The 57,671-nt window shown below is 69.3% G+C and carries 43 protein-coding genes (2 of these 43 only partly in view); 21 read left to right on the top strand and 22 right to left on the bottom strand.

From position 1 onward, the window contains the following. Positions 1–105, top strand: partial view of a 4-epi-cubebol synthase gene (locus AP234_RS20625; protein WP_055481332.1) — the 3' end only. 864 nt of this gene lie to the left of the window's left edge; 105 of the gene's 969 nt are visible here — the last part of the coding sequence; the start codon falls outside the window, past its left edge; its stop codon occupies positions 103–105. Here AP234_RS20625 and AP234_RS20620 read toward each other — a convergent pair. After that, positions 1–2,280: the 5' portion of an ATP-binding protein gene (locus tag AP234_RS20620; RefSeq protein ID WP_235558282.1), read on the bottom strand. 3 nt of this gene lie to the left of the window's left edge; the window shows 2,280 of its 2,283 coding nt (coding positions 1–2,280); it begins with the start codon at positions 2,278–2,280; the stop codon falls past the left edge of the window. The genes AP234_RS20625 and AP234_RS20620 overlap by 108 nt on opposite strands. A gap of 140 nt (positions 2,281–2,420) precedes the next feature. On the opposite strand from AP234_RS20620, the gene AP234_RS37600 reads away from it, so the two are divergent. Beyond that, a complete protein-coding gene (locus AP234_RS37600; protein ID WP_162492446.1) occupies positions 2,421–2,588 on the top strand; it encodes a hypothetical protein in 168 nt (55 codons plus the stop codon). Between the two features lie 71 nt (positions 2,589–2,659). On the opposite strand, the gene AP234_RS20615 is transcribed toward AP234_RS37600, so the two are convergent. Next, positions 2,660–4,315, bottom strand: coding sequence for a DUF6119 family protein (locus AP234_RS20615; RefSeq protein WP_055481331.1), 1,656 nt, complete (start codon positions 4,313–4,315; stop codon positions 2,660–2,662). 159 nt (positions 4,316–4,474) lie between these two features. On the opposite strand from AP234_RS20615, the gene AP234_RS20610 reads away from it, so the two are divergent. The 4 genes from AP234_RS20610 to AP234_RS20600 all read left to right on the top strand — a co-directional run bounded on the left by AP234_RS20610 (position 4,475) and on the right by AP234_RS20600 (position 13,076). After that, complete coding sequence (locus AP234_RS20610) at positions 4,475–6,565, top strand: N-6 DNA methylase (protein WP_055481330.1); 2,091 nt, start codon at positions 4,475–4,477, stop codon at positions 6,563–6,565. 84 nt (positions 6,566–6,649) lie between these two features. Then, entirely contained in the window at positions 6,650–8,620 is a 1,971-nt protein-coding gene (locus AP234_RS20605) for a type I restriction-modification system subunit M (RefSeq protein ID WP_055481329.1), read from the top strand. A 227-nt stretch (positions 8,621–8,847) separates the two neighbouring features. Then, positions 8,848–9,900, top strand: coding sequence for a hypothetical protein (locus AP234_RS36460; RefSeq protein ID WP_152990536.1), 1,053 nt, complete (start codon positions 8,848–8,850; stop codon positions 9,898–9,900). Then, positions 9,900–13,076 carry a type I restriction endonuclease gene (locus AP234_RS20600; protein ID WP_055481328.1) on the top strand — a complete coding sequence of 1,059 codons (3,177 nt, stop codon included), beginning with the start codon at positions 9,900–9,902 and terminating at the stop codon, positions 13,074–13,076. The genes AP234_RS36460 and AP234_RS20600 overlap by 1 nt, the downstream gene beginning before the upstream one ends. Positions 13,077–13,256: 180 nt before the next feature. Here the strand turns inward: AP234_RS20600 and AP234_RS20595 are convergent, their stop codons facing one another. Continuing rightward, the gene (locus AP234_RS20595; RefSeq protein ID WP_055481327.1) at positions 13,257–13,574 is read right to left on the bottom strand and encodes a hypothetical protein; all 318 of its coding nucleotides are present in this window, start codon (positions 13,572–13,574) and stop codon (positions 13,257–13,259) included. Further along, on the bottom strand, positions 13,571–13,786 hold the full coding sequence (locus AP234_RS20590; RefSeq protein ID WP_200926625.1) for a hypothetical protein: 216 nt from the start codon (positions 13,784–13,786) through the stop codon (positions 13,571–13,573). Before AP234_RS20590 ends, AP234_RS20595 begins: the two co-directional genes overlap by 4 nt. A gap of 227 nt (positions 13,787–14,013) precedes the next feature. Between AP234_RS20590 and AP234_RS37365 the strand changes: the two genes are divergently transcribed. The 4 genes from AP234_RS37365 to AP234_RS20575 all read left to right on the top strand — a co-directional run bounded on the left by AP234_RS37365 (position 14,014) and on the right by AP234_RS20575 (position 16,582). Beyond that, complete coding sequence (locus AP234_RS37365; RefSeq protein WP_055481489.1) at positions 14,014–15,231, top strand: hypothetical protein; 1,218 nt, start codon at positions 14,014–14,016, stop codon at positions 15,229–15,231. A gap of 34 nt (positions 15,232–15,265) precedes the next feature. After that, complete coding sequence (locus AP234_RS38775; protein WP_055481325.1) at positions 15,266–15,877, top strand: pentapeptide repeat-containing protein; 612 nt, start codon at positions 15,266–15,268, stop codon at positions 15,875–15,877. Then, positions 15,865–15,999 (top strand): Scr1 family TA system antitoxin-like transcriptional regulator, encoded by a 135-nt coding sequence (locus tag AP234_RS38770; RefSeq protein ID WP_235558281.1) that lies wholly within the window; start codon positions 15,865–15,867, stop codon positions 15,997–15,999. The genes AP234_RS38775 and AP234_RS38770 overlap by 13 nt, the downstream gene beginning before the upstream one ends. A 127-nt stretch (positions 16,000–16,126) precedes the next feature. After that, positions 16,127–16,582 carry a DUF488 domain-containing protein gene (locus tag AP234_RS20575; RefSeq protein WP_063843016.1) on the top strand — a complete coding sequence of 152 codons (456 nt, stop codon included), beginning with the start codon at positions 16,127–16,129 and terminating at the stop codon, positions 16,580–16,582. Here AP234_RS20575 and AP234_RS20570 read toward each other — a convergent pair. Next, positions 16,560–17,345, bottom strand: a complete 786-nt coding sequence (locus AP234_RS20570) for a hypothetical protein (RefSeq protein ID WP_200926624.1) — start codon at positions 17,343–17,345, stop codon at positions 16,560–16,562. The two genes, AP234_RS20575 and AP234_RS20570, sit on opposite strands and share 23 nt — an antisense overlap. 286 nt (positions 17,346–17,631) lie before the next feature. On the opposite strand from AP234_RS20570, the gene AP234_RS20565 reads away from it, so the two are divergent. Beyond that, a complete protein-coding gene (locus tag AP234_RS20565; protein ID WP_055481323.1) occupies positions 17,632–19,227 on the top strand; it encodes a serine/threonine-protein kinase in 1,596 nt (531 codons plus the stop codon). Positions 19,228–19,264: 37 nt separating this feature from the next. Here the strand turns inward: AP234_RS20565 and AP234_RS20560 are convergent, their stop codons facing one another. The 4 genes from AP234_RS20560 to AP234_RS20545 form a co-directional block, all read right to left on the bottom strand. Next, positions 19,265–19,891, bottom strand: coding sequence for a hypothetical protein (locus AP234_RS20560; protein ID WP_063843027.1), 627 nt, complete (start codon positions 19,889–19,891; stop codon positions 19,265–19,267). Positions 19,892–19,935: 44 nt separating this feature from the next. After that, the gene (locus AP234_RS20555; protein WP_235558280.1) at positions 19,936–21,117 is read right to left on the bottom strand and encodes an AAA family ATPase; all 1,182 of its coding nucleotides are present in this window, start codon (positions 21,115–21,117) and stop codon (positions 19,936–19,938) included. Between the two features lie 180 nt (positions 21,118–21,297). Continuing rightward, entirely contained in the window at positions 21,298–22,176 is an 879-nt protein-coding gene (locus tag AP234_RS20550; RefSeq protein WP_055481320.1) for an ABC transporter permease subunit, read from the bottom strand. Continuing rightward, positions 22,173–24,749 (bottom strand): alpha/beta fold hydrolase, encoded by a 2,577-nt coding sequence (locus tag AP234_RS20545; RefSeq protein WP_055481319.1) that lies wholly within the window; start codon positions 24,747–24,749, stop codon positions 22,173–22,175. The genes AP234_RS20550 and AP234_RS20545 overlap by 4 nt, the downstream gene beginning before the upstream one ends. Before the next feature lie 132 nt (positions 24,750–24,881). On the opposite strand from AP234_RS20545, the gene AP234_RS20540 reads away from it, so the two are divergent. Next, positions 24,882–26,129, top strand: coding sequence for a hypothetical protein (locus tag AP234_RS20540; RefSeq protein ID WP_200926623.1), 1,248 nt, complete (start codon positions 24,882–24,884; stop codon positions 26,127–26,129). 24 nt (positions 26,130–26,153) lie between these two features. On the opposite strand, the gene AP234_RS20535 is transcribed toward AP234_RS20540, so the two are convergent. The 6 genes from AP234_RS20535 to AP234_RS20510 form a co-directional block, all read right to left on the bottom strand. After that, positions 26,154–27,539, bottom strand: a complete 1,386-nt coding sequence (locus tag AP234_RS20535) for an ATP-binding protein (protein ID WP_152990535.1) — start codon at positions 27,537–27,539, stop codon at positions 26,154–26,156. 299 nt (positions 27,540–27,838) lie between these two features. Beyond that, positions 27,839–28,921, bottom strand: a complete 1,083-nt coding sequence (locus AP234_RS20530) for a CopD family protein (protein ID WP_235558279.1) — start codon at positions 28,919–28,921, stop codon at positions 27,839–27,841. Further along, positions 28,918–29,484 (bottom strand): copper resistance CopC family protein, encoded by a 567-nt coding sequence (locus AP234_RS20525; protein WP_055481317.1) that lies wholly within the window; start codon positions 29,482–29,484, stop codon positions 28,918–28,920. Before AP234_RS20525 ends, AP234_RS20530 begins: the two co-directional genes overlap by 4 nt. A 383-nt stretch (positions 29,485–29,867) precedes the next feature. Further along, positions 29,868–32,480 (bottom strand): chitinase C-terminal domain-containing protein, encoded by a 2,613-nt coding sequence (locus tag AP234_RS20520; protein WP_235558278.1) that lies wholly within the window; start codon positions 32,478–32,480, stop codon positions 29,868–29,870. Positions 32,481–32,843: 363 nt separating this feature from the next. Next, positions 32,844–34,865: an alpha/beta fold hydrolase gene (locus AP234_RS20515; RefSeq protein ID WP_152990534.1), complete on the bottom strand. Its 2,022-nt coding sequence runs from the start codon at positions 34,863–34,865 to the stop codon at positions 32,844–32,846. Positions 34,866–34,920: 55 nt separating this feature from the next. Then, a complete protein-coding gene (locus AP234_RS20510) occupies positions 34,921–35,931 on the bottom strand; it encodes a LacI family DNA-binding transcriptional regulator (RefSeq protein WP_055481315.1) in 1,011 nt (336 codons plus the stop codon). 200 nt (positions 35,932–36,131) lie between these two features. On the opposite strand from AP234_RS20510, the gene AP234_RS20505 reads away from it, so the two are divergent. The 4 genes from AP234_RS20505 (at position 36,132) to AP234_RS20490 (ending at position 43,717) form a co-directional block, all read left to right on the top strand. Further along, entirely contained in the window at positions 36,132–37,526 is a 1,395-nt protein-coding gene (locus tag AP234_RS20505; protein WP_055481485.1) for a cellulase family glycosylhydrolase, read from the top strand. A 165-nt stretch (positions 37,527–37,691) separates the two neighbouring features. Further along, the gene (locus AP234_RS20500; protein ID WP_055481314.1) at positions 37,692–40,736 is read left to right on the top strand and encodes an endo-1,4-beta-xylanase; all 3,045 of its coding nucleotides are present in this window, start codon (positions 37,692–37,694) and stop codon (positions 40,734–40,736) included. Positions 40,737–40,761: 25 nt separating this feature from the next. Beyond that, entirely contained in the window at positions 40,762–42,315 is a 1,554-nt protein-coding gene (locus AP234_RS20495) for a glycoside hydrolase family 43 protein (RefSeq protein WP_235558277.1), read from the top strand. 199 nt (positions 42,316–42,514) lie between these two features. After that, positions 42,515–43,717 carry an FAD-dependent oxidoreductase gene (locus AP234_RS20490; protein ID WP_160330477.1) on the top strand — a complete coding sequence of 401 codons (1,203 nt, stop codon included), beginning with the start codon at positions 42,515–42,517 and terminating at the stop codon, positions 43,715–43,717. Here AP234_RS20490 and AP234_RS20485 read toward each other — a convergent pair. Genes AP234_RS20485 through AP234_RS20465 form a run of 5 tightly spaced genes read right to left on the bottom strand, consistent with a single transcriptional unit; the run spans position 43,680 to position 49,298 of the window. After that, positions 43,680–44,636, bottom strand: a complete 957-nt coding sequence (locus tag AP234_RS20485; RefSeq protein ID WP_055481312.1) for a hypothetical protein — start codon at positions 44,634–44,636, stop codon at positions 43,680–43,682. The two genes, AP234_RS20490 and AP234_RS20485, sit on opposite strands and share 38 nt — an antisense overlap. 3 nt (positions 44,637–44,639) lie before the next feature. Beyond that, a complete protein-coding gene (locus tag AP234_RS20480; protein ID WP_200926621.1) occupies positions 44,640–45,584 on the bottom strand; it encodes an SCO2521 family protein in 945 nt (314 codons plus the stop codon). Between the two features lie 22 nt (positions 45,585–45,606). Next, positions 45,607–46,551, bottom strand: a complete 945-nt coding sequence (locus AP234_RS20475; protein WP_200926620.1) for an SCO2522 family protein — start codon at positions 46,549–46,551, stop codon at positions 45,607–45,609. Continuing rightward, positions 46,548–47,462, bottom strand: a complete 915-nt coding sequence (locus tag AP234_RS20470; protein WP_055481310.1) for an SCO2523 family variant P-loop protein — start codon at positions 47,460–47,462, stop codon at positions 46,548–46,550. Before AP234_RS20470 ends, AP234_RS20475 begins: the two co-directional genes overlap by 4 nt. Beyond that, positions 47,463–49,298 carry an SCO2524 family protein gene (locus tag AP234_RS20465; RefSeq protein WP_055481309.1) on the bottom strand — a complete coding sequence of 612 codons (1,836 nt, stop codon included), beginning with the start codon at positions 49,296–49,298 and terminating at the stop codon, positions 47,463–47,465. Positions 49,299–49,559: 261 nt separating this feature from the next. Here AP234_RS20465 and AP234_RS20460 point away from each other — a divergent pair, with 261 nt between their 5' ends. Together AP234_RS20460 and AP234_RS20455 are read left to right on the top strand one after the other, a co-directional pair. Then, a complete protein-coding gene (locus tag AP234_RS20460; protein ID WP_055481308.1) occupies positions 49,560–50,573 on the top strand; it encodes a 2-hydroxyacid dehydrogenase in 1,014 nt (337 codons plus the stop codon). 73 nt (positions 50,574–50,646) lie between these two features. Next, positions 50,647–52,245, top strand: coding sequence for a 5-guanidino-2-oxopentanoate decarboxylase (locus tag AP234_RS20455; protein WP_055481307.1), 1,599 nt, complete (start codon positions 50,647–50,649; stop codon positions 52,243–52,245). Positions 52,246–52,257: 12 nt separating this feature from the next. On the opposite strand, the gene AP234_RS20450 is transcribed toward AP234_RS20455, so the two are convergent. Then, positions 52,258–53,607: a sensor histidine kinase gene (locus AP234_RS20450; RefSeq protein WP_235558276.1), complete on the bottom strand. Its 1,350-nt coding sequence runs from the start codon at positions 53,605–53,607 to the stop codon at positions 52,258–52,260. A 66-nt stretch (positions 53,608–53,673) separates the two neighbouring features. After that, positions 53,674–54,780 (bottom strand): M20/M25/M40 family metallo-hydrolase, encoded by a 1,107-nt coding sequence (locus tag AP234_RS20445; protein ID WP_200926619.1) that lies wholly within the window; start codon positions 54,778–54,780, stop codon positions 53,674–53,676. Between the two features lie 96 nt (positions 54,781–54,876). On the opposite strand from AP234_RS20445, the gene AP234_RS20440 reads away from it, so the two are divergent. The 3 genes from AP234_RS20440 to AP234_RS20430 are packed head-to-tail and all read left to right on the top strand — an operon-like array spanning position 54,877 to position 57,671. Next, entirely contained in the window at positions 54,877–55,725 is an 849-nt protein-coding gene (locus tag AP234_RS20440; protein WP_055481306.1) for a Nif3-like dinuclear metal center hexameric protein, read from the top strand. Positions 55,726–55,734: 9 nt separating this feature from the next. Then, positions 55,735–56,475, top strand: a complete 741-nt coding sequence (locus tag AP234_RS20435) for a DUF7581 domain-containing protein (RefSeq protein ID WP_055481305.1) — start codon at positions 55,735–55,737, stop codon at positions 56,473–56,475. Further along, positions 56,475–57,671, top strand: coding sequence for a bifunctional RNase H/acid phosphatase (locus AP234_RS20430; RefSeq protein WP_055481304.1), 1,197 nt, complete (start codon positions 56,475–56,477; stop codon positions 57,669–57,671). Before AP234_RS20435 ends, AP234_RS20430 begins: the two co-directional genes overlap by 1 nt.

Genomic DNA, 57,671 nt, shown 5'->3' with positions numbered 1-57,671 from the left:
CCGGCCGTCTCCGCCTACGTCCGCGGGTTGCAGTACTGGATCAGCGGCAGCGTCGACTACTCGCTGACCAGCTCGCGCTACACCGCCGCACTGACCGGCGCCTGACCGGCGCGACCCGATCCCAAGGGGCGGCGCGGCTCGGCCTGACCACGACCGGCGACGGTCACTCCTGTTCGAAGTCGCCGAAGTCGTCCAGTGCGTACTCGATGAGGTCGCCGAGGCTGAGTCGCGCCCCCAGGGCGTAGGCCTCGTCGTAGGCGGCGTCGCCGATCTGCTTCTTGCACTCCTTGACGCACTGCTCGTGCTCGGCCGCTCGGCCGTGAAGAACGGCGAGCCGAACTGCGGGAGGCCGAACGTGCGCCAGTTGGCCTGGGCGGCGCCGAGCAGCATCGCGGTGCGCTCGGCGGCGCCCATGTCGAGGTTGAGCCCGGCCAGCGCGTCCACGCACAGCACGACGCCGAGCACGTCGTGGAAGTGGCGTTTGATGCGCAGCGACTCCTTGCAGCTCACCAGCGACTCGTCGTGGCGCCCCGTGGCGCGCTGCACCATCGCCATGACGTACCAGGCATAGGAGCGCAGCCACAGCTCGCCCCGCTCCTGGCAGAGGTTCAGGCAGTCCAGCAGCAGCGTCTCGGCCTCGGCGAACTCGCCCTGGGTCAGCAGAACGGCGGACAGCTCCACGATCGCCGGGAGCAGGCCGGGGTTGAGCTCGCGGCCGCCCCGGTGGAACTCGATGGCGACGCCGAGCAGGGCGGTGGCCTTCTGCGTGTCACCCTGCAGCATGGCCGCGGTGCCCTGCATCTTGGTCGACAGCAGGACCGCCACCGAGTCGCCCGCCAGCACCGCCTCGGTGCTGCACCGCTCGGCGGCCTCGAGCGCCCCGGCCATGTCGCCCTGCGCGCTGCGGATGTAGGACAGCACCCACAGGGCCTTGCACCGCCGCCTGCTCGGCTCGGGCGCCGCGTCGAGCGCGCGCTCCAGATAGTGCACGCCCTGCCGGGCGAAGCCGCAGGCGACCCAGAGGTACCACAGGGACGACAGCAGTTCGAGGCCGACGCCCTCCTCGCCCCGGACCGACAGGCAGTATTGGAGGGCCACCCGGATGTTGTCGTGCTCCTGCCGCATGCGGGTGAACCAGTGCACCTGCCGGGGCCCCGACCAGGAGTGCTCGCCACGCTCGGCGAGCTGCAGGTAGTAGTCCCGATGGCGGCGGCGCCGCTCGGCCGTCTCGCCGAGCTTGTCCAGCCACTCCCCGCCGTACTGCCGCAGTGTGTCGATCAGCCGGTAACGCTGGCCGGCCGGGGTCGGGAAGCTCAGCAGCACCGACTTGTCGACCAGCTCCGTGATCACGTCGAGGATGCGCTCGGCCGCGAGCGACTCGTCGGAGCAGACGTAGCGGGCCGCCTCCAGCTCGAAGTCGCCGGCGAACACCGACAGCCGGGCCCACAGCAGCCGCTCGGCCGGTTCGCACAGCTCGTGGCTCCACCCGATCGCGGCGCGCAGCGTCTGATGGCGCGGCAGGGCCGTACGGCTCGCGCCGGCGAGCAGGCTGAACCGGTCGGTGAGCAGGGCGAGGATCTGGTCGACCGACAGGGAGCGCAGGCGCACGGCGGCGAGCTCGATGGCGAGCGGGATCCCGTCCAGGCGGCGGCACAGCTCGGAGACGGCGGTGATGTTGCTCTCGTCCACCACGAAGTCGGGCACCACGGCGCCGGCCCGCGCGGAGAACAGCTCGACCGCCTCGTTCGTGTACGGATTCTCCGCCGGGTCGTCACCGGGGACGGTGAGCGGCGGGACCGCGAGCGTGTACTCGCCCTGCGCGTTGAGCGAGCGTCGGCTGGTGGCGAGGATCCGCAGGTTGGGCGCGACCTCGAGGAGCCTGGCGGTGAGAGCGGCGACGGCGTCGACGAGGTGCTCACAGGTGTCCAGGATGAGCAGGATCTCCCGGTCGGACAGCCACTCGACCAGCGTGTCCTGCCCCTCCCTGGCGGACTGGTCGGCGATGCCGAGGGAAGAGGTGATCGTGTGGTAGACCATCCCGGGGTCCTGCAGCCGGGCCAGGTCGGCGTACCAGACGCCGTCCCGGAACTGCCTGCGGACCTGGTGGGCGATGCGCAGGGCCGTACGTGACTTGCCCACTCCGCCGATGCCCGTGACCGTCACCAGGCGGGACTGCTGCAGCCGCTGCCGCAGCGAAGCGAGCAGCCGCGTACGGCCCACGAAACTGGTGAGCTCCACGGGCAGGTTGCCCTCTTGCCGCCATCCTGCTGGCGTAGCCATGCCGCCTCACGGGGTCGTCGGGGGTCGTCCGGGCGTGCTGTCTGCATCCGCATCGTACCTTCGGCCGCCGACACGCGCCCGGATCTGTCGGTGATGATTCTCCTCCCCGGCGGTCATACGCACCGGATATCATGAAGGGCGTGACTGTGCAGCATCCGGATGACATGCGTCCGGTGGACCTCTTCGACGAGGGACTGCCGGTGTTGCCCGACCAGACGAGCGACGACACCGACCTCGGTTGGGGCGAGTGGCACTCCGACTCCGACGACGCCCGTTACCTGGAAGAACGCCCACCCCACTGGGGCTAGGGCCTGTCCGGAGTCCGGATGCGGGGGGAGGCACTCCTGCCGGAGGACCTGCCCCCAGCAGGAGAGCGCGGCTACGCGGCCTTCTTGTCACACGTGGTTTCGACCGGAATGCCGACGACTTCGACCGTCACACCATAGTCGCGCTTGAGTACGTCGGCCATGCTCACGAGCGCGACCTGCGCGAACGGGTAGAGCGAGTCGGGGGTCAGCTCCTTGCCCTTGAGGAGGATGGCCAGGACGACCTTGCCCGGCAGGAAGTCCTCCGGAACGGTCAGGCGGCCGTCGCTGACCTCGGCGACCTTGGCCCGGAACTTCGCGCGCGCCTCCGGCTGGAAAAACAGTGCCTGGGTCGAGATGAGGGCCTGATTGAACTGGTGGCTCAGCGGCTCCGAGCTGTCCGCCGCCTTGACGTGGACCAGGGTGTGCCGGTGGGTGAAGCCGTCACAGGCCTCGAAGCCCCTGCCCCGGCAGTGCTGTGACGTCCTGATGAACTTCCGGTCGAGGCACACGTACTTGTCCCGCCCGAAGTGGTCCTGCATCCGGAGGTTGTAGTCCTCCTCCTCTTCACCGAGCCGCCACGGGAGCATCTCCAGCTCCGGCCCGTCCGTGATGAGCTCGCGCAGCCGACACTTGATCGACTCCACGTAGCCGGCGCCGCACTCGTACCACTCGCCGTCGCTGAGCTGGTAGATACGCGGCCCAATCGACACTGTGGCCTCGACCCACCGAATGGCCTTGGCGCGGCTGATCAACTCCTTGCCGTCGCGGTCAGCGCACATCTCGACATGGCCCTCGCGCAGCGCCGTCACCGGGTCCAGGCAGTGCTGCACCTTGCATCGCTGCCGCAGGGAGTCGAGATCAAGCTCGTCCCTGACGGTCGCGATGCTGCCGATCTTGATGCGGTACGAGCGGGCCTCGTGACGCCGATCGGCGAGCTCGACCGGGACCACGACCTGGATGCACAGGTCGCCATCGTCGCGAAGACCAGCCCCAAGCAGCGCATCGAGCCTGTCGCGTAGATCCCCGGTCGGTACAGGCTGGATCGCTTCGAGGCGCTCGAAGTCGGGCGGCACCTCCCGCTCGCTGATCTCGTTCAGCCGGGTCAGCAGGGCGAGGAATGCCTTCTGGTCCAGGGGGATGGGCAGCCGCAGGCCGTCCGCTCCCTCGATGGAGACCGTCTTGCGGTGGGAGAGACCGAGGTCGGTCGCCCGGATCAATCCGCCGAGCCTCTTCACCAGTTCGGCATGATCGCGCAGGCCGATGCCGCCGATGGGGATCCCGCCGGGGACCTGCGTGGAGTCCTGCCGCGAGATGCCGCCGAGCGCCCGGCGGACGACGTCCCGGACCTCAAGGGGGTCGACGACGCGCAGCGCACAGTGGAGCCCGAACCCGGGCTCCTTGAACTCCGCGATGGACAGATGCCCCTGCCCGAACCCGATGCCGTAGACGTGCTCGCCCACGCCGACGATGAGTACGGCCTCGCAGTCCTGCCTGAGCAGGCCGAGCGGGACACCGGTGAGAGCGGACAGTCCGGCGCACCAGCCGGCCTTGTTCGTCGGGAGCTGCCGAAAGTAGAGGATCGCCGGAGCACCGGCGATGTCGATCGGGACGACGTCGACTCCGGATTCGGCGAGACGGTCGACGGAGGTGGCGTCGAACATCGCGTCTGCGGTCGGCGGGATGCCGGTGAGCCGATACACGGTTGCGGGCAGCGTCGTGGGAGCCATGGCGTTCCTCCAGGGGGAAGTGGGGGCGGCGTCTACCGCCCTTCAGATGGGAGTGCTTACAACAAGTATGGCTGAAAGCGCTGTTAAAAAGTTCACCCTTGGCAAGCGGTGCTTCGAATTGGTAGCGTCAAGCTGATCGCTTAACGAGGAGGGAGGCATGTGTCCCAGCCATCCGTGCACGTGACCGCCGCCCAGATCTCACGACTTGCCGGCGTCACCCGCGCCACAGTCAGCAACTGGCGACGACGCCACCCGGACTTTCCGGCCCCCGTCGCCGGATCCGACGCCAGCCCCCTCTACGACCTGGCCGCCGTGCGTGCCTGGCTGGAGTCACGGGGACAGGCCCAGCCGGCCACGCCCGTCGAGGAACTGCGGACACTGCTGCACCTGCGTACCGGCACCCCGGCGGCGACGCGGCTACTCCCGTTCGTGTACGCGACCGCCCGACTCGCACAGGCCAGGCTGGCCGAGCTGGTGAAGCTGGCCGACGACGACCTCGCCGTGGCTGCGAACAACGCCGTGGCCGAGCAGAGCGCTGACTTGCCCATCACGCCGGACGACGGTTTCGGCCCCGCTGACGCTGAGCTGCTGCGGGCAGTGCTGAGCAGCGTCTGCAACGAAGGCGGCCAGGCCGTGCTCGATGTCTTAGCCGAGCGGGAGCTGACAGATACTCAATCGGCGGGTGCCTACCGCACGCCGAAGCAACTCGCCGATCTCATGGCCCGGATCCTCCAACCAGAGGGCGGACCACCTTACCCGGCGACAGTGTTCGATCCCGCCTGCGGCTCTGGGGGCCTATTAGAGGCGGCAGGGCGGCAGAGCGCGCTACGGCTGGTAGGTCAAGATCTGCTTGACGTTCAGGCTCTGCGCAGCGCCGTCCGGCTGAAGCTCGCCATGCCTGATCGGCATACGATGATCAAGGCGGGGGACAGTCTCCGTGCCGACCAGTTCGCTGACCTGCAAGCCGATGCGGTCGTGTGCAACCCGCCCTTTGGGGATCGAGCCTGGGGCCATGACGAGCTGATCTACGATCCTCGCTGGACCTATGGCGTGCCGCCGCGTGGGGAGAGCGAACTGGCCTGGGTGCAGCACGCGCTGGCCCATCTGGCTCCGGGCGGTCATGCCGTACTGCTCCTGCCGCCCGGAACGGGCTCCCGTACCTCCGGGAGGGCGATCCGTACCGAATTACTCAAGGCGGGAGCGTTACGTGCCGTGATCGCCCTCCCGCCAGGGGTCGTCGTTCCGCTGCACATCGGCCTCCACTTATGGGTGCTGCGTCAACCCGGACAGGGTCCCGCCGGCGACCCGATCTTGATGATGGATCTGACCGCCGAAACCGGTCGTCGCGGGAATATCGACTGGGCTGCGCTCAGCGAGACGGTTCTCACCTCGTGGCGCTCCTACCTGCGTGACCCGGCGGGATTCGAGTCCGTCCTCGACAGGGCGCGGGCCGTCCCGGTGGTGGAACTGTTCGGAGACAGCGTCGATCTCATCCCAGTCCGGCATCTGCACCGGACGGAGCTGGACCCCGCCGAGGTCTCTTACAGGGCGCGCTCCCTGCTGGAGCAGCTCTCTCAGAGCCTCGGCGATCTGTCGACTGCGGTAGGTGCTCAGAGCTGGGCCGATAGCGGAACCGAAGCCAAGACGTGGCGCACTGCTACCGTCAGCGATCTGGCCAAAGGTGGCATGCTCACCATCCAGCGTGCCTTTCCGCGCGGCACCCGTGGTGTCTCCGACGAGGCGGTGCCCGAGGAACACCGCGCCAGGCCCGTCCTCCTGGGCCGGGACGTGGCAACCGGCAGCCGCGCCACCGGTGTGGCGGGGGAGGACCGAGCCGCGCCGCCGGTCATTGTGGAGGTCGGCGACGTGCTTCTCCCCAGAGTGGCCTACCGTGAGCAGGTTTCCTGCCGGGTCGCAGATCAAGACGACGCGGGCTGCCTACTCGGGGCCAGTGTCACCGCGCTCCGGGTAGACCCGGCCCGGCTGGACCCGTGGTTCCTCGCCGGTTTCCTCCTGTCGGAGGAGAACCTGGTCGTGGCCACGGGCTTGCGACAGGATGTCTTTCTGGAGCCGAGCCGGCTCAAGGTCCCGCTCTTGCCGCTCGAAGAACAGCGCCGATATGGCGAAGCCTTCCAGAACCTGCACCGGCTGGAACAAGCCGCTCGTAAGGCCCAGAATCTGGCCGTCGAGACCGTGCGGACGGTTGCCGACGCACTGTCCGGCGGTGCACTCGCACCTCCAGGCTCCTGATTTCGCAATCCAGTGGACGCGCTTGTGCGTCTCCATTAGGCAGACGTTGAAGAACATCCCCCTGACGACCAAGAGAAGGACCCCTTGGATCTCGGTAAGCACTCCCAACTGTCCAACCACGCCTGGGCCGTCGCCGACCTGCTGCGCGGCGACTTCAAACGGCACGAGTACGGTCAGGTCATCCTGCCGTTCACGGTCCTGCGCCGCCTCGAATGCGTCCTGGAGCCGACCCGCGACAAGGTCGCCGACGCCTACGAAGGCGGGGAGCTGCGGGAGTTCTTCCTACGCCGAGCATCCGGACACAGCTTCTACAACACCAGTCGCTACACGCTGAAGAAGATCGCCAGCGACCCGCAGCACGCCGCCGCCAACCTGGGCAAGTACGTGGCAGCCTTCTCGGAGAACGCCCGCGAGGTGTTGGAGAAGTACGACTTCGCCCAGCAGGTCAAGAAGCTCGACGAGGCGAAGCTGATCTACCAGATCGTCGGCAAGTTCGCCGACCTCGACCTGCGGCCTGAGATGGTCGCCAACCAGCAAATGGGCTACGTCTTCGAGGACCTGATCCGGCGCTTCGCGGAGGCGTCCAACGAGACCGCCGGTGAGCACTTCACCCCGCGGGAGGTCATCGAGCTGATGGTGAACCTCCTCATCGCGCCCGACGCCGATCTGCTGCGTGAGAGCGGCGTCGTCCGCACCGTGCTCGATCCGGCCTGCGGCACCGGTGGCATGCTCAGCGCCGCCGAAGAGCACATCGCCGCCTTCAATCCCGGTGCCACGGTTAAGGTGTTCGGGCAGGAGCTCAACCCCGAGTCGTGGGCGATCTGCCGCTCCGACCTCATGATCAAGGGGCAGGACCCGGACAAGATTGCCTTCGGCAACTCCTTCACCGACGACGGCCACCTGCGCGAGAAGTTCGACTACCTGCTCGCCAATCCGCCGTTCGGCGTCGAATGGAAGAAGATCAAGGACCAGATCGAGACCGAGCACAAGACAGACCCCGACGGCAAGTTCACGGCTGGCCTGCCCCGCATCAACGACGGCTCGTTCCTCTTTCTCCAGCACATGATCTCCAAGATGAAGGCGCCCGCCGTCGGTGGCAGCCGCATCGCGATCGTTTTCAACGGCTCCCCGCTGTTCACTGGCGCGGCCGGCTCGGGTGAGTCGGAGATCCGCCGCTGGATCCTGGAGAATGACTGGCTGGAGGCGATCGTCGCGCTCCCGGACCAGCTCTTCTACAACACCGGGATCTCCACCTACTTCTGGATCCTCACCAACCGCAAGGCCCCTGCTCATCGCGGCAAGGTCGTCCTGCTGGACGCCCGGGACTACTGGCAGAAGATGCGCAAGTCCCTCGGCGACAAGCGCAAGGAGATCGGCAAGGACCAGATCAAGGAGATCACCCGCCTGTACGGCGAGGCCCTCACCGTGGCCGACGACCCCGATCATCCGCTGCACAGCAAGGTCAAGGTCTTCCGCAACGAAGACTTCGGCTACCACCGGATCACCGTCGAACGCCCGCTCAAGCTCCGCTTCGAGGTCACCGAGGAGACTCTCGAAACCATCCGCGATTCGGCCAAGCTCAACGCTCATGTGGACACCGGGAAGCTGGCCGATGCCCTCCAGCCTCTCGTCGGCACCACGTGGGCGAAGAAGACCGAGGCTTTCGCCGCGATCCACGAGGCGGCGGTCGCGGCTGGGCTGCTCTGGCCCTCCAAGGCGCCGTTCCTGGCCACGCTGCGGGACATCGTTGGCGTCCGAGACCCCCAGGGCGAGGTGCAGCACAAGAAGAAGGACGTGATCGAGCCCGATCCGGACTTGCGCGACTACGAGAACGTGCCATTGGACGAGGACGTCGAGGAGTACCTCAAGCGTGAGGTCCACCCGCACGTTCCCGACGCATGGATCGACCACGACAAGACGAAGACCGGCTACGAGATCCCCTTCACCCGCCACTTCTACGTCTACACGCCCCCTCGCCCCCTGGCCGAGATCGACGCCGAACTCAAGTCCCTCGAAGCCGAGATCCAGACCCTCCTTGGTGAGGTGACCAAGTGACGATAATTCCTGGGCTGGGAGTAATTCCTGAGCACTGGGCGTCAGAGCGTGCACGCTGGTTGCTGCTCCGCCAACGAAGGGAGCCCCGTCCTCAAGACGGAGTCGTAACGGCATTCCGTGACGGGCAAGTAACTCTACGCGAAAATCGACGCACCGAGGGTTTCACTAATGCTCTCCAAGAGATCGGATATCAGGGTATTCGTGCAGGCGACCTGGTCATCCACAGTATGGACGGCTTTGCCGGGGCGATCGGCGTATCCGATTCCAATGGCAAAGCGTCGCCTGTTGTGCACGCATACCTACCAAATGAATTCACAGATGTCCGCTATCTCGCATATGTCCTTCGAGTGATGGCGGTCAGTGGCTATGTGAGCACACTGGCGAAGGGCATCCGCGAACGCTCAACAGCATTTGATGCACCGACCCTAGCAAACGTGCTCCTCCCATCTCCGCCGTTGGCGGAGCAGCAGCGGATCGCGAACTTCCTCGATACCGAGACCGCCCGCATCGACCAACTTCAGCGAATGCGAGCACAGCAACTTGATCTTCTAGAGGAACGGTACTGGATCACTCTGCGTCGTTCTGTTACCGGATCGCAGGAAACTGAGCCAGAAAGCAACTTCATCGACTGGCTTGGGCCAGTACCCCTTACTTGGGGAACGCCGCCAACTATTGGCCGTCTCGCTCGATTCGTTATGGGGACAACCTTCCCCCATGAATACCAAGGGCTTGAGGATGGCGACTATCCATTTATCAAGGTCGCCGATTTTAGCTCTGCGGATGAGATCGGCTACCTTCACAGCGCCACGAATTGGATTTCTCATGATGTGGCTAAAATGCTTGGAGCGCGGATAGTTCCTCCGGGATCTGTCCTCTATGCCCGAGTTGGCGGGGCACTCCTGCTGAATCGTCGGATTATCACAACGCGAGCCAGTGTGATCGACGACAACGTACGAGCAATTTCATTTCATGTCGGTGACTCCAGGTATTGGGCGAACCTCCTCACCCTGTTAGATATGGGCGAGCTCATGAACCCTGGCCCAGTGCCATCAATTAGCGAGAGCCAAGTAGCGTCTGTTCGAATTCCCTGCCCTCCGGCCACAGTCCAAGAGCGAATCGCAGATCAAATCGTCAGTAGCCGCCGGACTCTGTACTGCGTTAAGACGGCGATCCAACGACAGATGGCACTTCTGGCCGAACGTCGCCAGGCGCTGATCACGGCGGCGGTGACGGGGCAGTTCGATGTGGCCTCGGCGAGTGGGCGGGGGGTGGGGGCGTGATGGGGGCGAACCACAAGGAGGAGGCGTTTCGAGAGGCGATTCTCGCGGGGATGCGCGAGCAGGGCTGGGAGGTCGGGCAGCCGTCTGACTACCGGGCCGACCTCGGGCTGGCCACCGATGAGCTGTTCACCTTCATCGGGGCCACGCAGATCGACGCATGGAACGAACTACTGGCGCTTTACGGCGACGACGCGGAGGCCGCCCAGCAGGGGTTCGTACGGCGGCTGAATCAGGCGATCGTCACCGATGGCGTCCTTGAGGTGCTCCGCAACGGGGTGAAGGATCGCGGGGTCCGGATCCGGCTGGCGTACTTCAAGCCGAACCTGGTCGAGTCCGATGACGTGTTGACCAACTACCGGGCGAACCGGCTGACGGTCATCAGGGAGGTCGCCTACGCGACGAAGAAGGCCGACCAGGGGCATCGGCTGGACCTGGTGCTGTTCGTCAACGGAATCCCGGTGGCCACGGCTGAGCTGAAGAATCCGCTGACCGGTCAGGGCGTGGAGCAGGCCAGGAAGCAATACCGAGACGATCGCGACCCAACCGAGCTGATTTTCAAGCGGGTGGTGGCGAACTTCGCGGTCGACCCGGATCTGGTGTTCGTCGCGCCGCAGTTGCGTGGCCGGCATACGCAGTTCCTGCCGTTCAACACGGGTTCGGAGGGGCCGGGCGAGTCCGGCGGCGCGGGTAACCCGGTGTCGGCCGAGCCGGGCAAATATCCGACCTCCTACCTGTGGGAGCAGGTGTGGGAGCGGGACAACTGGCTGGATTTGCTGGAGCGCTTCGTTCACCTGCACAAGGAGAAGAAGAGCACCGCCAGCTCGATCCTCTTTCCGCGGTTCCACCAGTGGGACGCGGTCAAGAAGCTGACCGCGCATGCCGTACGGCACGGGGCCGGGCAGAACTATCTGGTCATGCACTCGGCCGGGTCGGGCAAGTCGAACACGATCGCCTGGCTGGCGCACCGGCTCAGCGCCCTGCACATGTCCACCGACGTCCGGGAGCTCGACCCGGGCGCGGTCGCCCGAGGTCTCAAGCCCGGGGTGCCGGTCTTCGACAAGACCATCATCATCACCGACCGGCGGAACCTCGACGCCCAGCTGCGGGAGACCGTGGGGAGCTTCGAGCAGACCGCCGGGCTGGTCGTGAAGATCGACGAGAAGCGGGGGGCGAAGTCCACGCAGCTTGCCGCCGCGCTGTCCAGCGAGACCGGAAAGATCATCACGGTGACGCTGGCCACGTTCCCGGTGCTGGTGCAGTACCTGAAGGAGAACCCGACCGAGATCAAGGGGCGTACGTTCGCCATCATCGTGGACGAGGCGCACTCGTCCCAGTCGGGGGAGGCTGCCAAGGCGGTCCGGGCCGCGCTGCGGGATCTCGGCCTGGACGCCGAGGACGAAGAGGCGGGCGCAACCTCGGTCACGGCGGATACGGCCAAGGCGGACACGACGGTCACGGCGAAGCTGGAGCGCAGCGCCGCCGACCGTGGCAGGGCGGCCAACATCTCCTACTTCGCGTTCACCGCGACGCCGAAGGCCAAGACCCTGGAACTGTTCGGCACCCCGGTCCGGGTCGATGGCGAGCTGAAGTACCAGCCGTTCCACACGTACGCGATGCGGCAGGCGATCGAGGAGAAGTTCATCCTCGATCCGCTCCGCAACTACGTCACGTACGACACGTACTGGAATCTCGTCAACAACAACCCCGACGACCGCGAGGTCGAGAGGTCCAAGGCCAGCCCACTGCTGGCCAAATACGCCCTCACCCACGACGCGACCGTCGCCCAGCAGGCGACCGTCATCGTCGAGCACTTCCTCGCGCACACGCGCGGCCGGATGGGTGGACGCGCTAAGGCGATGGTGGTCACCGCTTCCCGGCTGAGCGCGGTGCTGATGTCGCGCGCCATCAAGGAGGAGCTGGAGATCCGGAAGGCCGACGTCGGAGTGCTTGTGGCGTTCTCCGGCACTCTGGACCACGGCGACGAGAAGGACATCACCGAGGTCAAGGAGAACGGCGGCCTGTCTGAGGACGCGTTGCCCAAGGCGTTCGCCTACACGCGGGCCGACGACAAGGTGGTGAAGGCCGGCGGCAAGGGCCGCCCGGAGTACCGGATCCTCGTCGTAGCGGAGAAGTATCAGACCGGCTTCGACGAGCCGCTGCTGACGACGATGTACGTCAACAAGAAGCTGTCGGGCATCGCCGCCGTACAGACCCTGTCCCGGCTGAACCGGACCGAGGACCGCAAATCACAGACGGACCTGGCCGTCATCGACTTCGTCAACGACGCGGAACAGATCAAGGAGTCGTTCCGGCCGTACTTCGAAGAGGCCATGACGTTGCCGTCCGATCCGAACCTGCTCTACACCGCGCAGAGCAAGGTCATGGCGGCTGAGCTGCTGTACCGGCAGGAGATGCTGGCATTCGCCGCGGTGCTGCTGGAGGCGGACGAGGCGAAGCTCTCTCCGGAGAAGCTGCACGCGGAGCTCTACCGGCTGCTCGCCCCGGCGGTCGGCCGGTTCAAGGATCTGCTCGACAGCGACGACGAGCACGACCATGCCCACGCGGAGACCTTCCGGGGTGACCTGGACGGCTACGTCAGCAAGTACGGCTTCCTCTCCCAGGTCATTCCGTACCGGGATGTCGATCTGGAACTGCTGTACGTCTACGGTCGCTATCTGCTGGCCCGGCTGCCGCACGGCGCCAAGGGCGACGTGGACCTCGGCGAGGTCGACCTCACCCACGTGCGGACCGAGCAGACCGGGGTGTACGACCTTGCCCTGCAGCCGGAGGGGGCAGCCGAGTTGAAGGGATTCGGCGACGGATCCGGCCGGGGCAGGGACGAGGAGAAGTCGCTGCTGTCGGAGCTGATCGAGCGGTTCAACCAGAAGTTCGGCACGGACTTCACCGAGCAGGACCTCATCGTGCCGTTCAACGAGGCCGTGGCCGACCCGAAGGTACGGCAGGCCGCGGTGGCCAATGTCGACCCGGAGAACTTCGGTCACGTGTTCAACGACGTCTTCGAGGAGAAGGTCGCCGACCACGTCGACACCCTGCGCACTCTTGGTGACAGATTCTTCGACAAGGACCCGACCTTCCGTACGGCTCTCACCAAGACCGCGCGCCGGGCAGCTTGGCGGCTGATCCGGGAGCAGGAGGGACTCGAAGACGTGGCCTGAGCCGCCTGTCGTATGGAGCTCCTGTGCGGCAGGACGACCATGGGCCCGCCTGCCGCCACGGGGGAAGAACGGCAGGCGGGCGGCTTGGAGGGGCGGCCTCCCGCCCCTTAAACGGCCCCTCAGCCAGAGGAGGCCGCCCAGCCCCGCCGGTCGCGGCCAACTGCGAGCCGGCGGGGCGGCTCAGCGGGCGAAACCGAACAGCAGATCCCGCCACATCTCCCGCGCCCGATTGGTGATCAGCCGCTCGGTCTCGCGTACCTCGGGCTTGCCACTGCGCGTGCGATCGGTACGGCAGATGAACATCAACCCACCGGCCGCGCACAACTCATAGGAGACGGCCCGGCAGCCGTCGCAGGTGTGCTCCACGACGCGCGCGTATGTGGTGCGGCGGGTGTCAGGCATCCACCGCAGCCGTACGCAATCGGGCTGCTCCGGGGGCAGATGCAGGCCCAGGCACGATGGGGGAAGCTCGTCCGGGTCTGATCGCCAACCGCTCATCGGGCACCGGCTGACTCAGCCCGGCTCTCCCGCCCAGGCGGATTCTCCTGGCGGGGCGCCGCCTGCGCAGCGACGGACTCCTGCTGGGCGATGGCCTCGCCCAGCTCCCGCAGGTCATCGCCGTCGACCGTACGGCACGCACCCGCCTCCTCGGCGGTGACGGGGAACGGCTGCTCCCGGCTGGCCCACAACCGCCCGGCGTCGCTGCGCATGATCCTCCACCCGGCGAACCCCAAGCCGGAGGGAACCGCTCTATCGTGTGGCATAGGTCAGGACCAACCCTCCTGATTCAGGACCCGCCCGGTGCGCTACCACCGCGGCGGGTCCGTCTGTTCACGTAGCGGATCCATCACAGCGCTATACGTAGTCGCTCGGGTAGACGACGATGGAGGACGGAAGCGGACTCCCAGGCGTCCGTCTGGCCGTCGAGGAGGTGTGCGTGGAAGACATTCCGCCCTGGGCCGCTCGGCTACGCGATGAGCGTCGCGAGCGATGCTGGTCGTGCAAGGAGATGGTCCGGCGGCTGGTTGAGGCCGCCGATGAACAGGTACGCGCTCATCTGCCGACCCGTGACTCGCTGCTGAGGATGCTGCGGATGTGGGAGGCCGGAAAACGCCGACCGCGTGACCCCTATCCCATGCTGCTCGCACGCGCTCTCGGAATCGATGAGGAAGAGCTGTTCGGCGACGACGTTCATATCAGCGTGGGGGACGATGACGAGTTCAATGCCCTGGAGCTGACTCGCCGCGCCGCCGCCAGCGATATCGGAGACGCGACGCTCGAACGGCTCGAGTTGGCCGTCGACGATCTCGCGGTGGCCTATCCCGGAACTCCGCCGCATGAGCTGCTGACGCGGGTGCGCCGGCATCTCACCTACGTCTCCCAGCTCATGGACGCCAAGAAAACCCTCGCCGAGCATCGCCGGCTCCTCGTGGCCGGTGGCTGGCTGTCGCTGCTGGCCGCGACCTGCCTCATCGATCTACGCCGGTTCCCGGCCGCCGCGGCGCGGCTTCGCACCGCCGCCCAGTTCGCCAAGGACACCGAGCACCGGGAGATCGCGGCGTGGTGCCTGGAGACGGAGGCATGGCAGGTCCTCACCAACGGTGACTACCCACGGGCGCTGGATCTCGCCCAGGCGGCGCAGCGGGTGGCGCCGCTGGGCAGCTCGGCCCACATCCAGGCGACCGCCCAGGAGGGCCGGGCATGGGCACGCCTGGGCGCCGCCAGGGAGACCCGCGCGACGCTGGGCCGGGTCGCGCGCCTGGTGGAGCCGCTGCCAGCTCCCGACCGGCCCGAACACCACTACCGGTACGACCCCGCCAAGTCAGACGCCTACACCGCCACGACCCTGTCATGGCTCGGAGACCCGGCGGCTGAGCCGTACGCCCGGGGGGTGCTCGCCCGGCTGCAGTCCACGACCGACGGCCCGCCGCGACCACGCAGAGCCGTGTCGGCACGGCTCGACCTGGCCCTCGCACTCCTGGCCGCCGACCAACTCGACGAGGCCGGGCACGCCACGCTCACTGCGATCACGAGCGGGCTCCTGGTGCCGTCGAACTACTGGCGTGCGGCCGAGGTGATCAGTGCTTTGGAAGCGCGACGCGTACCCGAGGCCGCCGAACTGCGCGAGGCATATCAAGAACTCTGCGGCCCTTGAACTGCGGGAACTGTCCCTGGAGGGAACCCACCTAATGGACGGTCGTGTCGTCGGGCTGGCTACCGGGCACGCCCGGTGGAGCGGCCTGCGGTTGCACTCAGTGGAGTTTTCCGACTGCGACCTGTCCGGCCTGCACTGGACCGGCAGCGCACTGTCGCGCGTCACCTTCACCGACTGCAAGCTCATGGCGCCCGTCATCGAGGACCTCGCCCTGGAGGACGTGCTGTTCGAGCGGTGCCGGTTCGAATACGCCACCCTCACCAGCCTGCGCACCACCGGGCCTGTGATCGTCTCCTCCTGCTCGCTACGGGAAGCCACCGTCACCAGTTGCGATGTGACCCGCGCCGCGTTCAACGAGTGCGACCTGTGCCTGACCACCGTCGAAGGCGGTGTGTGGGGCCGCTGCGACCTGCGCGGCAACGACCTGACCGGCATCCGGGGGGCCTCGCTGAAGAAGGTCATCCTCGACCGGTCCCAACTGCCCGCCTCGCCGATGCACTCGCTGCCGACCTGGGTGTGGTCTTCGGCGAAGACCTGGAGGGCGAGAGCAGACCCGGGGGCCTGTCTTGAGGCTGTTGTTCGGCGAGTTCGCCGACATTGGGGACGTCCCTGTGGCGGGCGACACCCGCGGGTATGTTCTGGGTAGTAATCGACGAAGGCGTGTTGCACCGCCCATCGGGGGGCCGGGACGTGATGCGCCGCCAGCTCGAACGCGTGTCCGAGGTGATCGAGGCCGGCTGCCTGCCGTACTGCTCGGCGGCGGCATAAGCCGAGCGCGTCACCGCGGTTTCGGTGACCTTGGTCGCGATGAGTCAGATCGCCTGTTGCGGGAATGCTTCTTCAAGTCTTCTGAGATCTGTGTGACGGCTACGGCCAGCCGTGGGAGAGTCGGATCATGCTTACGATCGAGCAGCACATGCGGTTGACCGGAATCGGGTACGAGGGGTGTGACCTTGATGAGTTCATTCAACGACTTCGTCGTAGCGACGTGAGCCTGCTGGTCGACGTGCGGCTGAACCCGATTTCCCGGAAGCGTGGTTTCAGCAAGACCGCGCTGGCCAACGCGCTCATTGACGCGGGGATCGCCTATGAGCACATGCGTGAGCTCGGCAACCCGAAGTGGAACAGGGCAGGGTTCGGGGGCGGCTTCTCGGAGTTGAGGGCAGCCCGTGACGTCTACGCCGCAAGTCTTTTGGACAATGCCGCCCGGGTGTGTCTGGACCGGATCGCCGAAGCCGCTCGGCGGCAGGCGGTGGCGGTCATGTGCTTTGAAGCCGATCAACATCGGTGCCATCGCGATCTCGTACTGGAGGCCGTACGCGAGCGGTTCAGCTACGCGACGTCGGCTTGATCCGGCGGGGATAGACCACGCCCAGGACGATGAAGCTCTGCGGATGGGCTTGCTGGTTGCCCACATAAAAGACGGTGTCGCGATCCGGTGCGCACATCAGATCCCAGAACTTCTCGCGGATGGCCATCTTGACACCTTCATCGTCGCGAATCCCAACGGTGCGTTGGAGGGCGACCAGTTCCCAGTCGTAGATCCCCTGACGATGTGTGTTGCAGCCAGATGCGTGACACCGATAGCGGTACCACGCCTTGAACCGGGGTGCTTGGAGCGCCGTGCGCGGTGCGGAATCAAAGAGACCGAGCTGCTGGACGTACCGATCGATCTTTCTTTGCTCCGTGGGCGTCCATCCGGGATGAGGCTCGAGTTCAAGTGAGAGGATCTCCTTGGGACGGACCGCCGCCAACGACCGGGCTGAAGGCCGTTCACGGACGGCGGCGATGAGGTCGCACATCGAGTCCTCTATGTAGTCGTCGATGTAGGTCATCCGTTTTGGCCAGCCATCGAGATGCTTCTCCACAACGAAGCTGTCCGCTCGTGGCCGCCAACTCTCTGCTCGGGGATCGTTCGGACTCGGCTTGGCCTCCAGAGTGATGATGTCATATTTCCGGAATCGGCTATCGCCGTCCAACTCACGGAAGTTAATCGGGTAGAGCCGGATCCAGCCCGGCTGATCGAGGTCGAGCCGTAGCGCGGCCACGCATACGGTCTCCCCGTAGGTTTCCGAGGGGTTGGGGGCGGCCTTGACCGTGATCAGTAATTTCATGCTCTGCAGTCGGGTTCCGGATGGCTTGTTCCGTATCGTTCCAAAGTCGGGACCGAAAAGTGAAGGCTGCTGTGTCACACGATCCTCCGCATCCGCATACTGCTGATTTCCAAGGTAGCTTTACTCGTCCATTAACCTCCTTCATCATCGCGAGTTGTCCAAAATTGGACACACACGTTGCCCGAAGGCGGGGCCTGATTCTCGGCACAGCACTCTGACTGGACAGCAAGATCTTCCTTGAGCACACTGGTAACACGAGGTGTCCAGCGAGGCTCGCGGAGTGAATGTGCCCAGTGAATCCGTTGCCGGTCGATATGAGCTGACCGAGGGAATCAGCAGCGGGGCGATGGGAACGGTCTGGCGAGGCTACGACGCCATCCTCGACCGCGAGGTCGCCGTCAAGGTGATCCGTACGGACGTGATCAGTTCCGTACGGGATGCCCAAGAGCTTGCGGACCGCTTCCGCCGTGAGGCTCGCATCACGGCCCGGATCCGCCACCACGGGGTGCCTCAGGTCTATGACGCGGTGCTCACCGAGCCCTTCGACCAGCTGTACCTGGTCATGGAGCACATCCACGGAACCAGCCTGCGCGCCTATATCCGGCCCAGCGCTCTCCTGCCTGTGCCCTGGGCGGCGGCGATCGCCGCACAGATTGCGACCGTCCTGTCGCATGCTCACGCGGTTCCGGTCGTGCATCGTGATCTCAAGCCCGACAACGTGCTGGTCACCGCCGACGGCACGGTCAAGGTGCTCGACTTCGGCATCGCCGCGATCCTGCGGCCGGACGTTCCCCGGTTGACCAGGCTCGGCATTCCGATGGGGACCAGCAGGTACATGTCGCCGGAGCAGACCCGAGCCAGCCAGGTCACGCCGCAGAGTGACCTCTACGCGCTCGGGTGCCTGCTCTACGAGTTGCTCTCGGGCCGGTCGGTGTTTGACGGCCCGACAGAGGAGCTCTTCTGGGAGCAGCATCGGCATGCCCAGCCGCAGCCGCTCCGCGAACTGCGGCCGGATGTCCCTGAAGATCTGGAAAAGCTCGTTCTGCAGTTACTGGCCAAGAAGCCAGAGCAGCGCCCGGGCGATGCGTACGCGGTCTACGAGGGCCTTCTGCCGTTCCTGCCGCCTCCGGGCGCGACGGCACCCCAGGGCGGACCGGAACTGGCCGGCTGCCCGGACCCGACTCACATGTATCGGCGGCCGAACGCGCCCCGCCCACCCGACGTTCCCGCGAGTACTCCAAGCCCCAGGCCCGCCCCCCGGCCTGGAGCCACACTGGACACGCGGCTAAGAGCCGCCATCGCCGATGTTGAACGCCAGGTCAACGCCCTCCTCGGCGAGGAGCGTTACATCCAGGCAGCCGACGCCCTCGAGGTAGTGATCGACTCGGTATCGGCGACGCTTGGCGCAAGGCATCCGCGCGTCCTGGCCCTGCGAAAGAAGCGGGCAGCCGTCCTCTTCATCGGCGGCGACTACCGTCGGTCCCTGCCGGAGTTCGACGATCTCGCGAACGCCTATGAGAGTGCCGAAGGACCGGCGAGCAACAACGTGATCCACTGCCGCCGTCAGGCGGCCGACTGTCGCGCCGAGCTCGGCTACGTCACGGTTGCGCTCCGTGAGTATCACGACGTGCTCGACCTGATCCGTGACAAGGAGAGCGACACCTCCGAGACCGCGAGGGAGATCCGCCGTAGCATCGGCGCCCTCCTTGCCGCCGAAGGGGACAACCAGCAGTCCAGAGAGGTCTTGACCACGCTGCTGGAGGACCTTCTGCTCCTCTTCGGCCCGGACCACCTCGAAACTCAAGAAGTCCAGGAGATGCTCCGCCACCTCGACGGGGACGACGACGCGGCGGGACCAATGGGTGGACCCCCATCTCGATAATGCCGCATTGCCGGCTCTCTGCCTGGGGGCGACCTGTCTACCTGTTCCGGAGGTGCTCGCCGCAGCAGCGCTCGACGTTGGCGAAGAGGTCGTTCCATGACCGGTTTGTTCCAAGCGGCTGCGTAAGGCAGCCCATGGAGATGGCCTTCTCCAGTACTCCGGGAGCGTCCGACTCCCGGTAGCGCCTTGCCGAGTTCCCGACCTTGTTCATGAGGACGTTTTTCGGATCGTGTACTTTTCCTGTGTCTTTGCCCTGGTATTTGCTCGGCACCTCCCAGGAGGACACGAACGCCTTCAACGCTTTGGGGAACAGGAGTAACCATGCTTCCGTCTCCCACACGGCCAGTCCGTAATGAGCCGAGCCCATTTCTCTGTCCAGGGCGTCCTGCACCCGGTCGCGGATCCGGATGTACTCCTCACCGTCGACCGCGTCCAGATCCTCGTGGACGAAGAAGCAGGCGAGCTCGGCTTTCTCCCGGGCGGCACGGGCGCGGGCGAGTCTGGCGAGTTTGTTCACCCGATCGGTAAGTCTCTGACCGGTGGCCTGCCGCAGTCGGACGGGCTCGTTGATCTCTACAAGCCTCCCTTTCATCTGCGGGCAGAGGGCCTCCAGCAGAAGACGGAGGCAGCGGCGGTCGTTGCTGTCCTCGCCGGCGAGGACCACGACGGGCTTCTTCGTGGCACGGACCCGGGTACCGCCTCGCGGGGTCACAGATCACCTCCCAGGGCTCCCGAAAACCACAGCTCACCGAGTGGCAGACCTTCACTCTTCGTGACGATGTCGCGAATCTGCTCGTGGGATATAGCGGGTATCGCGGAGGACCCGTCGTCTCGGCGTTCGCAGACGACAAGTTCGTCCGGGTGCAGCCTGTCAGCGAGGGCAGGGGAATGCGTGGCGATGAGGAACTGCGTCCGCCGGCTGGCCTCTCGGAGTCGCTCGACCAGAAGCTCCAGAGCCTGGGGGTGCAGGCCGTGGTCGATCTCCTCGATGCACGTCAAGGCCGGAGGGCTGGGGTCGTAAAGCAAAGAGAGGAGACCGAGGAGGCGAATCGTGCCGTACGAGGCATCGGCGAGCTGCGTCCGTCGGCGAAGTCCTCGTTCCTGGAGGGTGACGATGACCTCACGTGCAGGGCCGGAGGGGAATTCGAAATCGATCCCGGTCAGCTGCGGCAGCACCTCGATCGCATCGGCCACCAGTCTCTGGAATGCCTCGTCATCTCGGCTTCGCATCATCAGAAGAAAAGCGGCCATATTGGCGGCGTCGTCGTCCAGAACCGCGGTGCCCTGCGGGAAGCGGCTCGGCAGGCGCGCGGATCCGACGTTCACATCGAAGACCCGGAAGGACGCGAGTTGCTGCGCCACGGTCGCCACCTCGCTCCCTCCCTCGTCATCCGAAAGCCGGGGAAGGGTGGAGAGGCCGCTGCTCAGACGTTGGATGCCGATGGAGTGCGCTGGGGACTCGACACGGTCTCTGCCGATCTGGACGACATTGACCTTCTGGCCGGAGATCGTAATTCGGCGGCCGCGCCCCTGCGTCCGCTTGAACTGGAATGTCTCCCGTCGGGAGAGCGACCTGCCGCTACGTTGCTCGATCCGGAGCGAGTACTCGTCCGGCGCGTTCGGGCTGCTGTGCGTCGTCCAGTTGGCCTTCAGCTTGATCTGAATCGCCGTCGGAAGTTTGTCACCGCCCCAGAAGGCGACCTCGTCGAAACCGCCGCGAAGATCGAGTGCCGGCTGTAGGTCGGTTCGGATCACGTCCGCGAGAAAACGGAACACCTCCAGGATATTGGTCTTTCCCGCACCGTTCGCTCCAACGAGTACGTTGAGCGGCCCCAGAGGAAGTGTCACCCTGCGGAGGCTGCGGAAATTCTCTACCTCGAGCTCGATCAACCGCTTTTCCATCAATCACACTTCCCGGGCCTGTCTGTGTTCCAATGGCCACCGAGTAAAACAGTATGAGGATACTGCCATGACCACAGGCCGGGACCGCTCTTCCTTCGCACGACCTCGATGCGGATGTCGGCAGGCAACCCTACGGCGACCGCGTGAACGGCGAGAGGGTGTTGCCCACTAGGAGACGACATCCTTGGTGCGGAAGTGGCGAAACGCGAAGGCGATCAGGATCACCGAGTACGTCACGGAGACCGCGACGCCCTTGATCATCCCGCTGTAGTCGGGCTCCGGGGCGAGCGCGTCGAGCCAGGCGGTGTTCCAGAACGTGGGCAGGAACTCGCGCAGCGAGCCGAGCGCCTCCACCGCCTGGAGGATGCTGCTCACGATCACCAGGCCGACGGCCCCGCCGACGGCGCCCAGCGGCGAGTCGGTGGAGACCGAGAGCAGGAAGGCCAGCGACGCGACCACGAGCTGGCTGACCAGGGCATATCCGATGACGACGGCGAACTTCGGCAGCACGTCGGCGGCCGGGATCAGCTCACCCGTGCCGGGCACCCGGATGTCGTTCCAGCCGAAGGCGAGCGTGCCGGCCAGCAGCGCCATCAGCGGGAGCACGGTAACGGCGGCGGCCGAGTAGCCCAGCGCCACGATCAGCTTCTGCCGCAGCAGCCTGCTCCGGGGCACCGGCGCGGCCAGCAGGTAGCGCAGCGACGACCAGCTCGCCTCGCTCGCCACGGTGTCGCCGCAGAACATCGCCACGGCGACGACCAGCAGGAAGTTCGCCGACACCGACAGCGCGAAGGCGGCGAAGTTGAGCCCGCCCTGGGTGGCGAGGTCGGACAGCCGCAGCGAGTCCTGCCCGCCGCGCTGCGGACCGAACTGGAACGCCACGACGAGGATCCACGGCAGCGCCAGCAGCAGGCCGAACATCACCAGCGTCCGGCGCCGTTTGAACTGGCGCAGGATCTCCACCCGGAGCGGCAGCGTCCGACCGGGAGCGTAGCCGTGCGCCTGCCCGAGGTCCTGACTCGGGGACTCCTGCGACACCGGGCTCATCGGCTCTCTCCGATCAGGTCGAGGAAGACGTCCTCCAGCCGGGGGCCGGAGCCGTTGGCCGACTTGGCCCCGCCGAGCAGTTCGCCCACCGGACCGGTGGAGACCAGCCGGCCGCGGTGCATGACCACCACGTGGCTGCAGGTCTGCTCGACCTCCGCCAGCAGATGGCTGGAGACGATGACGGTGCGCCCGCGCTCGGCGTACGCCTTGAGCACCTTGCGCATCTCGGCGATCTGTGGCGGGTCGAGGCCGTTGGTCGGCTCGTCGAGCACCAGCAGGTCCGGCAGACCGAGCATGGCCTGGGCGATGGCCAGCCGCTGCCGCATGCCCTGGGAGTAGGTGCGGACCGCGCGGTCGAGGGCGGCGCCGAGCCCGGCGATCTCCAGCGCCTCCTCCAGGTGGGCGTCCCGCGCCGGCCGGCCGGTGGCCCGCCAGTAGAGCTCGAGATTGGCCCGGCCGGACAGATGCGGCAGGAAACCGGGTCCCTCCACGAACGACCCCAGCCGCGACAGCACGGGAGCGCCGGGCACCACCCGATCGCCGAAGATCCTGATCTCGCCCTCGTCGGGGACGATCAGCCCCATCAGCATCCGCATGGTGGTGGTCTTGCCCGCGCCGTTGGGCCCGAGCAGGCCGAGCACCTGCCCCTTCTCCACCCGGAAGGACAGGCCGTCCACGGCCTTCTCGCCGCCGCGGTAGCGCTTGCCCAGCCCGCTGATCACGAGCGGCACCTCGGCGAGGTCGGCCCGGCGATCGTCACGCGTCCGGATCCGGCCGGCGAGCAGCAGCGCGACGGCGACCGCGAGGGCGGCGAGCGGCAGCGCCCAGGTCCACCATGCGGGGCCCGTCATCGGGGTGGTCAGCGCCGTGTCCCGGGGCAGCGTGAGGTCGGGCGAGTCGAGGCCGATCCGGTGTACGGCGGGAGCGTCCGGCGTCGCGTACGCCAGATCGGTGGTCGAGACGACCACCCGCAGCCGGTGCCCGGCGTCGAACAGCCTGTCGATGGCCGGCAGCGTGACCGTGACCGGGGTGCCCGCCTCGGTGGCGGTCACCCGCAGCGGCGAGACCAGACCGGACGGGAGCACGGTGAGCGCTCCGTCGGAGGAGTCGTAGAGCTTGGCGAACAGTGTCGCCTCGCCCGTGCCGTACACCTTGATCCGGACCGTCGGACTGCCGGTGACCCGCAGGGGAGCGGGCAGCGGCGCGGACTCGAAGGCGGCGGCCTGGCCCGGCATGTCCAGTGCCACCGAGGCGCTGCCGCCGGTGGCGCCGAGCAGGCCGCCGAAGCCCGGCAGCGACGAGATCGACGGGGGCGAGCCGCCCGGCGGATTGGCGACCGGCTGGTCGGGGCCCGAGATCGTGACCGTGGTCGGCTCGGTGCCGGACAGGCCGGGATAGCGGTCGGCCGCCGCGTGCACCAGCACGCGCTGCCGCGTCCCCGGATCGCGTCCGCCGTCCCTGGAGACGGTGAAGGCCCCGGCCGCGCTCCCAGCTTCGTCCTGTTCCTTGAGCCAGCGGTCGAACCAGGTCGCCGTACGGTCGAAGACCCAGTCGGGCTCGCCGTCGCCTCCGTCGTGCCCGCCGCTCAGCCAGGCCACCTCCACCGGGGCGCCGGCGGCCGCGATGGCCCGCGCGTTGGCGTCGGCATGGGAGAGGGGGAACAGCGAGTCGCGCTGTCCCTGGATCAGCAGCGTGGGGATCTTGATCTTCCCCGGCACCGAGATCGGGCTGGAGCGACGCAGGAGATCGACGGCGGCCTGCGTGGCGCGCCCGCTCTCGGCGACCTCCTGGTACATCTCGCAGATCTCCGGGAGGAATCGCCCGCACCGCACCTGCTCGGCCGTCGGAACCGGCATCCCGCCGCCGTCACCCGTGGGGCCGGCGCCCCCTGTCGCCATCTCGGGGAGGCCTCGTCCGGAGGCGAGCCGGTCGGCGCCGGAGCCGAAGAAGATCCCGGCCCACATCTTCTTGAACACGCCGTTCATCGGTCCCCGGCCGGTGGCGTCGGGGAACAGCGCGTCGGCCAGGTCGTGCCAGGTGATCTGCGGGACGATCGCGTCGACCCGGCCGTCGTAGGCGGCGGTCATCAGCGCGATGGCCCCGCCGTACGAACCGCCGGCGATGCCGACGCGGGGGTCCCCGGCGGCGTCGAGACGCACCTCGGGCCGCTTGGCGAGCCAGTCGACGAGCTGGCGTACGTCCTTGACCTCGTAGTCGGGGGAGTTGAGCGCGATCTGCCCGGTGGAGCGGCCGAACCCGCGGGCCGACCAGGTCAGCACCGCGTAGCCGCGCTCGGCCAGTTGGGCGGCCGACGAGCGCATGTCCTCCTTGCTTCCGCCGAACCCGTGGGCGAGCAGCACGGCCGGGGCCTTCCCACCGGAGGCCGGCGGGAAGAAGGTGGCGTCGAGGGTCACCCGCTGGTCGTCGGCCGGACCGTCCACGACGGGGATCGCGATGTCCTGGCCCCTGGCGGGCGGCGGAGACGGCCACAGCGCCCAGGTGAGCGCACCGGCCACGGCGAGAACCAGCGCGACCACCGCCGCCAGGGCCCGTCGCCCACTCGGAAGTCTCATGCGGTGATGCTACTGGTCGGAACATGGGGTGGCCTCCAGCGCCGGATCGCGCCGGAGCGTGCCGAATCGTGATGATGGCTCAGGGAAGTCCCTGATTGCGTGGTCAGTCGCGGGACCGGCATCATTTCGGGCGTGGCAACAGGAACGATGTTCAGGCAGGTCGCCGCCCGGGCGCGCGGGTGGGGCCAGGCCGTACGCGCGTTGGTGCTCGGCGTTCTCGCATGGGCACAGCCCTACTGGACCCGGGGGGAGGCGGGCCGGGAGACCCCGGCCGACCTGTTCCGGGTTCTCTACTCCGGCTGGCTGGTGGCGTTCCTGCTGAAGGTCCTCGGCGCGAGCTGGGACGTGTCGTGGCACTTCAAGTGGCTGCGCGACGACCTGGCTCCACCGCACCTGCTCAACAGCGCGGGCACGGCCATCGCGGTCACCCTGGCGCTGGTGCACTGGTACACCGGCTACGGCGTGGATCGTACGGCGTCCCGCCTGATCGTATGGGGCACCGGGATCTTCCTCATCGCCGTTCCGCTCGACCTGATCAACCACCGCGTGAACGGGCTCGACATCACGGCCTGGAGCCCCTCACACGCGCTCCTCTACATCGGCACCGCGCTGATGCTCGCCGGGGTGATCCGGGGATGGTACGTCGGCGCCGGGCGGCAGGCCGGGGTCACGGTGCGCAGACGCACGCTCGTGCTGGTCGGCCTGTTCGTGTTCTTCTTCGAGAACGTGCATTTCGCGCAGCAGCAGCAGGAGTACGGCGTGCTGGAGATCGCCTCCTGGGACCGGGGCGAGCCGTACGCCGAGCCCAGCCTGCTCGAGTTCGCCGCCCAGCAGATGGGCCGGGCGGTGGACCGCACCATGGTCGTCAAGTTCTCCCTGCCGATCCCCGACTGGGTCTACCCCGTCTACGCCGCCGTGTTCGGCATGCTCGTGCTGGTCTTCGCCCGCCTCATGGTCGGGCGGCGCTGGACGGGTACGGCCGTGGCGGCCGCCTACGTCGGATACCGCTGCCTGATCTGGCCGCTGCTCGTCGGGACGGACTTCCCGGCGTCGGCCGTGCCGTTCTTCCTGCTGCTGGGCGGGCTCTGCGTCGATCTGGCGTTCCTCGTGCGGGTGCCGTACCTGCGGCCGCTGCTCGGCGCCGTGCTCGTCACCGGCGGCCTGTACGGCGGCCTGGCCGTGCAGTCCGCCCTGGAGGCGCCGCCGTACGCCGTGGACTCGTGGCCGATCGCCCTCGGCGCGCTGGCCGTCGCCTGGCTGGCGGCCGAGTGGTTCGCGGGCAGGCACCACCTCATCGCGGGCGAGTCGCCGACGACAGCGGCCCCTCCGCCCGCGGACGTCGCGGACCGGGAGGCCGTGGCCCCGGCGGCCGGGACCTGAGCGGCGAGGCCGACACGGGCCCGATCAGGCCCGTGCCGGCTGCAGCGGCGTCCCGGCGTCGCCGATCGCCGGCGCCCGCCCGGAGTGCGGGTTGGCCGCCGTGGTGTCCATGAGCGGCAGACGGAGCACGAAGCGCGCCCCACGCGGCGAGTCCTCGACCGTCAGCGAGCCGCCGTGGGTGGTGGCGGCCTCGCGGGAGATGGCGAGGCCGAGCCCGCTGCCGCCGGGGTCGCGCTGCCGGCCGTCGGCCAGGCGGACGAAGGGCTCGAAGACCCGCTCGCGGTCCTCGGCCGCGATGCCGTCGCCGTCGTCCTGGACGATCAGCACGGCGTGGTCGCCGCCGCGTTCGACGGTGACCTCGACCTGGGAGTGGGCGTGCCGCTGCGCGTTGGCCAGCAGGTTGCTCAGGACGCCCAGCAGATGCAGCCGGGTGCCGAGGACGACCAGCCGTTCTGTGGCGGCGTGCAGCCGCACCGGCTTCCCGCGGGGCGGCCGCGTGCCGAGCTCGGCCCGCACCAGCGCGGTGAGGTCGACGGGCTCGGGGGCCGACGCGACCGTCCGCTTGACCCGGGTGTAGGTCAGCAGCTCGTCGATGATCCGCTGAAAGCGCTCGGTCGAGCGCAGGGCGCCTCGAAGGGCCTCGTGCGGGTCCACGTCGTCGGGGTAGAGGAGCGCCTCCTCGATCTGCGCGCGCAGCGCGGCGGCGGGGGAGCGGAGCTCGTGGGAGACCATGGAGGCGAACCGCCGCTGGTCGGCCATGAGCTTCTCCAGCTGGTCGAGAAACCGGTTGCTCGCGCGGGCGAGCCGGGCGATCTCGTCGTCACCGGGCGGCTCGGGCAGCCGCAGGCTCGCATCGCCCACCGTGGCCTCGGAGACCTTCTCGCGGATGGCGGCCACCGGCCGCAGTGTCCGGCCCACCACCTGCCACATGATCCAGGCGGAGGCGGCGGACGCGAGCAGGACCAGGGCGGCGGTTCCGGCCTCCAGGCGGTGCCCGGAGAGGAGGGGCGGCTCCTTCACCCCGGCGTAGACGTAGTGGGGTTCGCCGCCCCCGATCAGGGTGGGAGCGGGCAGCATGGCGGTGAGCAGCACGCACTCGCCCGGTGCGGAGCACGCCTTCAGGTACTGGATCGGATCGTGGGCGGAGGGACGGGCCGTGCTGAGCGCCGGACTGTCGGCGGCGGAGGGGGAGGCCGCCACCACTCGCCCATGAGAGTCCACGAGCTGAAGGAAATGGACCTGACCGGACGGATCTTCCGGTGATGTCTCGGCGGGCTCCGGGATCAAACCTGGCCGCATCGACGCGATCCAGTCGACGGCCGCCCGCTGCGTCGCGTTGAATACGTGCGCCTCGACCGTCTTGCGGATCACGAAGTCGGCGCCGGCGCCGATGACCGCGAATACGATCAAAGCGACCAATCCCGCGGTGAGCGTGAAGCGGCCCCGGATGGAGCGCGGGCGTGGCAGACGCACCCCTCTGACCTTCAAGGTAGATCCCCCGTTGTCCCATAAAGGAGCCAAGTGGATTAAATATTACTTAATGCCCTCACATCTCCAAACCGCGTGGGGATAGCACGGTCTGATCTATAGCAAAACTGGGAAAATCCATTACGTTTTCTTTGGCAAACGACCTGATTATGGGAATAGTGTGAGGAATGTGAAGAATGTGACGGATGGGCGGGACGGGTGCCGTTTTCGATCCGGACCCGTCACGCCACGGGGGCTCTGGTGATCGCGACGGCGACGCCGTACGCGAGGCCCATGATGGTCAGCTCGAACGCCGCCCAGCCCGCGAACGCGGTGACGGAGCCGCGCCCGATCGCCGGCATGAGACGCCACCGGATGTTCGCCCCGAGCAGTGCGATCACCCCGGTGAGGACGGTCTTGGCCACGATCAGCCAGCCGTACCGGCTGGTCAGCAGTGACCCCGGGAAGCTCTCTCCGGGCGTCAGCAGCAGCTCCACCACCCCGTTGAAGATCCCGGACAGACCGACGATGACGAGCGCGTAGGTGGCGAGCCGGGAGAATCGCGGCAGCGTGGCCGCGAGGAGCTCGCGCCTGCGGGCCAGCAGCACGGCGAGCGCGACCAGGCCGCCCGTCCAGGACGCCGCCCCGATGACGTGCAGTTCCATGGAGACCATGCTGAGGTCGTGCCAGTACCAGTTCGAGGCGTGGCCGGTGACCGGGAGCGGCAGCAGCCCGAACCCGGCGATCAGCACCCGCAGCTCGGCCGGGACCTTCTCCCCGAACCGTACGGCGAGCATGCCCACGGCGGCGCTGAGCAGGGCGCAGGACGCGCTGACGATCAGGCCTCGACCGGCGGGGATGCGGGCGACGTAGGTCGCGATGTCGGGCGTCTGGCCGGGGGTCAGCTCGGCGGCGCTCAGCACGGTGGACACCAGCGCGGCGGCGCACCAGACGAGCGAGGCGAGCACGGCCCAGTGGCGGGCGCGCGTGGCCACCGGTTCCGTGCGTGCGGGGTCGCCGAAGCCGAGCAGCTTGGGCAGGAGGCTGAGGCCGAGGGCCGCCGTCGCGGCCAGGTCGAGGATCAGCCGGGTGATCGGCAGGCCGTAATCGACGGCCAGGCTCGGCATGGGGATGCCGACGGCACGTCCCGGCAGCGTCGCCCACGTGGCGACCACGGCCGCGAGCAGGCCGCCCGTGACGAGTCCGGCGATGGGGAGCCGCGGCCGGTCGGCCGGTCGCCTGCCGTCCGAGGGTCTGCCATCCGGCGGAGTGCCGTCCGGTGGTGTGGGATCCGGGGGCATGGGCCGTACCGTCGTCTCGGTCATGCCGCGCTCCGCTGCCGGCGGTCGTGCCGTACCAGCACGAGGGTGCACAGCACGAGCAGTGCGGCGGTCGCGACCAGCAGCACCCATACCCAGGTCCCGCTGCCGCCGGTCGAGACGGGAGCGGACGGGAGGGCCTCGTTCGCCGGCGCCGTCGGCGAGGGCGGAGCCGCCGTCGAGCCGTCGCCGGTCACGGTGACGTTGACGGTGCCGGTGACGGGATGCCCGTCGTTCGACACGATGCGGTAGCCGATGGAGTAGGCGCCCGGCGGCGCGGGGGACCGTACGCCGATGAAGACGGTGGTGCCCTGCACGCCCACTTCACCCTGTTCGTAGCGGGCGCCGTCCGGGCCGGTGACGGCGATCCTGGCGAAGTCGGGCCGCACGGGCTGATCGAAGGTGAACGTCACCCGGCCGGGCATCGCCGCGAGCGTCGCGCCGTCCTTGGGATCGCTGCCGGTCAGCACGTTGTGCGCTCGCACGGGTGCCACCAGCAGCAACAGGGCCGCGCACGCCGCCAGTGGGACCACCAGTGCGCGTACCGCCGCTCGCCTGATTCGGAACACCTGCCTTGCCTCCCATTGGGCGGGGTCTTGCCAAGCCATGGTCCCATTGATCACGACCGGTCGGACACCCCGGAGGGGGGACGGCACTGCAAGATCACGAACCGTGTTCGCCCAAGTCAACGCGGGAGCGTGCGAGATTCTGCAAGATCACCGAGGGGGTCCGCCGATGTCATGGGGGTGACGTGCGAGAAACCGCAAGATCGCGGGGAAAGAGGGGCGCCCGGCGGTCCGCTTGCGGGACCGCCGGGCGCCGGGTTGGGCTCCGGACCGCGAGAGTGTCACCGGTCTCTCACGGTCCGGAGGCTTGTCGGACCGGGCGGCTGGGGGGTCTTACGCGCCGCCCGGTCACGTCTCAGGTCACGACCTGGGGCCGGTGCCCCGGGTCACAACTTCTTCCACAGCGCCGGCACGTTCGGCGGCTCCCAACCGGTGAGGGCCGTGTGCGGCTGGAGGCACTCGTAGTTCGAGCCGCCGTAGCTCACCTTCGCCCCCGAGGTGTAGCTCGTGCCGGCCGTCCAGGCGGGGTAGTCGCCGGGCACGCTCGGGCTCGGGCTCGGTGAGGGGCTCGGTGAAGGGCTGGGCGACGGGCTCGGGCTGGGCGAAGGACTGGGCGAAGGACTGGGTGAGGGGCTGGGCGAGGGGCTCGGGCTGGGCGAGGGGTTGTCGTTCCCACAGGTGCCCCTGTCCTCCCAGACCCCCGCGCTGCCCGGGGTCTCACCCTGGGTCCACCACCTGGCCCGCCAGGTGCGACCGTTGTGGGAGACCAGGTCGCCGCCCGTGTAGACGGTCGTGGACGACCACGGGGGAGCGGCGCAGGGGGTCCCGGTGGGCGACGGGGAGGGGTCGGGCGAGCCCGTCGGAGACGGGGACGGCGAGGCCTCGACACCGCCGCGGGCGAGGTCCTGCAGGATGCCGTACGAGTTGCCGCCGAAGGATACGGTCCAGTTGGACGGGGTCGAGATCGGCAGCTGGTACACGAAGGAGAGGTCCAGCGACGCGCCCGGCGCGAGCGACTGGTAGCCCGGGATCTTGAACGACACCCGGTTGTAGTCGCCCTTCAGGCCACCGATGTTGTTCGGGGCGTTGTGGTCCTTGCGGATTACCGTCAGCCCGAAGCCGGACTGGTCGGAGGCGGTGCCCGGAGCCGAGCTCGCGTAGTCGAACTGGAACTCCGTGCCGCCCGGCAGGGTCATCGGCGAGTTGTTGGTGATGTGGATCTTCGGGTTGATCGGGTAGTTGTTGTCGCCGAGCGCGAAGCCCCGGAACTCGACCGAGATGTCCAGCTTCTGTGCCGGGATCGGGGTCGTCGCGCGCACGTTCTTGTACGGCGAGGCCGACTTGAACTTGTCGTACATGAGCGTGGTCAGCGTCGTCCCGGGCTCGTACTGCCCCTTGGCGGCGTTCCAGCCGTAGTCGCCGGCGAGCTCCCAGATCATCGTGCCGCCGATGCCCTTGGCGATCACGTAGTCGGCCTTGGCCGCCACCGACTGCTCGTCCTCGGTGGACAGGAACACCTTCTTGGTGGAGTTCCACAGCCACGGGGTGGTCAGCGTGGAGTCGTAGTGGCGGGTGTAGGTGCCGGTCAGCGACGTGTCCTCGATGCCGTACGACCCCAGGTAGTCGCCGAGGACGCCCTTCTCCAGGTTCTTGGCGTGCCACATCGGGTTGGAGCCCGCCGGGGACTCCTTGCCGTTCGTGTCGAGGTCGTGCCACAGGTTGTCGATGCCGACGGCGCCGTCGCCGCAGGTCGTCAGGCCGGAGCCGGCCGGGCAGGTGGTGGCCGGAGCCGTGCCCCACATGCCGTTGGTGCCGCCCTGGACGTTCTTGAACCCGCGGGTGTAGTAGGGCAGGCCGATGTTGATGCGGCCCGGCTGCATCGCGCCGCGGAAGTAGTGGTAGGCCCAGTCGGTGTTGAGGTAGCCGATGCCGCCGTACTGCCCGGCCCCGTAGACGTTGGCCGCGGCGAGCTCGGCGTCCTTGCCGTCGTCGTAGAGGTAGGAGTTGGGGCCGACGTACTTGTTCCAGGCCCCGTGCAGGTCGTACGACATGACGTTGAGGTAGTCGAGGTACTGCGTGACCTGGTTGGTCTCCATGCCGCGCAGCAGCCAGCCGGAGGCGGGCGCGGCGACCGTGAGCATGTAGTACCTGCCGTCGGCGGCCGACGCGCGGTCCAGCTTCTCGCGCAGCGTCTTCATCAGCGCGACGTAGTTCTTCATCAGCGTGCCGCGCTTGCTGTTGGCGATCGGCCAGTCGAGCGGGTTGCCCGCGTCGTTGTTCGACGTCGGGTACTCGTAGTCGATGTCGACGCCGTTGAAGCCGTACGTCCGCAGGAACGACACGACGGAGTCGGCGAACGTGTCGATGCCCGCCTGGCTCGACGTCATCGTGTAGAAGCCGCCGCTGGCCTGCCGGTTGCCGGAGTCGTCGAAGTAGCCGCCGGTCTCCGCCCAGCCGCCGACGCTGACGAGCGTCTTGGTGTTCGGGTACTGCTTCTTGAACTTGTTGAGCAGGTTGAAGTGGCCCTTGTAGGAGTAGGCCGGATCCATCTCGGCGCCGGCGACGCCCGGCCAGGTCATGCCGATGGCGGGGTTGCCCGGCCGGTCCGACCCGACGGAGATCTTGTTGTCCGCCCCCACGTGGGCGAACGCGTAGTTGATGTGGGTGACCTTGCCCCAGGGGATGTCGCTCGCCAGATAGCGGGTCTGCCCGTTGGTGCCGTCGCGCCAGCTGGAGAAGTAGCCGATGATGCGGCGCGGGTGGTCCGCGCCCATCTTCTCCCGTCCCTCCTCGTCATAGGTGAGGCAGTACGGAACGTCCACGCCGGGGGTCCGGTAGAGTCCGTCGGGCCGGCAGGCCTCGTTGTCCACCGCCGCGGCGGCGCCGCCGGCGCCGCTGACCGCGGCGAAGCCGGCGGCCAGTCCCGTGAGCAGGGCGACTAAGGCCGCGCCCGACGCCGCGCGCAGACGCACGGCATTACCCTTCAGCACCAGGGTCACCTCCATAGGCGAAGTGCCAAGTCGTTCACACACCCCGGCCGCCAGGGGTTGATCCGGAAACTAATCCCGCCCGAGCAGGGCCGTCAATGGGTTCTATTAATAAAGTTTCCTGTTAATACCCTCTTAAGCCCCGCCTGACCCTGCTCTCAGGCTCGTCGGCCGAAAGTGAGGGGAGTGTGACGATGAGCGATCGCGCCGGCGGCGTCGGTGTCACTGCCGGGACGGTACGGGGTTTTCGGTCGGGCGCTAACCCGGCGGGCTCCGGCGAGACGGGCGATCCGGCGTACGGCCGTCGCCGGGGATCCTCCGGTCGTGAACGCGTGATCGCGGTTTTGAAAGTTTCGGGGGTGGGACGGGAGATTTTCAGGCGAGCAGCCAGCCGTAGAACCAGGCGAGGCACGCCAGTCCGGCCATGACCGGGATGATCCGTACGGCTCGGGCATTCAGCCGGAAGGCTTCGATGCCGGACAGCACGGTGGCCACGACGACGAGCAGGCCGCACCACGCGACCACCGGCGGCACTCCGACGGCGAGCATGGCCGAGTCGGTGAGGCCGGCCAGGCTGAGCGCGGACAGCCCGGCGAACGCCACCCCGGCCAGCCCGGCGAGCACCGACAGCACGGGCGGCGTGCCGCCGCGCCGACGGCCCGCGCCGACGGCCCGCCGGGCCAGGGACACCAGTCCGGTGAGCAACTGCACGATCGCCACGAGCGCGAACGCGGCCCCCGGCGCGAGCAGCGCCGGCGTGACGCTCGCCCGGTAGGCCGCCGGGGTCAGCAGCACGTCTCCCGGCCGCACCAGGGCATGGGGCGCCCGTCCCGGATCGCAGGGCGCCGCGCCGGCCGACTCGGGGGCGTCGAAGAACGCGGTGATCGTACGGCGTCCGCAGTCGCCGGACAGGAACACGGCGTGGCCGACCCCGGCGAACTCTGTGAGGCGGCCCTCGGGCAGCGTGTCGACGGCCCGGCGGGTGGACCCGGTGGACGTGGTGGGGTCGAGCCGCCCGCGCAGGACGAGGGTCGGCGCGGGGAGCGTGCTCGCGTCCGGCGCCGCCCAGTCGGCCCGGGAGGGGGGCAGCCGCCAGGCCCCGCAGACGGCGGCGTCGGCGACGACGGTGGCCAGCCGGGGACCTGCGGCGCCTGCGGCGGCGTCGGACGGCGCCTCGTCCTGGCACTGGACCGCGTAGTAGAGCCCCCAATCACGGCCGGTCAGCCTCTCGCCCATCCGGTCCATCAGCGGCTGGAGCAGCCCGGTGCGGCCGTCCGCCAGGCCGTCGATCAGCGCGGGGACGATCGGGACGAGATCGCCGTCCTGCAGTGCCTCCGCGACCAGCGTCGCCATGTCGTCGCCGGACAGCCGTAAGGAGACACGCTCGCGGGTGACCGGGTCACGGGTGTCGAAGACGGCCGGGGCGGCGTTCAGCCGGGCCACCATCGCGTCGAAGCGTTCGGTGCCGCCCAGCTCGGCGATGGCCGCCGTCAGGTCGGCGGCGGCCTCGTCGTACCGGTTCGCCTCGGCCGGCAGGAAGGAGTCGAGCACCACCGCCCGGGTGCCTTCGGGGTCGAGCGCGGCCGCCCGGAGCATCGGACGGGTGGAGTAGCCGACGCCGAACAGGTTCCACCGCTGGTAGCCCAGCGCCCGGCGCAGGTCCACGACATCGGCGGCGATCTCGGCGCCGCGGTAGCCGCGCAGGTCGACCCCCTCGCGCTGGAGCCGGCCCATGCAGGCGTCCGCGTCCGCGACGATCCCGTGGAGGGTCTGCGCCACGCCGTTCTCACCGGCTTCGCGCGTGTCCTCGGGCGCCGCCAGCGCGGCCAGGACGCCCCGGCCGAGCCGCGGACAGCGCAGCCTCGGCTCGGAGTGACGGCCGCCGCGCTGCTCGATCACCACCACGTCGCGGCCGGGGAACATGTCGGAGAGGAGGCCGGTGAGCAGGAACGACGGGGAGCCGGGGCCGCCTCCGGTGAAGACGACGGGGATCCCCGCGTCGCCGGTGGAGGTGGTCGCGGGCCGGCGGACGGCGAAGCCCACCTTGATCGTCCTGCTGTTCGGCACGTCACGCCGCTCGGGGACGAGGAGGAATCCGCAGCTCGTGCCCGGCGGCATCGCGACCGGGCATGGCCGTTCCTCGATCGTGGCCGGTGTGTCGGCGGCCCGTGCCTCGGTGGCTCGTGCCTCGGTGACCCGTATGTCGGTGGCGCGTGCGTCGACGGCCCGTCTGCCGACGGCCTGTGTTTCGTAGGCCTGCGTTTCGATGGCCTGCACGTCGGTCGCCTCTGCGTCGACGGCCCGGGCCGACGCGGAGACACCGAGGAAGGTCAGTACGAAGGCCGTCACCAGGGTCGTCACCAAGGCCGTGACGGCCGCCCCATGCCAACTCCGCAACCGTCAGTCCTGTCCCGCGAACCCGGCGATATCCGCAGAAACCTTAGCGCGAATATCAACGAGGCCGTGCGGTGCTCTCGCGGATCACCAGATCGGTGGCGAGCTCGACCCGGCGTGCCTCCGCGCCCTCACCACGGCCCATGGCCAGCACCATGCGGGCGGCGAGGGCCGCCATCTCCTGGAGCGGCTGCCGCACGGTGGTGAGCGGCGGCCAGGCCGAGCTCGACAGCGGGAGGTCGTCGAAGCCGACCACGCTGAGGTCCTCGGGCACCCGCAGGCCGCGCTGGCGCGCCGCCTCGAACACGCCGAACGCCTGCATGTCGCTGCCCGCGAAGATCGCCGTGGGCGGCTCGTCGAGCGAGAGCAGCGCGTGCCCGTAGTCGTGACCCGAGTTGACCAGGAAGTCGCCGTGCTTGATCAGCTCGGGGTCGATGGCGACCCCGGCGGTCTCCAGGGCGGCCCGGTAGCCGTCGATCCTGGCCCGGCTGCACAGCATGTCGGGCGGCCCGCCGATCATGCCGATGCGGGTGTGGCCGAGATCGAGGAGGTGCCGGGTGGCGGCCAGGCCCCCGTGCCAGTTCGTCGCGCCCACCGAGGCGACCCCCGGCGGCGGCTCTCCCTCCGGGTCGACCACGACGAACGGGATCGATCTGGCGCTGAGCTGCCCCTGCTGCCGTACGGACAGCCGGGAGGTGACGATTATCACCCCGTCGGTGCGCCGCGCCGCGATCCGCTCCAGCCAGTCGCGTCCCGGCCCGGCGTGGGTGTGCAGCACGGAGATCACGACGCTGGCCGCCGCCTCGTGCGCCGCGGACTCGGCTCCGCGTACGAGCTCCATCGCCCAGGGGCTCTCGATCTCCGAGAAGACCAGGTCGAGCAGCCCGACCGGACCGTCGCCCTGGCCGGTCCTGCGTTGGTAACCGTGCTTGTGGAGGAGCCGCTCGACCCGCTGGCGAGTCTCCGGGGCCACCTCGGGTCGGCCATTGATCACTTTGGACACCGTTGGGACGGAGACCCCCGCCTCCTCGGCGATCAGGGCGATCGTCACCCGCCTTTTCCCTGCCATGGAAATACAGGATAACCGAAAGTTTCGGGTCGGATTCGCCGGGGGTCTCCCTCGGTGCTCTTGACGCCCTACCGTGCTTCTCTTTATCCTCCGGGTCTCGAAACATTCGGATGCATACCGAAACTTTCAACCTGGTGGGGGCCCGGATCGTCCGCGGGGACCCGTACCCCGGCGACGGTTTCGGCGACGAAGGAGTTCTGATGACGCTGCGTGTCTCCGGGCCCCAACTGGTGGACGAGGAGGGCAGTCCGGTACGGCTGCGCGGAGTCGGTCTCGGGGGTTGGCTCAACATGGAGAACTTCGTCACCGGCTATCCCGCCAACGAGACGACGATGCGGACGGCCGTCCGGGAGGTGCTCGGCGAGGAACGCTATGAACTGTTCTTCGAGCGGCTGCTGACGTCGTTCTTCACGGAGGACGACGCCGATCTCCTGCGGGACCTCGGCGCCAACTGCGTCCGGATCCCCGTCAACTACCGGCACCTGGAGTCGGACGACCGGCCGATGGAGATCGTCGAATCCGGCTTCCGCCACCTGGACCGGGTGATCGGCCTGCTGGGCGAGCGCGGCATCTACAGCGTCATCGACCTCCACGCGCTCCCCGGGTCGCAGAACCAGCACTGGCACTCGGACAACCCCACCCACGTGGCCTCCTTCTGGCAGCACCGGCATTTCCAGGACCGGGCGGTCCACCTGTGGGAGGTGGTGGCCGACCGCTACAGGGACAACCCGTGGGTGGCCGGCTACAACCCGATCAACGAGCCGGGCGACCCGAGCGGACAGGTGGTCGGTCCCTTCTACGACCGCCTGGTCAAGGCGCTGCGCGCGGTCGACCCCGGCCATGTGCTGTTCCTCGACGGCAACACCTACTCGACCGACTTCTCGGTGTTCCGCGAGGTGTACGAGAACACCGTGTTCGTCTGCCACGACTACGCGCTGGCCGGGTTCGCCCACGGCGGGCAGTACCCCGGATACACGCGCGGGGAGTGGTGCGACCGGGCCGAGCTGGAGCGGACGTTCGAGCGGCGGACCGTTTTCCAGCGGGAGACCGGCACGCCGATCTGGGTGGGCGAGTTCGGCCCGGTCTACACGGGCGACCCCGACATCGACGCGCAGCGGTACCAGATCCTCCGCGACCAGCTGGAGATCTACGACGCCCACGACGCCGGGTGGTCCCTGTGGACCTACAAGGACGTCGGGCTGCAGGGCCTGGCCTGCGCGGCCGGGCCGTACATGGACCGGTTCGGGCCGTTCATCGCCAAGAAGCGGCGGCTCGGCGTGGACCGGTGGGGCTCCACGATGGAGGAGTCGGCGCAGGAGCTGGCGCCGCTGCACCGCCTGATGGAGACCGAGTTCCCGCTCTGGGAGCCCTACCCGTGGGGCGCCCGCTACCAGGTGGACGACCTCGTCCGCCACATCCTCATGGCGCAGGCGCTGGTGCCCGAGTACGCCGAGTTGTTCCGCGGCCTCGGCGACGACGAGCTGATCGCGCTGGCCGACTCCTTCGCCCTGGCCGACTGCACCCGGCGCGAGCCGCTGATCGACCTGCTGTCCGCCAACCTGCGCGGAGCCCGGAGCGGTGACCACAGAGCCTGACCGGGGCCGGTCGCCGCGCTGGGAGGAAGCTCCGGTCCGCTGCGAAGCCCGCTTTGCGGGGCTTCGCGTGCGGTCCTCGCTCCCTCCCGCTCCGCTCCCTGCATTCCGATGATGCTGGACCACGAACCTCATCCCGTCCCTCTCCTGTCCCCCCGAGGAGACCCCATGCGCAAACCCGCGGCGGCCCTGCTGAGCCTGCTGATGTCCCTGTGTCTCTCCGTGGTCCTGCTTCCGGCCGGGCAGGCGACGGCACGGGTGGCGACGGCACAGGCGGCGACGCAGATCGCGAAGTACGACTTCGAGGACGGCACCACCCAGGGATGGGGGCCGCGCGGCGACGGGGTCACGGTCACCGTGACCTCCGACGCCGCTCACTCGGGGACCGGCTCCCTGCTCACCTCCGGACGGACCGCCACCTGGCATGGCGCGTCCATCACCCCGCCCTTCGAGAAGGGGGTCGCCTACTCGGTGACCGCCTTCGCCCGGCTGGTGAGCGGGGAGCCCAGCGCCACGATCGCGCTGACCGTGCAGCGCACTCCCGACGGCGGCGACACGACCTACGAGCGGGTCGCCGCCGGCACGGTGACCGACGCCGGCTGGGTCGAGCTGTCGGGGACGTACACGTTCGGCGCCGACTCGACGGGCCTGCAGCTCTACGCGGAGAGCTCCGACGCGGCCACCCGGTTCTACCTCGACGACATCGTCATCACCTCCGACAGCGACCCGTCGCGCTCGGGGCTCTCGACCGACTTCGAGAGCGGCACCGCACAGGGCTGGTCGCCGCGCGCCTCCGCCTCGCTCGCCACGACCACGGACGCGGCGCACGGGGGCTCGCGCAGCCTCGCCGTGACCGACCGGTCGGCCTCCTGGGACGGCCCGGCGATCAGCGTGCTCGGGAAGATGGCCAAGGGCTCGAAGTACACGCTGAGCGCCTGGGTGCGGCTCGGCCCCGGCGCCGAGGCGGGCGGCAGGCTGGGCCTGTCGGTCGAGCGGCGTACGGACGGCACGCCGTCCTATGAGCGGGTGGCCGCGCCCGCCGCGATCCCGGCCGGGGAGTGGGTGGAGCTCAAGGGCACCTACACGCTCGCCTACGACGTGGACTTCCTCAGCGTCTACGTGGAGTCCGACAGCGGCACCTTCCCGTTCTACCTCGACGACTTCACGATGTCGTACATCGAGCCGAAGCCGATCGAGACCGACATCCCCTCGCTCAAGGACGAGGTGCCGTTCACGATGGGCGCGGCGGTCGAGCGCCCGCAGACCATCGGCGAGCACAGCCGGCTGCTGCTCAAGCACTACAGCGGGATCACCCCGGGCAACGCGCTCAAGTGGGACGCGACCGAGCCGCGCGAGGGCGAGTTCACCCTGGCCGAGGGCGACCACCTGGTGGACTACGCCGTCGAGCACGGCCTGACGGTCCGCGGCCACACGCTCGCCTGGCACAGCCAGACGCCGGACTGGGTGTTCAAGGACGGCGACCGGGATCTCACCGACTCCCCGGCGGACAAGGCGCTGCTGCTGCGGCGGCTGGAGAACCACGTGAAGACCCTCGTCGGCCGCTACAAGGGCAAGATCGCGGCCTGGGACGTGGTCAACGAGGTGATCGACGAGAACCAGCCGGACGGCCTGCGCCGCTCGAAGTGGTACCAGATCACCGGCCTCGACTTCATCAGGACCGCCTTCCGCGTCGCCCACGAGACCGACCCGGACGCCGAGCTGTTCATCAACGACTACAACACCGAGTTCCCGCGCAAGCGGCAGGCGCTGTACGACCTGGTGAAGAAGCTGAAGGCCGAGGGCGTGCCGATCGACGGCGTCGGCCACCAACTCCACCTGAACATCGAGTATCCGCCCGCGTCCAGCGTCGAGGACACGATCGAGAAGTTCGCCGGGCTCGGGGTCGACCAGCACATCACCGAACTCGACGTCAGCGTCTACACCGACTTCGTCTCCACCTACGACAGGGTGCCCGACGAGGTGACCGCCGAGCAGGGCTACCGGTACAAGGAGCTGTTCGACGTCTTCCGCCGGCACCGTGAGCAGATCGGCTCGGTCACCATCTGGGGCCTGGCCGACGACGCCACCTGGCTGTCGACCTTCCCGATCACCCGGCTGAACACGCCGCTGCCGTTCGACGACGAGCTGCAGGCCAAGCCCGCCTACTGGGGCATCGTCGACCCCGCCGAGCTGCCGCCCCTGGTGCGCAAGCTGGAGGCCCCGGCCGGCATGCCGAGGGTGGACGGCCGCCGCGACCTCGAGTGGGACCTGCTGCCCGACACGCCGATCGCCAAGGTGGGCGGCGTCTCCGCGGGCTTCCAGGTCCGCTCGGCCAAGGCCGGGCTGTACGTCATGGCCGAGGTGCGGGACGCCACGCACGACCGGGACGACCGCGTCACCTTCACCATTGGCGGCAAGCCGTACACGGTGAAGCGGAACGGCGCACATGACCGGGGCGTCACCGCGGCGGCGCTGCCCATCGGCGGCGGATACCGCGTCGAGGCGCTGCTGCCCTCGGGCACGGCCACCGATCTCGACGTGACCGTGCGCGACGCGGCCAAGGGGGGCACGGACATCTCCTGGACCGGACGGCTGACGTTCACGCCCGCCGTCAAGGTCACCACCGCCCCACGCACCCTGCCCCTGCCCGGCGGCACCCCCGTCGTCGACGGGAAGACGGACCTGGCGTGGGCGCGGGCCCCGGAGATCACGACCCGGACCTGGATCCAGGGCACGTCGGGCGCCACCGCGCGGGTGCGGGCCATGTGGGGCCGGGACACCCTGTACGTCCTGGCCCGGGTGACCGACCCCACGCTGAGCGAGGAGTCGCCGGACCCGTGGGCGCAGGACTCGGTGGAGATCTTCGTGGACCCCGAGAACGGCAAGACCAAGGGATACGGCGACGAGGACGGCCAGTATCGGATCGGCTTCTCCGGCAGGGTGACCGTCGGCGGCACCTTCGACGCCGTCGGGGTCAGGGACAACGTGACGGCGGCCGCCAGGACCGTCCCCGGCGGATACGTGGTCGAGGCCGCGATCAAGCTGCCCACGGTCAGGCTCGGCGTCGGCGGCCTGCTCGGCTTCGACGTACAGGTGAACGACGCCACCGGCGCCGCCCGTACGAGCGCGGTCACCTGGAACGACGCGACCGGCCGCGGCTACCTCGACACCAGCCACTGGGGGGTGCTCCGGCTCAGCGGCGTGCTGCCGTGAGCCGGGGGCCGCTATGACCGATCCCGTGATCGAGCGTATGACCGAGATCTGCCGCGGGTTCCGCAACCCGATCATCCCGGGGTTCCACCCCGACCCCTCGGTGTGCCGGGTGGGCGACGACTACTACCTCGTCACCTCCAGCTTCGAGTGGTTCCCCGGGGTGCCGATCTTCCACAGCCGGGATCTGGTCGACTGGCGGCAGCTCGGCCACGTGCTGGACCGCCCGTCCCAGCTCGATCTGGACGGCGTACGGGCCTCCGGCGGCGTCTACGCGCCGACGATCCGCCACCACGACGGGGTGTTCTACGTGATCACCACGCTCGTGGGCGGGCCGGGCCACTTCGTCGTCACCGCCACCGATCCCGCCGGTCCGTGGAGCGACCCGCACTGGCTGCCCGGCATCGGCGGCATCGACCCCTCCCTGCTGTTCGACGACGACGGCAGGGTGTGGGTCTGCGGCGCACGGGAGAAGGCGGAGCCCCGCCACCCCGGCGACACCGAGATCTGGCTCCGGGAGCTCGACCCGGTGACGCTGCGCCCGCTGGGCGAGGAGCGGGTCGTCTGGGATGCGCTGCAGCGCGGCGGCGTCTGGTCCGAGGGCCCGCACATCTACAAGATCGACGGGCGCTACTACCTGCTGACCGCCGAGGGCGGCACCTCTCACGACCACGCCGTGATGATCGCGCGATCGGAGCACGTCGCCGGGCCGTACGAGCCCTGCCCGCGCAACCCGATCCTCACCAACCGCCATCTCGGCCGTGATCACCCGATCACCTGCACGGGCCACGCCGATCTGGTGGAGACCCAGGACGGCGACTGGTGGATGGTGCTGCTCGCGGTCCGCCCCTACGGCGGCGGCGACAACCTCGGCCGGGAGACGTTCCTCACCTCGGTCCGCTGGGAGGACGGCTGGCCGATCGCGGACCCGGTCGCCGAGACGGCCACCGCCCCCGCGCTGCCCGAGCACCGCTGGCCCGCCGCTCCGGCCTGCGACCACTTCGACACGGTACGGCTGTCGCCCGTGTGGAACCATCTGCGCACGCCGCGCGAGCCGTACTGGAGCCTGGGCGACGGCCGGCTGCGGCTGCGGCTGCGACCGCAGACGCTCGCCCAGCGGACCAACCCGAGCCTGATCGCGCGGCGGCAGCAGCACATGGACTTCGCCGCGCACACGGCGCTGGACTTCACGCCCGGGCCGGGAGAGTGCGCCGGCCTGGCGCTCGTGCGCAGCGACGACTTCCACGTGCTGATCGTGGTGACCGCACGCGGCCTGGAACTGGTCCGGCGCGAGGCGGGCGTCGAAGCCGTACGGGCCCGTACGCCCCTGTCCGCCGCGTGGAACGGGCGGCCCGGCAGGATCTGGCTGGGCGTGGAGGCACGGGGGCAGGAGTACCAGGCGCGCTACGCAGAGGCGCCGGGGCAGTGGCGCGATCTCGGCGACCCGGTGGACGGCAGGATCCTCGGCACGTCGGTCGCCGGCGGCTTCACCGGCGCCTATATCGGCATGTACGCCAGCTCCAATGGCCGCCCGAGCGGCAATACGGCCGAATTCGACTGGTTCGAATATCTCCCGCTCTGATGGCCTGCGGGCCGATGGCGACAATGCCGAATGGTGTGGGACTCCAATTCGGCACGATGGCGTGGAGTTCCAGCGTGGGCGCATCGCCGGGGGATACCCTTCCCCTCGGGCCACTCCTATGTGACCTTTCCGGAACGTCCCGGCCTCGCCTACTTTCGAATTGACGGGCGGTCCGGCGGAGCATTGGGAGAGACGACGCGTGCGTGAAACCTGCGATGTCGCGATAATCGGTGGCGGTGTGATCGGCTGTGCGATCGCCCACAGGCTCGGCTCAGAAGGCCGGACGGTCCTCCTCGTCGAGGCCGGGCCGCGGCTGGGCCAGGGGGCCTCCGAGGCCGCCATGGGCGGCATCCTCACCCAGACGGAACCCTCCTGCCTGGGGCCGCTGAGCGCTGTGATCAAGCGCAGCCGCGACCTGTATCCCGACTGGCTGGCCGAGATCGGCGCGATCTCCGGTGTGGCGGTGCCCCTGCTGGCGGGGGGTGATCTGCAGGTCGCGCTCGACGACACCGAGATGGACCGCCTGAAGAACGAGGTCCTGCCGAAGTGGCGGCGGTCGCCGTTCGCCGTGGAACAGCTCACCGGCGCGGAGGTCAGGGAGCTCGAACCGCTGCTGAGCGACGCCGTCGTCGGGGGGTTCCTGCTGCCGGACGAGCTCGCGCTCGACCCGCATGAGCTGATGGGCGCGCTGCGTACGGCGCTCGCCGGAAAGGCCGGGCCGATCCGCGTACGGACCGGGGCGCGGGCGGAACACCTCGCGGAGCTGCCCGGTTCCGCCGAGATCCGCCTCGACGACGGCACCCACGTCTCGGCCGGGACGGTGGTCGTGGCCGCCGGCTGCGGCAGCGGCCGATTCCTGCCCGACCACCGCCGGCACCTCTATCCCATCAAGGGCGAGGCCTTCGACACCCGGCCTCCCGGAAGCACCGGCTACCCGCTGCGCCACCACATCTTCGCCGAGATCAGGGACGGCGATTTCGAGGGCTATCCGTACCTGGTGCCCCGGCGGGACGGCAGGGTCGCCATGGGCGTGACCTATGAGCCCCACGTGGGAGACGTGACGGTCACCACCCGTGCTCGCGAGGAGATCCTGCGCGGGGTGCGCGCCCTGATGCCGCAGGCCGCGACCTGGCCGATCGAGCGGAGCTGGGCCGGGCTGCGGCCGGGCAGCACCGACCACATCCCGATCATCGGCTACACCGGCGAGCACGGGCGCGTCCTCGCCGCCACCGGCCACAGCGGGCTGGGCGTCACACTCGCTCCCGTCACCGCAGAACTGGTCGCGGCCGTCCTCGCCGGCGAAGCCGATGTGGAGACCCGGGAACTGCTGGGCGTCTGCCGTCCCGACCGCGAGTTCGTCCCGGTCATTCCGGCGGAGACGCCAGCTCCCACAACTCCTTGAAGCGTTCGATCCGCTGCCGCACCCTGGGCGGCTCCAGCACCAGCAGCGTGTGCACGAACGTGTGCGTGGCGATCTCACCCACCTGCGGTGTCGAGGGGGTCACCTCGTAGCTGAGCACCTGGTCGAAGACGATGAAATCGAACACGCCCAGGGGGCTCGTGAGATGCGCGGGCGTGAGGATGCGCACCTGGACGCCGATCTCCGAGTGCATCTTGCAGATGCGCCGGAACACCTCCGATGTGCGCCGTTCCGGGCTGTCCACGAAGAAGATCCGGCGGATTCGCACCCCGTCGCGGATCCGGTCGCGCTGCAGGTCCAGATAGCGCTGGCCCGCGTCGGTCGTCCAGAACCCCCCGTCGAACTCGCTCGGTCCCTGGTCCACGACGTTGAGGCTGAGCGCGTCCAGGCTGTGCTGCGTGTTGTGGGCCAGACCGAGCAGCCAGTCGCGGTCCTCGCCCTCGTAGATGACGTTTCCCTCCCCGAGCTCCCGCAGGAGTGTGGAGATCCTCGCGATCTCCCACTGGGCGAAGGCCTGGACCAGGGTGGGCATCTCCTTGTCGACCCTCGTCGCGTTGCGCACGAGTTGCGTGACCACGTCCGTCTGCACCGCGGACTCCTCCACCAACCCGAACAGCTCGGTCGCCTCGTTGATCCGGGACAGGCCCGACGCGACCTCCTGGCGCAGCGTCTCCAGCTGTTTGTCGACCTCGATGAGGTATTGCACGACGAAGACCACGGCGCTGATGAAGACCGTGAGGATGATCCCCCACGCTTTGGGCGACTCTTTGGTGCCGATGAAAGGCCCGTCGTCGTCGGTGAGAAAGTACGTGGGGACCCCGACGGCCGCCGTGATGAGGAATTTGCGCAGGGTGCGCGGAACCAATTCGCGGTTCACCCGAAATCTGATCGGCGCCGCCATCTATCACCCACCTTTTCTGGTGAGAAGGGTCAGCATGTCGATCGAGATCTGGTCGCGGACGCGGTTCACCAGCGACCGCCACTGCCGGGTGAATCCGGGGTGCCGCTCCAGGCTCTCCCACAGCGGGACGAGCGCCTGGTCGACCCGGGCGGCCGGCATCCACAGGTGCAGGAGGTGGTCGACCGCCGGGGTCAGCCTGGTCACGGCGTCCGATCTCGGCGCGCCGCCGGTCAGCGCCCGCTCGACGATCACCAGCAGCGTCGTCAGCAGCCAGTCGTGCAGCGCCAGGTCCTCGCACAGGTCGGCGACGGCCGGCGTGAACTCCCCGGGGTGGACCAGGCGCAGCGTGCGTAACCGATCGTTGTGCAGGGTGAAGCGGATGCCCGGCGCACCGCTCTCCGCCACCCAGCGCAGGCGGGTCCGCGGGATCTTGAAGGGGGCCCGGCGATCGAGGAGCGGCGACGACTGGACCAGGTCGACGAACCTGCCGCTGATCGCGCCGAGATCGAGGAGAGGCGAGCCCGAGGAGCCTCGCTGCGCGGGAATGCCGTTCTGTCCGTCCGCCTCATCGGTGAACCCGTCGGCGAGGTCGTGCGCCTTCGCCTTCCCGAGCACCTCGATGACCCCAGGCCTGGCCAGGTAGTGCGACCAGGGCAGGCGGCGGTCGACGGTGGCGCGCACGATCCGGACGTGGGAGGAGCCCTGGACGACCCGGCCGCCGGTGATCGAGCACCGGGTCAGCACCGTCCCGACGCCTCTCACCCGGGATCGGGACGCGGAGGGGAGGTGGCAGTCGACCCCGGTCAGCCGGTCCGGTGACACCGCGTGGACGATCGGGCGCCGGGAGACGCGCACGGTCTCGCCCGCGAGCAGGCCGAGGAGCCGGCCGCACGCGGAGGCGGTGACCTCCCCCGAGTTCTGCAGCAGCCCGGTGTGGACTTCCCCCATGACCAGCATCGGATCCGGTTCTCTAGGTGAAGACATAGGAGATGCGGTCGACGATCTCCTCGTCGAGCCGGATGCCCTCGCCCTCGCTCCGGCCGGCCACCTGGCGCAGCACCTCGGCGTCGACCGCGACCTGGCTGAGGATCGTGCGCACGGCCAGCTCGACGGGCAGGAACCGGGAGGACAGGACGGACATGGTGGTGTAGGCGGTGAACGGCGGAGCCTGCTCGTTCAGCTGGACGATGGGAGGCAGCGCGTCCCAGTCGGTGGGCCAGGCCGACGGCCTCGGCACAGGCCGCAGCGGCAGCCGGCCCGCGTCGCGCAGCAGCCCGAGCCGCAGGAGCTGCCAGACGGCCGCCAGGAACGGACACGACCAGGTGCGGTGCTGCCCGCTTTCGTCCCACAGCTCCACGTCGACGAAGATCGAGTGACCGCGTTTGGCGTTCTGGGCCGGTGGCGCCCACCGCTGGGCCTTGCCCATCGCCTGTACGGCGGCCCCCGCCTGGGGCGAGCGCATGCCGTTGCAGAGCCAGCCCGTCTCCTTCACCGGCGGGCGCGACCCGTTGGCGCCCGGCGGCGGGTCGTCGACGAGCCGGTCCTCGACCAGCCCGGCGGGCTCGGCGCAGGCCGACTCCCGCGCGAGGTAGTCGATGGACAGGCCGCTGTCCGCCGCGGCGTCGAGGACCATCGGCACGGACTCCGCCGGAGAGCTGAAGCGGCTGAAGTAGTCGTCGACGAGGAAGCACGTGCTGACCCTCGCCTGCCGCCCGGGCATCCGTTCCTCCCAGGTCGACCGTACGGCCCCGGCCCAGGGGGCGACCCGGCGGAACAGCCGGCGCAGCCGGTCGGGACCGGCCTCGAAGTCCTCCATGTAGAGGTGCCCGAGCTCGACGGACACGTGGGAGAGGGGCGCGGCGGCGATCCGCCGCTCCGCCGTCACCTCGCCGAACATCGCGTTCACGGGTGTCACAGTCCCTCCCACGCGCTGTCGTCCATGATCTTCTTGGCCAGGTCCTCGAACGCGGCGGCCGTCTCGGCATTCGCGATCTTGCTGGCCAGCACGTCCTCGTCGGAGATGAGCTGCTCCCGCCACTGGAGGATCGGGTCGAGCGGAACCTTGCCGAGCATGTTCGTACGGCCGACGCCGTGACGGCCCGCGAGCTCGCGCAGCTCGCCGTCGTAGGCGCTCAGCCAGGCCCGCTGCTCGTCGCGCAGGCCGACGAGCTCGGCCGCCTCGGACTCGAGCACCGCGGTGCGGACGAAGCGGATCCGGTCGCGCAGGACCTCCGGGTCGTGCCCGAACCGCGCGCCGGCGTCGAGCAGCCCGTCGGTCCCGTTGACGAGGCCGTCGGCCGCGATGATGTGCTGGCGCGTCCACCGGTGGTAGACCAGCCAGCGGAACGGGACGGCGGGCAGCCGTGCGGTGGCTCGCAGGACCATCTCGGCGGTGAACGAGCGCCCCGCGCTCACGTCCACCATGCACAGATCGAACTCCTCCTCCAGCCGACCGAAGAGCTGGACGCACCTGTGCACCATCTCCTCGTCCACCGAGGACAGCTCGCCCCCGCCCTCGCTGCCGGGGAGCAGCACGAGCCGTCCGGCTCCGGGTGGCTTGACGCGCAGCCCCTCCCGGTCGGACTCCGCCCACACGTCGATCCGCTGCGGCTCGGCGAGCTCGCCCCGCAGGTACTCGTGCAGCCCGCCGGAGCGGGTGCCGCGCGCCACCGAGCTCACACTGAAGATCGCACCGGCCGTCGGAGAGCCGAAGTCGAAGTCCAGGTAGCAGGCGTCGTTGCCCTGGAGGGCATGCCGGTAGGCGACGTTCGTGCTCGTGACGGAGCGTCCGGTCCCGCCCTTGTCGGAGATCGCGAAAACCAGCATCTACATGGCCTCCGCCGCGTTGTCGCGCGCGGTGGCCAGCCGCTCGAGGTCGAGCAGGGCGTCGTAGATCAGCGCCTGGGCCGTCGCGGGCCGCTCCCCGGCGATCGTCCTGGCCCGTTGGAGCGCGGCCTGGATGCCGCGCAGCTTGGGCTGGATCGTCTGCCCGGCCATCAGCGGACGCAGGACCAGCTCCTGATCCAGCAGGTGCTCCGCCTCGCCGAGCATCTCGTACGCCAGCTCGACGAGCCGGGGGTTGCGCAGGGGAGGATCGCTCCTGGCCTGGGTCGCCGCCACGAGGAACTCGACGACCCGCTCGCTGAAGTACCAGGAGGGTTCCTCCGGCTGGGCGTCGACGCCGCCGAACACGTTGCCCGGCTGGTCCCACAGCCCCCGCGCCCGGCCGGCCGAGCACCGTCGCATCGAGACGTGCCGCCAGATCTGGTCGGCGAGCCCGAGGAGCCGCTCTCTGGTATGGGTGTTCTGCACGATCGACGCGGCCCAGATCGTCCGTTTGAGCAGCGTGATCGCGAAGTCGGAGACGACCCACGTCAACCTCGGGCCCAGCTCTTCCGAGCCGATCATGTTGATCGAGACGCCGGGGAAGTGCATGGAGACCGAATGGTCCCCGGGCACCGCCCTGCGGATGATCCTGGCCCGCACGGCCAGCTCCTGCAGCACGTCCGCCACCCGGCCGAAGTCGACGTCGGCCGCGCGGTTGTTGACGAGGCTCTGCACCACCATCGCGGTGACGCCGAGGCTGTAGTATTCCGACTCCTTCTCGTCCGTGGTCTTCCACGGGATGTCCTGCAACGGCCAGGGGCCGCGGCCGTACATGGCGATCGTCCGCCAGTAGAGCTGGGTGAGGTCCCACCGGCGCTGGATGGCCTGCGCGAGCGTCTGCTGGGGGTCGTCGAGCAGGCCGAGCACCCGGGTGCGCTCGGAGAACAGGTCGGCGATGCCGACGAGGGCGTTGACGGTGAAGTAGAGGAACGGCGCGTCGGCCGCCACGCCCTTGGGCTGGGAACCGATGTCGAGCGGGACGGGAACCTCGGGGGAGTCCTTCACGATGCCCCACGTCCACCCGCATTCGAACAGCAGGTTCTCGTTGTCGAGGTCGACCTGGCTGCCGGATCCGATCGTGAGGTCCCGCAGACCCGCACGCACCGGGCGCAGCGCGCGCCGCAGGTCGTCGAGCACCCGGCGGTCGGGGGCCCCGGTCTGGTTGACGGTCCGCATCAGCGCGCGGCCGGCCGGCGAGCCGGGCTCGAAGGCGTTCACCGAGAAGCTGCGCAGCAGGCCCACCATGGCCGCGGTCAGGCGCCTGCTCGCCAGCTCCTCCAGCTCCCGGATCTCGGCGCGCAGCGACTGCCTGCGCACGCTCTGCCTGAAGACCTTGAGGAAGCCGAGGGTGGACAGCGCGAGCGTGACCGACATGGAGAAGGAGTCGACCATGTCGAGCTGGAGCTGTTCCGGGGTGGGCTTGACGTCGGGGTCGGCGGTGCGGAAATAGCTCCCGCCGGAGAACAGCGGCCGCCCGTCGTCCGCGGTGTACTTCCGCAGGTACTGTCCGATCACTTTCAGCAGCAGCTTGGGGATCTCGACCGAGTCGCCGAGCAGGGCCAGCGCGGCGAGCACGTCGTCGGCGGTCTCGTCCGGCGTGTCCAGCCGGAAGCCCGGCAGTTCGGAGGCGGGGTAAAGGAAGCACAGAAGCTGTTCGGCGTCGGAGATGGAGTTCGACCCGTCCCGCCCGCCCCAGGTCCACACGCCGTCGCGGTACGAAGCTCGGGCGGCCGCCTCCCAGACATCCAGAAGCTGCTGGCGCGGCTGAAACTTCATCTGTGAGCCTTTCTGTACGGTCGGACCCTTTTCGAACGGTTCAATGACCTGTTCACTGGCGGGAAGATGTACTAGGGGCTACACGACCCTTATATCATTGGTTCACTGCTCCGTCGCCTGGACCATCGGTGAGATTTCGCCGTTGCCCGGCTCATCGTGCTAGCACAGATGCAGATGAGCAGAGACGACATGAATGCCTAATTTTGAGAGACGGAAATGTCCCAAACGGCGGCGATCGGGGATATACCGGACCATAGTGTGATGGTGCGGGACTTCGTCGGAGAGATGACGACGATGGGCGGGACGGTCCTGGTCACCGGAGCGGGCATGGACATGTCGCTGTTCGCGCCGCTGCGCGGACATGGCCTGCTGGTGCCGTCGAAGCCGATCCAGCCGCTGACGGAGGAGGAGCTGATCCGCGGCCTGCGCGGCGCCGTGGCCTACGTCCACGGGGGCGAGGAACGGGCCACGGCCGAGGCGCTGCGGAGCGCGCGGGAGACGCTCAAGGTCGTCGCGTTCCTGGGCGTGGGCTATGAGAACTTCGTCGACGTGGCGGCGGCCGACGAGCTCGGGATCGTCGTGACCAGCACGCCGCGGGCGGCCACGGAATCAGTGGTCGAGCTCACGATAGGGCAGATCATCAACGCCAACCGGAACATCGGGCGCCATCTCGGCGACCGATATCCGTACTGGCGCCGTCCCGAGGAACTGCCGCACGAGCTGAGCTCCCGCACCGTCGGCATCATCGGACTGGGGGCGAACGGCGCCAGGATCGCGGAGATCCTGCGTGCCTTCCGCGTGGACGTCGCCTACTTCAGCCGCACCAGGAGGCGCGACGTCGAGAAGCGGCTCGGCCTGTCCTTCCTTCCCCTGCTCGAACTGGCCGAGCGCAGCGACATCCTCGTCGTCATGGTCCCCTGCACGGCGGAGACGAGATCCATGGTCGGCGTCGAGGTGCTGAAGCGATTGCGTCCGGGGGCCGTTCTGATCAATACCGCCCGGCCGGCCGTCGTCGACCCGGACGCGCTATATGAGGTCATGAGCGACGAACGCGTCGGCACAGCCGTTTTCGATGGTTTCTACGACCGGAACTCGCGGATCGCGGCCAAATTGCTCGAGACCTTCGGTGAACGGCTCCTCGTCACCGGCCATATCGCCTCCCATACCCGGGAGGCCATGGACCGGATGGTGCTCCAGGCGGTCCGATCCATCGAAAACGTGCTGTCCACCGGAGCCGACGAGCACGCCGTGGGAAAACACGGCGGAAATTCCTGACTTCGAAAGGCGTATGGGATTACAGGGAAGGGCAAGGCTATTACGAAGTCCTCTCCCGACCCCCGGATGGATCATGACGCCCAACGGAGCCCGGATCCTCGTCGAGGCTCTCCGGCTGCACGGCGTGGACATCGTCTTCGGCATCCCGGGCACGCACAACCTCGCGATCTACGGCGAGCTTGGCCCGGCGGGGATCCGATGCGTGACTCCACGTCACGAGCAAGGTGCGGGATACGCGGCCGACGGGTACGCCCGGGTGACCGGCCGGCCGGGGGTGGTGCTCACCACCACGGGCCCCGGCGTGGTCAACGCACTCACCGCGATGGCGCAGGCCTACTCCGACTCGTCGCCGATCCTGATCGTCTCGCCGGGCGTGCCCACCGACCATCCCCGTCAGGGCCGCGGCTACCTGCACGAGAGCAAGGAGCAGTCCGCCGCTGCGGACGCGCTGTGCGAGTGGAGTCACCGGGTGGCCTCGGTCCAGGAGATCCCGGCGGCCGTCGCGCGCGCGTTCGGCCGGTTCGCCGAAGGCCGGCCCCGGCCGATCCACATCGAGATCCCGGTGGACCTGCTGGCGGCCAGGGGTGACGTCAGGATCGCCCCGCCGTACCGGATCACACCGCGCGCTCCGGACCCGGACGCGCTGGACGAGGCGGCGCGGCTGCTGCGCGCCGCGCACCGCCCCGGGTTCGTGCTCGGCGGCGGCGCCCAGCGGCCGGGAGACGACCGATCGCCGGTGGGCGGTGCGGCCATGCGCCTGGCCGAGGCGGTCGGCGCCGGGGTGGTGACGACGGTCAACGGCAAGGGGACCGTGCCGGAGAGCCACGATCTGGCGCTGGGGGCCACCCTGCATCTGAAGGCCGTACGGCACTGGCTCGCCGGATGCGACGTCGTGCTGGCCGTCGGCACCGAGCTGGGCCCGGCGGATCTCTGGGACGACACTCTCGCCCTCGCCGGAAGCCTGATCAGGGTGGACGTCGACCCCGGCCAGATGTACGGCGATCACGTCGCCGACGTCGCGATCGTGGCGGACGCCGAGCTCGCCCTGCGGGGCCTGTGCGAACGGCTCGGGCCGGCCGACCACCGGCCGGGGGCGGCGGCCGTACCACACCCGCCGGACCACCGGTGGGAGCTGAGCGAGCTCACCGGCCGGTGGGGGGACCACCTGGACGCGCTGCGCCGCGCGCTGCCGCCCGAGGGGATCCTCGTCGGCGACAACTCGATGATGGTCTATCACGGCGCGCTGGTCGCCGTGCCCGTGGACCCGCCGGGCCGGTTCCTGTTCCCGACGGGGTTCGGCACGCTGGGGTTCGCGCTGCCCGCCGCGATCGGCGCCAAGCTGGGCAGGCCGGACCGGCCGGTCATGGTGCTGGCCGGCGACGGCGCGTTCCAGTTCAGCGTGCAGGAGCTGGCCACGGCCGTGGAACTGCGGCTCAGCCTGCCGATCGTGGTGTCGGTCAACGGCGGCTTCGGGGAGATCAGGGAGGAGATGGCCAGGCAGGGCATGACCCCGGTGGCCGTCGACCTGCACGGGCCCGACCTTCCGGCGCTCGCCCGGGCCTACGGGGCGCGGGGACGGGCCGTGCTGACCCCGGACGAGCTCGAGGACGCCGTCGTCGAGGCTCTCGGGGCTCCGCTCCCGACGGTGATCGCCCTGCCCGAGGGCGAGTGAGGCCCGACCGGGTCAGGGGGGCGCCGCCGGAAGTCGCAGGACGAACCGGGCGCCGACCGCGCTGTCCTCGATGGTCAGCGTGCCGTTGTGGGTCTGCGCGATCTGACGGGCGATCGACAGGCCGAGGCCGGTACCGCCGGCGTCCTTCTCACGCGCCTGGTCCAGCCGGGTGAAACGCTGGAACACCACCTCCCTGCACTCGGGAGGAACGCCGGACCCGTCGTCCTGCACCTCGAGGATCGCCGCGCCGTCCTCCTGACGTACCGTGACCCACAGCATGGACGCGGCATGGCGCTCGCCGTTGTCGAGCAGGTTGCCCAGCAGGCGGGCCAGGCTCAGCCGGTCCCCGGTCACGATCACTCCGGGCATCAGGTCCCGCACCACCTCCACCTTGCGCGGACGGCGGTCCAGCTCGCGGGCGGCGAGCCCGGCCAGGTCGATGCGTTCCGGTTCCGGCTGCGCCGCTCCGGCGTCCAGCCTCGCGAGACGGAGCAGGTCGGCGACCATGGCCTGCAGCCGGTCGAGGCTGTCCAGCAGGGCATCGCCGGTGGCGCGCCAGTCGGCGTGCTCCGGGTCCAGCATCGCCCCCTCGATCTCGGCGCGCATCGCGGTCAGCGGGCTGCGCAGATCGTGAGAAACGTCGGAGGCGAACCTCCGCTGCTGCTCGACCGCGAGCTCGGCCCGGTCGAGGGTCTGGTTGGCGGCCTCGGCCAGCCGCCGCAGCTCGTCCCGGAACTTCGACACCGGCACCCGCCGGCTCAGGTCGGTCGCCGTGATCGTGGCGAGCTTCTCCGTGACGGCGTCGACGGGCGCGAGCGCCCTGCGCACGGCCAGGTACGTGCCGCACGCGGTGAGGACCGTCAGCGCGGACGTGATGCAGATGAGTGTGGCCAGCAGCCGGTTGCTGACATGCCAGGGCACGTCGTAGTCGGCCGCGTAGACGACGTGCCCGCTCTCCCCGCCCGGGACGCGGAAGGCCGCGACGGTCATGCATCTGCCGGGGAAGGCGGGCGACCCGCACTCGCTGGGGAGCACCTGGGAGCCGGGCCCGGACGGGCGGACGTCCGCCATTCTCGGGCGTCCGGCGATGCCCGCGGTCGTCGACACGATCCGGCCCCGCCGGTCGATCACCTGCACGCCCGCGACCGTCTCGTCCAGCATCACCGGCGGCAGCGGCTCATGTACGGACGCGTAGCCCAGCCGTTCCGCCGTGTCCACGACGGCCCGGGTCGTGTACGCCTGCGCGGTCCCGTGCACGGTGAACAGCACGGCCACCGACGCGGCGACGCACATCAACGCCATCACCACGCCCGCGATGACCGCCAGGCGGGTCCTGACGGACCGACGCTGCCACAATCTCACCCGATCCCCCCGGTGACCAGATGATCACATTAGGTCAATCTGCCGCCAATACAGGGAGATTCGGCATCAAAACTGAATAAACCTCTGAACCAGCCGCGAGACCAGACGGGCCCTGGCCGGCATCTCCGCCACGATGACGTGCTCCCCGGCCGCGTGCGCGCCCCCGCCCACCGCGCCCAGGCCGTCGAGCGTCGGGCAGCCGACCCCTGCGGTGAAGCACCCATCGGAGCCGCCGCCCACCGCCGCCCCGCGCAGCGGGCCGATGCCGAGCTCGTCGGCGATCTGGACGGCCGCCTTGAACAACTCGGCGGAGGAGGCGGGATCGAGGGGCGGACGGCCCGGGCCGCCCCGCAGCTCAAGGCGGGTGCCGGGGGTGCGGGGGGCGAGCTCGCGCATCAGCTCGTCGACGCGTGCCTGGGCGGCGGCGTCGGGCACCCGTACGTCGATCGCGACGCGGCCGAGGGCCGGCACGGTGTTGGAGCTGGTCCCGGCCGACAGCATGGTCGGCGTCACCGACACCATGCCCACCTCGGAAGACGACCGGACCCGGGCCGCGATGCCGGCGATCGCGAGGATCTGGTGGGCCAGTTCGACACCGGCGTTGGCGCCCAGCTCGGGTTCGAGTCCCGCGTGGGCGGCCTTGCCGTACACGATGAGCTCGTAGCGCGAGATGCCCTTGCGCGCGGTCTTGAGCGCGCCGCCGTCGGCGCTGGCCTCGAGCACGAACGTCGCGGCGCAGTTCGCCGCGCTCGCCTCGATGAGCGGCCGGGACGTCGGCGAGCCGAGTTCCTCGTCGCCCACGACGAGCACGGTGAGCCCGTCCGGCGACGGCAGTGCGGCGACCGCGTGGAAGAGCTGTACGAGCCCGGCCTTCATGTCGAACACGCCGGGACCCCGCGCGACCCCGTCGCGAACCGACCACGGATGGTCGCGCAGCGAGCCGACCGGCCAGACCGTGTCGTGGTGGCCGAGCAGCAGCACACGCGGCGTGCCGAACGTCCAGCGCAGGTGCGGCACCCCCTCGATCACGATCGTCTCCGGCTCGGCCTGGAGCAGCCGGCGCCCCTGGGCGGCGACCACGCGCGCGCTGCGGGCGAGCGCCGCGTGGTCGGAGGAGTACGACTCGCAGAGCACCAGTTCCTCGAGGTCGGCCAGCATCGCGTCCAGGTTCACCCTTGGGTCCGTCCTTGTCCGGAGAGGTGGCGTCACAGGGACGGTACCCGGCACGCCGCTCCCGGACGCGCGGCGCGATAGTGTGCGCGGGTGGCAATGATCTCCTGCTCTCTCGCCGAGGTCGTCGCGGAGATGGAGGCGATGTACGACCCCTCCTGGGCCGAGTCCTGGGACGCGGTCGGGCTCGTCTGCGGCGACCCGGACCAGTCCGTACGGAAGGTCCTGTTCGCGGTGGACCCGGTGGCGGCCGTGGTGGACGAGGCGCTCGGCTGGGGAGCCGACCTGCTCGTCACACACCACCCGCTCTATCTGCGCGGCACCACGAGCGTCGCGGCCACCACCTTCAAGGGCCGGGTCGTCCACCGGCTGATCCGCGGCGGCGTCGCCCTCCTCACCGCGCACACGAACGCCGACGTCGCCGACCCCGGCGTCTCCGACGCCCTCGCCCGTGCGGTCGGCCTGACCTCGGAACTGCGCCCCCTGCAGCCGTCCGCCGACGATCCCCGGCGGGGGCTCGGCCGCATCGGCGTGCTCCCGGCGCCCGTGCCGCTGCGCGAGTTCGCCGTACGCGCCGCCTCCGGCCTGCCCCGTACGGCGGGGCCGCCGCGTGTGGCCGGAGACCTTGAGCGGATGGTGGAGACGGTGGCCGTGTGCGGCGGGTCGGGAGACTCCCTGCTGGGGGTGGCCCGCGCCGCCGGCGTCGACGTGTTCCTCACCGCCGATCTACGGCATCACCCCGCCAGCGAGCACATGGAGGCCGCCGCGGGGCCGGCCCTGATCGACGCGGCCCACTGGGCCACGGAATGGCCGTGGCTCGCCGACGCCGCCCGGCGACTGACGTCGGCGTTGGCCGCCAGGGGCATTACTGTTGAGGCGCGTGTCTCCGACACCGTCACGGACGCGTGGACGGCGACGACCACCGACTTGGACCCCCGAGCATTTTGAGGGATGGGGATGAAGGCCGCACCGGAAGCACAGAAGCGTCTGCTCGACCTGGCGGAGCTCGATGCGGGTCTCGACCGGCTCGGGCACCGACGCCGGACCCTGCCAGAGCTCGCCGAGATCGACGAGCTGTCCAAGCAGTTCGCGGCGCTCGCCACCCGGGTCATCGCCGCCGAGACCGACGCCGGTGACCTCGCTCGCGACCAGGCCAAGGCCGAGTCGGACGTGGACACCGTACGGGCCAGGGCCGAGCGCGACCAGAAGCGCCTCGACTCCGGGCAGATCGCCTCGCCCAGGGATCTGGCGAGCCTGCAGTCGGAGATAGCGTCGCTGCGCCGGCGCCAGGACGACCTGGAAGAGGTCGTACTGGAGATCATGGAACGCCGGGAGGCCGCCGAGACCCAGGTGACCACGCTCAAGTCGGAGCGTGACAAGGCGGCCGCCGCGCTGCGCGCTGCCGAGGACCGCCGCGACGCCGCGCTGGCGGAGATCGACAAGGAGGCCGCCGAGCTGCGGGAGAGGCGTCCCCCGATCGCCGGCGACGTTCCCGCCGACGTGCTCGCGCTGTACGAGAAGCTGCGCGAGCAGTCGGGCATCGGGGCCGCGATGCTGCACGGCGGCCGGTGCCTCGGCTGCCGCACCAGCCTGTCGATCGCCGATCTGAACCGCATCAGGGCCGCCGCCCGCGACGAGGTGGTCCGCTGCGAGGAGTGCCGCAGGATCCTGGTCCGCACGGGTGAGTCCGGCCTGTGATGACCGTTACCGGCGAAAGGTTCGTGGTCGAGGCCGACGGAGGCTCGCGGGGAAACCCCGGGCCTGCCGGATTCGGCGCGGTGGTCAAGGACGCGGCCGGGCGGGTGCTCGCCGAGGTAGCCGAGTCGATCGGGACCGCGACCAACAACGTGGCCGAGTATCGCGGGCTGATCGCCGGCCTGCGTGCCCTGCTCGCGCTCGGCGCCGAGGGCGCGTCGGTCGAGGTGCGGATGGACTCCAAGCTGGTCATCGAGCAGATGGCCGGCCGGTGGAAGGTCAAGCACGAGGGCCTGCGGCCGCTCGCCCTGGAGGCTGCCGACCTGGCCCGGCGCTTCCGGGTGACATGGCGGTGGATCCCGCGCGAGCAGAACGGCCACGCCGACCGCCTCGCCAACGAGGCCATGGACGCCGCGGCCCGCGGGGAGACCTGGGAGGCGAAGTCCGTGTCGGCAGAACCGGCGTCCGGCGGCCGCGAAGTCTTCGGTCCCTCGGCAGAACCGCCCGACGCCGACGCCGACGCCGGCCCGGCCTCGGCGGCCCGGCCCCGGAGCGCACCCGGTTGGCGGGCTGCCCCGGCTCGGCCGCCCACCTCGCTGCTGCTGCTCAGGCATGGTGAGACACCGCTGTCGATCGAGAAGCGGTTCTCCGGGCTCGGCGATCCCCTGCTCACCGCGAACGGCACGGCCCAGGCGGAGGCCGCCGCCGCGCGTCTGTCGCGCGAGCCGTACGAGATCGGCGCGATCGTGAGTTCGCCGCTGAAGCGGGCCAGGCAGACGGCCGAGGCGGTCGCCGTACGGACCGGTCTGCCGGTGGAGGTGGACGAGGACCTGCGCGAGATCGACTTCGGCGCGTGGGAGGGGTACACGTTCGCCGAGGTCCAGCAGCGGTGGCCGGAGCAGCTCGCGGCATGGCTGGCGGACCCGGAGGTGCCCCCGCCGGGCGGGGAGAGCTTCGCCGACGCGGCCCGCCGCGTCGATCGGGCCAGGGAGCGGATCGTCAAGGCGAACGAGGGCCGATGCGTCCTCACGGTCTCCCACGTGACGCCGATCAAGCTGCTCCTCCGCTTCGCGTTGAGCGCCCCGCCGGAGTCGATGTACCGGATGCACCTCGATCTGGCCTGCCTGTCGGCGATCGACTACTACGCCGACGGTCCGGCCGTCGTACGGGCCCTGAACGACACCGCCCATCTCCCCTAG

The sequence above is a fragment of the Sphaerimonospora mesophila genome (assembly GCF_001417795.1).
Lineage (GTDB): Bacteria > Actinomycetota > Actinomycetes > Streptosporangiales > Streptosporangiaceae > Sphaerimonospora > Sphaerimonospora mesophila.
This window is presented reverse-complemented; position numbering and strand designations above follow the sequence as displayed.

What these genes read in the sequence shown, in the direction of transcription:
- AP234_RS20615 (WP_055481331.1), bottom strand. Translation starts at nt 4,315, where the DNA reads ATGGCTCCCACGACGCTGCCCGCAACCGTGTATCGGCTCACCGGCATC.
- AP234_RS36460 (WP_152990536.1), top strand. Translation starts at nt 8,848, where the DNA reads ATGGACGGCTTTGCCGGGGCGATCGGCGTATCCGATTCCAATGGCAAA.
- AP234_RS20600 (WP_055481328.1), top strand. Translation starts at nt 9,900, where the DNA reads ATGGGGGCGAACCACAAGGAGGAGGCGTTTCGAGAGGCGATTCTCGCG.
- AP234_RS20595 (WP_055481327.1), bottom strand. Translation starts at nt 13,574, where the DNA reads ATGAGCGGTTGGCGATCAGACCCGGACGAGCTTCCCCCATCGTGCCTG.
- AP234_RS20590 (WP_200926625.1), bottom strand. Translation starts at nt 13,786, where the DNA reads ATGCGCAGCGACGCCGGGCGGTTGTGGGCCAGCCGGGAGCAGCCGTTC.
- AP234_RS38775 (WP_055481325.1), top strand. Translation starts at nt 15,266, where the DNA reads ATGGACGGTCGTGTCGTCGGGCTGGCTACCGGGCACGCCCGGTGGAGC.
- AP234_RS38770 (WP_235558281.1), top strand. Translation starts at nt 15,865, where the DNA reads ATGTTCTGGGTAGTAATCGACGAAGGCGTGTTGCACCGCCCATCGGGG.
- AP234_RS20575 (WP_063843016.1), top strand. Translation starts at nt 16,127, where the DNA reads ATGCTTACGATCGAGCAGCACATGCGGTTGACCGGAATCGGGTACGAG.
- AP234_RS20570 (WP_200926624.1), bottom strand. Translation starts at nt 17,345, where the DNA reads ATGAAATTACTGATCACGGTCAAGGCCGCCCCCAACCCCTCGGAAACC.
- AP234_RS20550 (WP_055481320.1), bottom strand. Translation starts at nt 22,176, where the DNA reads ATGAGCCCGGTGTCGCAGGAGTCCCCGAGTCAGGACCTCGGGCAGGCG.
- AP234_RS20545 (WP_055481319.1), bottom strand. Translation starts at nt 24,749, where the DNA reads ATGAGACTTCCGAGTGGGCGACGGGCCCTGGCGGCGGTGGTCGCGCTG.
- AP234_RS20530 (WP_235558279.1), bottom strand. Translation starts at nt 28,921, where the DNA reads ATGACCGAGACGACGGTACGGCCCATGCCCCCGGATCCCACACCACCG.
- AP234_RS20510 (WP_055481315.1), bottom strand. Translation starts at nt 35,931, where the DNA reads ATGGCAGGGAAAAGGCGGGTGACGATCGCCCTGATCGCCGAGGAGGCG.
- AP234_RS20505 (WP_055481485.1), top strand. Translation starts at nt 36,132, where the DNA reads ATGACGCTGCGTGTCTCCGGGCCCCAACTGGTGGACGAGGAGGGCAGT.
- AP234_RS20500 (WP_055481314.1), top strand. Translation starts at nt 37,692, where the DNA reads ATGCGCAAACCCGCGGCGGCCCTGCTGAGCCTGCTGATGTCCCTGTGT.
- AP234_RS20485 (WP_055481312.1), bottom strand. Translation starts at nt 44,636, where the DNA reads ATGGCGGCGCCGATCAGATTTCGGGTGAACCGCGAATTGGTTCCGCGC.
- AP234_RS20480 (WP_200926621.1), bottom strand. Translation starts at nt 45,584, where the DNA reads ATGGGGGAAGTCCACACCGGGCTGCTGCAGAACTCGGGGGAGGTCACC.
- AP234_RS20470 (WP_055481310.1), bottom strand. Translation starts at nt 47,462, where the DNA reads ATGCTGGTTTTCGCGATCTCCGACAAGGGCGGGACCGGACGCTCCGTC.
- AP234_RS20465 (WP_055481309.1), bottom strand. Translation starts at nt 49,298, where the DNA reads ATGAAGTTTCAGCCGCGCCAGCAGCTTCTGGATGTCTGGGAGGCGGCC.
- AP234_RS20460 (WP_055481308.1), top strand. Translation starts at nt 49,560, where the DNA reads ATGGTGCGGGACTTCGTCGGAGAGATGACGACGATGGGCGGGACGGTC.
- AP234_RS20455 (WP_055481307.1), top strand. Translation starts at nt 50,647, where the DNA reads ATGACGCCCAACGGAGCCCGGATCCTCGTCGAGGCTCTCCGGCTGCAC.
- AP234_RS20440 (WP_055481306.1), top strand. Translation starts at nt 54,877, where the DNA reads ATGATCTCCTGCTCTCTCGCCGAGGTCGTCGCGGAGATGGAGGCGATG.
- AP234_RS20435 (WP_055481305.1), top strand. Translation starts at nt 55,735, where the DNA reads ATGAAGGCCGCACCGGAAGCACAGAAGCGTCTGCTCGACCTGGCGGAG.
- AP234_RS20430 (WP_055481304.1), top strand. Translation starts at nt 56,475, where the DNA reads ATGACCGTTACCGGCGAAAGGTTCGTGGTCGAGGCCGACGGAGGCTCG.